Origin of the sequence: Marinobacterium arenosum (assembly GCF_019795155.1) — a bacterium.
Classification (GTDB): domain Bacteria; phylum Pseudomonadota; class Gammaproteobacteria; order Pseudomonadales; family Balneatricaceae; genus Marinobacterium_C; species Marinobacterium_C arenosum.
Genome location: NZ_JAILYN010000039.1, coordinates 1 through 44,251, shown reverse-complemented (window position 1 = coordinate 44,251; position 44,251 = coordinate 1). Strand labels below are relative to the sequence as shown.

The window sequence follows — 44,251 nt, the reverse complement described above, 5'->3', positions numbered from 1 at the left end:
GGACTGGTATCGCTGATGGGACAATACCATCGGCTCAAATGTATGACATGAACCGCCGTATACGGAACCGTACGTACGGTGGTGTGAGAGGACGGAGGCCGTGAGGCCTCCTCCTACTCGATTCTGTGCAGAGTGGGCTTTTGAAATACCTTGGCTACTGATTTTTGCCGACACCACATCCATCCTCCCGGCAATCAGTGAGATGCCAAAGAAAAAGGCTACACCTTGATTGATCATGGTGTAGCCCAAGCATGGTTAATGTAAGGTCGATGTCACATCACTTCATGGTCGGCATGGAGAACTCAACGCCTTCACGTACACCGGCTGAAGGCCAGCGCTGAGTGATAGTCTTACGCTTGGTGTAGAAGCGTACGGCATCTGGCCCGTAGGCGTGCAGGTCACCAAACAGCGAGCGTTTCCAGCCGCCGAAGCTGTGATAGGCTACCGGTACCGGCAGCGGGATATTGATCCCCACCATGCCCACCTGGATATTGTCGGAGAAGTAGCGAGCCGCTTCGCCATCGCGGGTGAAGATACAGGTGCCGTTGCCGTACTCATGGGCATCGATCAGATCCATCGCTTCCTGCATTGTGTTCACACGGACCACCTGCAGCACCGGACCGAAGATCTCCGCTTGGTAGCTCTCTATCTCCGGCGTGACATTGTCGATCAGCGTACCGCCGACGAAGAAGCCAGCCTCGTAACCTTCCACCCGCGGGTTGCGGCCGTCCACCACCACGGTGGCGCCCTGTTCTTCAGCGCTGTTGATAAAGCCGACCACTTTTTCCTGATGCTGCTTGGTGATCACCGGGCCGAAGTCGTTGTCGCGATTGCTATAGGCACCCACTTTCAAATCACTCATCGCCTGCCGCATTTTGGCCACCAGCGCGTCGCCTGCAGCGTCTCCCACGGCGACCGCTACCGAGAGAGCCATACAGCGCTCACCGGAGGAACCGAAGGCGGCGCCGATCAACTGATTGACCGCGTTATCCATATCCGCATCCGGCATCACGATGGCATGGTTCTTCGCTCCACCCAGCGCTTGGCAGCGCTTGCCGTTGGCATTGGCCGTGGCGTAGATGTATTCGGCGATCGGGGTGGAGCCGACAAAGCTCACCGCTTTGATGCGATCATCATGCAGCAGAGTATCGACCGCTTCTTTATCGCCGTTCACCACATTGAGCACGCCATTCGGCAAGCCGGCTTCCTGCAGCAACTGGGCGATAAACAGGGTGGCGCTGGGGTCACGCTCAGACGGCTTCAGTACGAAGGTGTTACCGCAGGCGATCGCCATCGGGAACATCCACAGCGGCACCATCACCGGGAAGTTAAACGGGGTGATGCCGGCCACCACGCCCAGCGGCTGGAATTCGCTCCAGGAGTCGATGTTCGGGCCGACGTTTTTGCTGTGCTCACCCTTGAGCAGTTCCGGCACGCCACAGGCGTATTCGACATTCTCGATACCGCGCTGCAGCTCACCGGCGGCATCGTGGGCGATCTTACCGTGCTCTTCGCCGATCAGTTCGCAGATCTTGTCGGCATTGGCTTCCAGCAGTTCCTTGAAGCGGAACATGACGCGCGCGCGTTTGATCGGCGGGGTGTCGCGCCAGGCCGGATAAGCGGCCTGAGCAACGGCGATCGCCTCTTCGACAGTTGCCTTGGACGCTAACGCAACCTGACGGCCGACCTGACCGGTGGATGGGTTGTAAACGTCTTGGGTGCGAGTCGCTTCGGTGCTGATCTCACCGTTAATCAGATGTCCCAGGGTGTTCATCAAGGTTTCCTCAATAATTGTTTTTAATCGTTGGATCTGTGATATGGAGCGTCGGCGTCAGTCCCATAGGCCGGTATAGATCGTCATCATCTCTTCAATGCTCGGCACTTTCGGGTTGTTGCCCGGTGAACCGGATGCCAGTGCCTGCTCCGCCATGGTCTGGCGCAGCTCGAAGAACTGGTTGCGGTCGATGCCGAACTGCTCCGGTGTCGGTACCGACAGTTCTTCATTCAGCGCTTTCAATTCGTCCAGCAGTTTGCCGTTGGCGACCTCTGTGCTATCCAGCTCGCTGGCAACGCCCATGGCACGCGCACAATCGGCGTAACGTTCCGGCGCCTCCGGAATGGAGAACGCGGTGACGCTGGGTAACAGCATTGCGTTAGACAGGCCGTGCGGCACATGGAAGAACGCGCCGATCGGCCGGCTCATGCCGTGGACCAGGGCGACGGAAGCGGCGGAGAACGCAACACCGGCCAGCGTAGAGCCCAGCATCATCGCTTCTCGTGCATCCGCATCGGAACCGTGGTGGTAAACCTTGCGCAAATTCGGGCCGAGCAGACTCATCGCCGCCAATGCCTGGCTGTCGCTGTATGGGTTGGCTTTTTTGCTGACGTAGGCTTCGATCGCGTGGGTCAGGGCATCGATACCGGTATCGGCGGTAATACGCGCCGGCAGACTCAGCGTCAGCTTGTAATCCACCAGAGCAGCCACCGGCATAAAGCCGATGCCGACGCAGAGCATCTTCTCGTCGTTTGCTTCGTCGGTGATGATGGTGAAGCGGGTCACCTCCGAACCGGTGCCAGCGGTGGTCGGCACGGCGATTACCGGCAGTCCTTGCTCGAGTACCACGCGGGGGAATTTATAATCCCGCATCTCGCCGCCAAACTTGGCCAGGATCGCAATCGCCTTGGCGCTGTCGATCGGGCTGCCGCCGCCAACCGCGATAATGCAGTCGTAATCGCCGTCGCGCGCCTTCTCGACACCGGCCTGAATAGAGCCAACCGTCGGCTCGGGCACGGTATTATCGAACACCTCGCAGAAGACCATGTGATTGGCCAGTGTTTGCTCAATCTGACCCACGTAGCCCAGTTCCACCATCACCTTATCGGTGACGATCAGCGGACGTTTGCAGTTAAGACTTTCCAATACGGAGGGGATTTCCTGACTGGCTCCGGCCCCCACTTGCATGATGCGCGGCAGAATTACTTGAGTAGACATAGCTCGAATTTCCTTAATCAAAAAACTCTGGAATAGCGGCCACAGTTGCCCCCACCAGGGTTTTGTTGGCGTAATAGCGTTCATGATTGGGAGTGGTGGCACGGTCCCCTCCAAGTGACCGTGCATTCCTCATAAAGCTGCGTTACAAAGAACTGGTAACCGAAGAGCGCTGCTGCACATCGCTATCGTCCCGCTCCATCTGCGCGACTCGGGCGGCGGCACTGGCGGCACTCGGCAGTGCCTCGGCGCGTAGCGATTTGATCAGCCCCCAGGTGGTCAGGATGGCGACCACGGAGTAGGGCAGGGCGGCAACAATCGATGCGGTCTGCAATGCCTTGAGTCCGCCGGCCAGCAGCAATACCGCCGCCACGGCACCTACCGCCAGCCCCCAGAACACCCGGAAACGTGCCGGCGGATGCTCATTGCCCATGGAGAGCAGGGTACAGATCACCAAGGTGGCGGAGTCCGCCGAGGTGACGAAGTAGGTGACCAGCATAATCACGCAGATTGTGGCGCCCACCATGGTCAGGGCAGTCCCCAGATCCATCAGCTCCATGGTCTGGAACAGCGCCAGGGTGATATCCTTATTGACCGCTTCAGTGATGCCGCCACCGCCGAACAGCTCGATAAACATCGCGGTGTTACCGAAGATGGTGATCCAGAATGCGCCCAGCAGTGTCGGCGCCAACAGCACGCCCAGCACGAATTCGCGGATGGTACGGCCTTTGGAGATGCGGGCGATAAACATCCCGACAAACGGCCCCCAGGCGATCCACCAGCCCCAGTAGAAGATGGTCCACCAACCCTGCCATTGGCTTTTCGGGTCCGGATCAACCCAGAAGCCGAGTGGAACAACATTCAGCAGGTAATCACCCACGTTGGTGAAGAACGCGCCCAGCAGATAAGCGGTCGGGCCGAAGATCACGAAGAACGCCAGGATCACCACAGTCAGCTGCATATTCAGCTCGCTGAGAATACGAATTCCCTTATGCACCCCACTCAGCACCGAGAAGGTGGCGATGATCGAGACCATCACGATCAGCACGATCTGATTGGTGGTCGAGACCTCGAACCCCAGCAGGTAGTTGAGGCCGGCATTCATCTGCTGAGCGCCGAGGCCTAGCGAGGTGGCGATACCGAACACGGTACCGAATACCGCCAACAGATCCGCCGCATGGCCGATCGGGCCGTAGATCCGCTCACCGAAGATCGGATACAGGCCGGAACGGACGGAGAGCGGCAGTCCTTTGCGATAGCTGAAATAGGCCAGTGCCATACCGCAGATGGCAAACAGGCCCCAGCCATGCAGACCCCAGTGGAAGATACTGATGCGCATCGCCACCTGGGCCGCTTCAACCGACATCGCTTGCCCTTCAGCGATGAACGGGTTGCTTTGGAAGTGGTAGATCGGCTCGGCAATACTCCAGAACAGGATACCGATACCGATGCCGGCACCGAACAGCATTGAGAACCAGGAGAAGAAGCTGAACTCCGGTTTCTCGTCGTCTTTCCCCAATCGGATCGCGCCGTAACGGCTGAACACCAGATAGACCGACAGGAACAGGAAGAAGCTCATCAGACCGATGTAGTACCAGGCCAGGTCGGACGCTATAAAGTCTTTCGCCGCGCCATAAAGAGTATTGGCGTATTCGGGATCGGTGACGGTAAAGAGCACGAATGCGATCACCAATACTGCCGAGCCTATAACCATCACCGGGTTGACGCCGGCGAACAGGCCGGTGTCGCAGGTCAGTTTTCTGCTGTTCATGAGGCGCCCCTCCCAGAATGAGTTGGATGGGCGACATCAGGAGTAAGCGATAAGCGATCATACCGTTGGTAGCGGTAGTGATTGTCCGTCTGAATCAACAGGTTCTTGTATTTATTATTCATGGCTTTGATTCTGTTTTGTTTGTGGTTAAAGGGTATTGAGAGACCAAACTCTAAATGCGGTTTCACCGATATGCGGTGGAGAAAAACGATACGAGGTCGATTGTTATCAAGCGGCAAAAAGATGAAAAGCAATAAAAAATGCCCCAAAGGTATAAAATAATTTATATGTCTATAAGTCGGTTATGAGGAATAATGGATCCGCCGGACAACGGCCTGGTAGCTCGGCGGCGCTCTGATCGGCACGGCTCGCCCACTCGACAGCGATAGCTACCGGCTCTAAGGAACCTGTGAATAAGTCCCTTGGGCCTCTGGCTGTCGGAGCGATCAGAGATCAAGGCAACGATTACAGGCGTACTGGTTGTCCCCGGAGCGCCGGCCGGACGTAAATCGTTAACGCAGAGCTCTGATCGCCCGGGTGCCGGACCACCGACAGCCCCGGAGGGCGGGTTCTAGAACGGCCATCTGCTTTGTCAGGCAGCTTGGAAAGGACGTGTCATTCCGCTGCGCTGCCTTTCGTGCATCTGGCCGTTCTAGAGCCCGCAGAGAACATAAGGGACTTGTTCACAGGTTCCCTAATAAAAAGATATGGATAAGCGTAAGAAGAAGCTGAACGATGAAGAAGAAGCTGCCCCCGTTGAACTGGCTCAGGTCCTTTGAGGCGTCTGCCCGACACCTGAGTTTCACACATGCTGCTACTGAGCTGAACCTCACCCAGGCGGCTATCAGCCAGCAGGTGAAAGGGCTGGAGACCCAGCTGGGCGCAGCGCTATTCAAGCGACTGCCGCGAGGGCTGGAGCTCACCGACGCCGGCGCCGCCTACCTGCCGGCCGTACGGGAGTCGATCGAGCGTCTAACCGTTGCCACCGAAGAGGTCTTCGGCCAGCGGCGGACGGAACTGCTCACCGTACGGGTTAACATGGTGTTCTTTATGACCTGGCTGGCCCGCCGGTTGCACCGCTTTCGTGCCCAGTATCCAGATATCAACCTGCGGATCACCAGCAATATCTGGGTTGATGAGCGTGAACGCTCGGTGGAAACCGATATGGAGATCCGTTATGGCAAGGGGGGCTGGGAGTCGATGCAATCGGATCGGCTGACCCGCGACGAGCTGTTTCCGGTCTGCAGTCCGGCTTACCTGCAACAGGATAAGCCGTTGAATAGCCCGCAAGATCTGGTTCACCATACGCTGTTGCATGTGGTCGGCTATGAGGAGGGATGGGGCTATTGGCTTAACCAGACCGGTTATGACAACGTCCCGATCAGCCAGGGATTTCAGTTCGATACCCTGGTCACCGCGCTGGAGATGGCGGTGCTCGGCGAGGGCCTGGCGCTGGGCCGCAGCAGTCTGGTCCATGACATGATCGAGTCGGGCCGGCTGGTGGCGCCGTTTGAGCAGCGGGTGGCTACCGAAGAGGCGTTTTATCTGGTCTACCCGGCCCAGCAATTGAAACACCCTCACGCCGATGCCTTCCGCAGTTGGCTGTTGGAGGAGGCTGCACAGTCCGCCTCCCAGCCTGACGCCTAAACCATTTATAATTTCTTTAGATAAAGATAAGCATCTTTAGTTATAAGCCGGTGGCCTGATTTTAAGTCGGTCACCGGTTTTTATTTGGTCATAAGAAAAATGAGCTGATTCAATAAATATTTTTATATGTGATCTCGGTTTTTGTTTTTGTATAAATTAATTTATGGCTTTGGGTGGTTTTTTATTGCTGGTTCCCCATTTTCTTTAAACCTAGTATCGCTCTGTCGATTAACAGCTGCACCTTGTTCTTGGCGGCGTTAAATCAATCCTGAAGCCCGTGCATAGCCTGAATCCCCAGCTGGCCCGGTGCTACCAGTAAGGCGGTTGATCCTGGCGTCCATCGTCAGTGGGAAAAACGATCCAGTTACAGCGATACGAAACAACACCTGACCCACCCAGCCGAACCGGTATCGGTGGGTATTGACCGAATAGGATAGATTGAGATGAAAAACAACAATACAGCGTTGCCTTTGGCTGGTGTCCGCGTGGTTGATTTTGGCCAGCAGATCGCAGGCCCTGCGGTAGCCATGGTGCTGGCCGATCTGGGGGCAACCGTGATCCATGTCGATCCGCCACGGGGGCCCCAGTGGGATCACCCGGCAAATGCCATCCTTAACCGCAATAAAAGCTGTCTGCGACTGGATCTGAAAACAGAGGCAGGTCTACACCAGGCCCGTGCCCTGATTGCGCAGGCCGACGTGGTGATCGAAAGCTTCCGCCCCGGCAAGATGAAAAAGCTGGGCATCGATTTTGAGCAGCTGCGTGCAGAGCGTCCCGAACTGATCACCCTGTCGCTGCCGGGCTTTGCCAGCAATGACCAGCTGCGTCGGGAGTGGAAAGCAACCGAAGCGATCGTCGCCGCCACCTCGGGCGCGTTCACCGACATGGGCTTCAACCGTGTGCTGATGGGGCTGAACCCCAGCTTCTCACCGATGCCGCTGGGCTCCGCTTATGCCACAACACTGGCGGCCAGCTCCGTCGTGATGGCACTGGTGGCGCGGGAGAATTCCGGCCGCGGCGACACTATCGAAGTGCCCATTGCCGCGGCGCTGATGGAAGGGCTCTCCTACAACTCGGTGGTGATCGAGAACATGCCGGAGCGCTATCTGACCATGCGCGAACATGAGATCGCCCGGCGCAAGGCTCATAACATCCCGATGGATGTCAGCTACGAGGATCTGCAAGAATATCTGGACCCGTTCTATCGCACTTACGAGTGCGCCGACGGCCGCTATTTCTACGTAGTCTGCCCATCCCATCGCAACCACACCCGTCGCTGCCTGCAAGCGCTGGGCATCTACGAAGAGCTGAAGGCAGAAGGCCTGCCGGAAGTGAGTGATCTTCATCAGCCGATCGCGGAGTGGGATGGCGAAACCTCGATCGGCGTTTACCCGCTGCCGAAAAAGTGGGCCGATATCATCTCCGCCAAGATGAAGCGGGTGTTCCTGACCAAAACCTCGGCCGAGTGGGGCGTTATCTTCGGCGAAGGTCAGATTCCGGGGGCACCGCACCGTACCACCCGGGAGTGGGTGAACGATGAGCATACCAATGCCGCCGGTCTGATCATCGAAGTGGACGACCCGGAATATGGCCGGATGAAACAGCCGGGGCCAATTGCCTGGCTGGAGAGCTGTGCCGAGCAGATGCTGACACCGCGCCCGCGCAAAAACGTCAGCTTTGACGAAGCGTTGTCGGAGCTGACTGCGGTTGCGGAGCAGGAACAGCTAACTCGGCCAACCGGCGTCGATATCAAACCGGTCAGCCGTAAGGGCTGGCTCGATGGCTTGCGCGTTCTGGACTTGACCAACGTGATTGCCGGCCCTCATTCAGCTGCTTTCCTGGGCCGCTTTGGCGCAGAGGTGATCAAGCTCGATCCGGTAACACCGCTGTATGATCCGCTGATCGGTACCCTGTTCACCTTCCAGACCAATATCGGTAAGAAGAGTGCGCTGGTGGATATCACCACCGACGAGGGGCGTGAAGCGCTTAACCGTCTGATCCGCTCGGTCGACCTGGTGGTGATTAACGCACCGGAGCGGCAGATGAAACCGCTGGGGCTTGACCACGACAGTCTGCAGGCGATCAATCCGGGAGTGCTGTTCTGCCGTCTCGACTGCCTGGGTGGGCCGCGCCCCGGGCCGAAGACCAGCTATATCGGCTACGACGATATCATCCAGGCCAACAGCGGCATCATGAGCCGTTTCGGCGGTCCGGACACTCCGGAAGAGCATGCCCACCTGGGCACGCTGGATGTGAACTGCGGGTTCGCCGCGGGGCTGGGGATGGCGGTCTCGATCTATCACAAGCTGAAAACTGGCGAGGCGACACGGTCCAGAACCTCACTGTCCGCGATCACCAATCTGGCCCAGGTGAAGTTTGCCTTTGATTACGAGGGGCGGGCACCGTTCGATGAAGCTTCCGGCCGTGAGGTGCTGGGTAACCATGCGCTGTCGCACTTCTACCGGACCAGCGACAGCTGGCTGTACCTCGATTCCGATCCGTCTGAACTGATTGATCTGGAAGCGGTGGAAGGATTAAGCGGTATCAGCGAAGCAACGGATATCGGCGCCTTCCTGACCGAGGCGTTAAAAGCTGCGCCTTCGGCGTATTGGGTCGAGGTGCTGCATGAAGCGGACTTTGCCGCTGCCGAGCCGCTGGGAATCGAACAGCTTAGAGGCGAATATAGCCGTGATGCCGATGGTACCGTGGGGATCGATCGCGGCAGCTATGCCTTCTCGATCTACAACGATCACCCCAGTGGCCACCGGGTAACGCTGATCGATCACTACTCGATTCGACCAAAGGAAGCGGCGATCCTGGCGCTGCCGCAAACCGAGCGCTTCGGCAACTCTACGCGCCTGATTCTGGAGAGCATCGGCTACAGTTCGGATGAAATCGAATCCATGATCAGCCGAGGCATTGCCGGAGAAGGTTGGGGACGCGAATTCTTGCCAAGCTGATAATCCGAACGACTGGCGCTCCACTTTTGCGGCCTGCTCCTTGGACAGGCCGCTTTTTTGCAGATTAACGGCAATGTGGTACGGATCTTCGGGAAGACGTAAGCCGTATCGCGATATCCATAGGCCATCCGTTCAACGACCTTGATCTGGTTATGCGTGCCTTCCTGGACGCTGGTGTTCAACCGGAAGCTGGCGTTAGCGGTGTAAGCCAGCGTGCTCGACCCAGCGCAGCGTCGCCTGGGTTAAGCGATAACGATTGGCCGACAGCCAATATGTTCGCGGATGGGTTCACAGTATGGACGGCGCAGTCGGCGCACCGGGACCTCCAACCAGACTGAGGTATCGAATGGATCACCAAGAACGACGAGCACCACCCTCTCTCAACTATTTCACGCTAACCCGCGACGAACCTTTTTACCTGCAAACCACCGCCTTTGGGAAACTCGATGCAATGCGCGACCGTCAAGGTCTGGATTCGAGCTGTTGTGGCGCCAGCTCCGCCAGCAGATAAGAGATGTCGCTGTCGCTCAGAAAGTCGAGAAAGGCGCGGCCAACGATACTCATCTTCTTGTGCCGCAGGCTGGCCAGGTACCACTTTGTTTCAATCGGCAACGTATCGACGTCGAGTTCGACCAGACCGCTGCGCCCGCCAAACGCCAGGCTGTGGCGTGATAGCAGCGATACGCCCAAGCCGGACATTACCGCGTGTTTGATCGCCTCGTTGCTCTCGATTGTCATGCGCACATTCAGCTTTTCACCCTGCTGAGCCAGGTGTCGCTCGATCGCATGACGGGTGCCGGAACCGGCTTCGCGCATCAGAAAGGGCTCGGCGGCGAACGTCGCCAGCGGGATTTGCCGCTGATCCGCCAGTGGGTGTCCGGTGGCGGCGATAGCGACCAGCGGGTTCGGAAGAAACTCCCGTAGTTCCAGCTCCCGCTCCGATGGCGGGTGGCTGAACACGTAGAAGTCATCCAGCCCGCTATCCATTCGCTCGATGATCTGCTGCCGGTTACCCACCTTGAAAACGATCTCTATCTCCGGATAACGCTGACAGAAACCGCCCAGCAGGTGCGGGATGAAATACTTGGAGGTGGTGACGACCGCCAGTCTCAGCGTACCTGCCTTGACGCCCTTGAGGTCGGCGAGGGTCATATCCAGCCGCTCGAAGCAGGCGAGTACTTCGCGGGCGCTTTCGCAGACCGCGCGACCGGCTTCGGTAAATACCAGCCGGCGGCCGAGCTGATCGTACAGCGGCAGACCGATTGCCTCGGCAAGTTTCTTCAACTGAATCGATACGGTGGGTTGAGTCAGGTGCAACTGCTCGGCTGCAGCGGTGATGGAACCCTGTTGCTCGACGGCCAACAAGATCTCCAGCTGGCGCAGAGTCCCTATATGGGCATGTAATCGTGATTTTTGCATAGATGAAAATCTATTTATTAGATAAAGAATATCGATTTTTGTCTATACCGAGATTTAAGCATTATAGCCCCCGGAAAATCTAGGTTCTGTAACGGGAGGAAAACGATGCTGACACGGGCATTCTGGTTCGAGTTGGGTTCGGCGCTGTTGCTGGTGGGCTGTGGCGCAGTGCTGGTAGCGACGCAGCTGCCCGGTTGGGGGCTGGTGGGCGCCGGCGGATTGATTGCCGGCCTGAGCGCACTGAGCTATCGGCAGCGCAGCGCCGTGGTTGGCGAGGTCGTATCGCTGTCGGTCAAGTGTCGCTGAGGCCAGGTTATGCAGCTTGATATCGTCGTCGCATTTTTCCTGCTGGGCGCCGTTGCCCAGGCGCTGAAGGCGCCCATTAAAGTACCGGCCGGCCTCTATCAGAGTCTGACCCTGTTCCTGCTGCTGGCGATCGGCCTGAAAGGTGGCGTGGCATTGAGCAGTCATGGCTCGTTGGCGTTGCTTTGGCAGTCCTTGGCGGTAATCGCGTTTGGTTTGCTGCTGCCGTTGATCGCGTTCCCTTTGTTGCACCATATCGGCGGCTTCAACCGGGTCGACTCGGCGTCGGTGGCGGCGCATTACGGCTCGGTCAGTGTGGCAACCTTCGCCGTCGCGATCGCGCTGCTGGAGGCCAACCAGATTGGCTACGAACCCTACTTTCCGCTGTTTGTGGCGTTGCTCGAGGTGCCGGCAATTGGCATCGGGTTGTGGTTGGCGTTGCGGGGCGGATCGCTCGCCAATCCCCGAGCGGTGCTGCACGAGGTCGCGTTGAACCAGGGGGTGTTGCTGCTATGTGGCGGGATTTTGATCGGCTGGTGGGCTGGCGAGAGATCGGCCTCGGTGATGCCGTTCTTCGGGCAGCTGTTCCATGGCGTGCTGGCGCTGTTTTTGCTCGAAATGGGCCGTGTCGCGGCCGCCCGCTTCCACAGTCTGATCGGCCAGGGATCGTTCATCGTCTGCTTCGCCATCATGATGCCGCTGATCGGCGCGGTTGCCGGCACCGCTCTGGCGGTAATGCTGCAACTGAGCCCGGGGGGGATCGTACTGATGGCAACATTGGGCGCCAGCGCGTCTTACATCGCCGTTCCGGCTGCCATGGCTGTCGCCCTGCCAGCCGCCAATCCTGGCCTGTCGATCAGTGCCTCACTGGCGGTGACCTTCCCCTTTAACGTGATCGTGGGCATTCCGCTCTACAGCGCGCTGATCGGCGCCTACACATCCTGATTCTTTTAGACCGAAAACGAGGTAATACCACAGCAATGACTACAGCAACCGTCAGTATCATCATGGGCTCCCGTTCCGACTGGCCGACCATGCAGCAGGCCACTCAGCCGCTGGAGGAACTGGGCGTACCTTTCGAAAGCCAGGTGGTGTCGGCACACCGCACCCCCGATCGTCTCTATGCCTACGCCAAGGAGGCGCATAGCCGCGGTGTGCAGGTGATCATTGCCGGTGCCGGTGGCTCGGCGCACCTGGCCGGTATGGTGGCCGCGATGACGCATCTACCGGTGATCGCAGTGCCGGTCAGCAGTAAGCAGCTGAATGGCCTGGACAGTCTGCTGTCCATGGTGCAAATGCCGAAGGGAGTGGCGGTCGCCACCCAGGCGATCGGCGAAGCCGGTGGCTATAACGCCGGCTTGCTGGCGGCTCAGATACTGGCGTTGGCGGATGCCGACTTGAGTGATCGGCTGCAAGCCTGGCGTGCCGAACAGACCCGGCGTGTGCCGCACGAGGTGGTTTGATGCACGTCGCGATTGTGGGCTGTGGCCAGCTGGCACGGATGATGGCGCTGGAAGGCTGGCCGCTGGGGCTGCGCTTCAGCTTTCTGGCGGCGCCGGGTGAGGATGATCGCTGCGTGCGAGGGCTCGGCGACGTCGTCGAGGTCGCTGGCGATGAATCGCCCGAGCTGCTGTTTCAAAAACTGGGTTGTCCCGATGTGGTGACGGTCGAACGTGAGGAGGTGGATGTCACTTTGCTGACGGGGCTGCAGCACCACTGCGTGGTATACCCGCCACCGCAGGCGATTGCCGACAGCCAGCATCGCGGGCGGGAAAAGCGCTGCCTGAACCGGCTCGGCATCACCACCGCTCCGTACCGTCTGGTTGATGAACTGGACGATCTGCCGGCCGCGGTCGGCGAGTTGGGGTATCCGGTGTTCATCAAGGCCTGCCGCAACGGTTACGATGGCCGCAACCAGTGGCGGCTGAGCGATGCGCAGGGGCTGGAACGGTTCATGGCCGAGCAGGCCGGGTTGACCGATCTGGTGGTCGAGGCTCAGGTGCCGTTCGAACGCGAGGTCTCGCTTATCGCGGTTCGCAGTCGGCAGGGAGATCTGCGCTGTTATCCGCTGACCGAGAACCGGCATCGGGATGGCATCCTGATCAGTTCAATTGCGCCGGCCGCCGGACTCGGCGATGGGCTCCATGAACAGGCGCAGTGGATTGCCCGGCGGTTGCTAACGCATTGGGACTATGTCGGGGTGCTGTCGATCGAGTGCTTTGTTGCCCAGGAGCGGCTGATCGTCAACGAGGTGGCGCCACGGGTGCATAACAGTGGACATTGGTCCCAGCAGGGGAGTGCCTGTTCGCAGTTCGAAAACCATCTGCGGGCGGTCTGCGGCATGTCACTCGGTGCAACCGACCCTCTGCAACATGCCGGAATGGTAAATATGCTGGGCGACCTGGCGCCTGCCGATGTGTTAAACCAGCCAAATGTGCATCCGCATCTGTATGGCAAGTCGAGTCGAGCGCGGCGCAAGATGGGGCATCTGAACCTGGTACACGGGGATCGTGCTGCGCTGGAGCAACAGCTGGCGGCGATAGTCGCGCAGCTTCATCCCAGCGGCTGAGCCGGCGCCAGCCGACCGGAGGCGTCAGACAGGGCAGGGAGTGCCCGCGTATTAAGAGACGGCTCGCGGATTGGCGGGTGCGATAAATGTGCAACTTTTGCCAAACCATTGGGAGGCAGCGAGAAAGGAACAGCAATTATCCATTGCCTCGAGGCACTGAATTAAAACGGCTATTCCTTTCTCGCTCGTGCCGGTTTTACAGCCCCAGCTTGCCGGCGACGTAGTCGGCGTCCTTGTCGCCGCGGCCGGACAGGTTGACCAGGATATGCTGGTCTTTCGGCAGGGTCGGCGCGACGCGCATCGCCCAGGCGACGGCGTGGGCGCTTTCCAGCGCCGGGATGATCCCTTCGACGCGGGACAGGGTCATGAAGGCGTTCAGGCACTCCTCGTCGGTGACCGATTCGTACTGCACCCGGCCGAGGTCCTTCAGGTAGCTGTGCTGCGGGCCGACGCCCGGGTAATCCAGTCCGGAGGCGATCGAGTGGACCGGCATCGGCTGGCCGTTCTCATCTTCCAGCACGTAGCACTTCATGCCGTGGATCTCGCCCGGTTTGCCCTTGGTCAGGGTGGCGGAGTGGTCCTTGGTATCCAGCCCCTTGCCGGCCGGTTCGACGCCGACGATATTGACCGCGTCGTCGTTGAGGAACTCGGTGAACAGGCCGATGGCGTTGGAACCACCGCCGACGCAGGCGCTGATGTACTCCGGCAGCCGGCCGTGCTTGTCGAGGAACTGCTGGCGCGCCTCACGGCCGATGATACTCTGGAAGTCGCGTACCATTTTCGGGAACGGATGCGGGCCGACCACCGAGCCGATCGCGTAGATGAAGTTGTCCGGGTCCTTCAGGTACTCCTCGAAGGCGCTGTCGACGGCATCCTTCAGCGTGGCGGTGCCGCGGGTCACCGGCACCAGCTTGCAACCGAGGATCTTCATCTTGGTGACGTTGGGGTGTTCCTTCTCGATATCCACCTGACCCATATGGATCTCGCAGGGGATGCCGACCAGTGCGCAGGCGGTGGCCAGGGCCACGCCGTGCTGACCGGCGCCGGTTTCGGCCAGTACCTTGGTCTTGCCCATGTACTTGGCCAGCAGCGCCTCGCCGAGGCAGTGGTTGATCTTGTGGGCGCCGGTGTGGTTCAGGTCTTCACGCTTGAGGTGGATCTGGGCGCCGCCGAGTTGCTCGCTGAGGCGGCGGGCATGGTAGATCGGGCTCGGGCGGCCGACGTAATCGGCGAACAGCTGGTCCAGCTCCTGCTGAAACGCCGGCTGCTGGCGGATCTCTTCATAGGCCCGGTTGATGTCGTCCATGATCTTTTTCAGTTCAGGCGGAATCAGCTGGCCGCCGTACTGGCCGAAGAAGCCCTCGGCGTTCGGCATCGGGGCAAAATCAAACTTGCTCATCATTCTCTCTCTAAGCTCGCCACAGGCGGATGCTGCGGCGGAAGGCTGTCGGTTATCGGCTGCGCGGCTTAATAACCGGGCCGTCGGCCTTCCCTGTGGTGAATGCGAAATTGCAATATACGGCCGGTCGGCAACCCTGCCAACCGGCGATTTAGGGGCCTCGAATAACCTACTGCGCGGCTCGCTGGCTTCGTTGCGCGGTGCTCGGAATCCTCATGTACGCCATATACACTCCGGTTCCTGTGCTCCGGGCGCCTCGCCATCGAGCCGCTCGTAACGGTTTTTCGAGATCCCCAGTTAGTTGTAGTTGGCGCTGGTACTTACTCCTGCGGCCGGTAGCCGACGCGGAAGCCGCCCCAGTGCCGGCCGTTGACGTAGATCGGCACCGACAGGTCGTGCATCACCTCGCCGGTGTCGCGCTTGTAGGTTTGCAGCAGCATGTTCTCGGTATGGGAGCCGCAGCGCAGGCCGGTGCGGTCGTTGAAGATCCGCTTGCTGCGGCTTTTCACCAGGTCGGTGTCGAAGTCGCCGGTCAACGGGTGGGCGAACTGATTGTTATGGGTCGGTACGTAGCCGTTCGGGTCGATGGCGATGGCGTAGATCAGCGCCGGATGACTCTGCAGCAGCGATTCCTGGATCGCCGGCAGGGCGTTGTCGGTAAAGGTATCGTACTCGGTACTGTATTTCTGCGGGTTGGTATTGCTGACCGGCTGGTAGTTACGGTCGAACAGCTCCCGCTGTTGCAGTTGACCCATCTGGATCGCCTGCTCGAACATCGCACCGACCTGGTCGGCCGCGGCGCGGGCCACCTGGTAGAACTGCTGGTGGAAGTTGCCCTCATTGAACTCGGCCAGCACCGCGCTGGAGTGCTCGGCGACCTCCATCAACTGGCTGGCCTGGCTGGCCAGCTGCTGTACTTCGCGGTCGCTCTCCTCCAGCTGCTGCTGCACGGTCTGGATCGACTGGAATACCTGCTCCAGCATCTGCTGGTTGTTGCCGGCGCCTTCGGCAATGGTGCTGATCTGGGCTTCCAGCGCGGCGGATTGTTCGGCGCTGCCGCCCAGCCGGCTGCCGACCTGTTCCATCGCTTCGCTGCCTTCGCGGGCATCCTGCGACAGGTGTTCGATCTGGCTCAGCGCCTGGCGGGTGTGCTGCTGGATCTCCTCGACGATGCTCTCCACCTCGCCGGTCGCCTTGGCGGTGCGGGCCGCCAGCTGACGCACTTCGTCGGCCACCACCGCGAAGCCGCGACCATGTTCGCCGGCCCGGGCGGCCTCGATGGCGGCGTTCAGCGCCAGCAGGTTGGTCTGGTCGGCGATCTCCTCGATCACATGGGTGACCTCCTGGATCTTGGCCGACTTCTCGCTCAGCTGGCTGATCAGCTGCAGCGACTGCCCGGACTGCTCGTTCAACCGGTGTACCCCCTGGGCCGCCTGTTGCAGCGCCTGCTGACCCTCGGTGCTGGTCTGCTTGGCATCCAGCGCGGCTTCGGCGGCCAGCGCGGCCTGTTCGGCGGACTGCTGTACCGTATGGGTGATCGCTTCGCAGGCTTCGGCGATCTGGGCGATCTCGCTGACCTGAGTGTCCAGTTTCAGCTTCAGTTGATCGGCCGAATGGGAAACCTCGGCGGCAGAGATCGCATTGGTATTGGAGGAGTGCGCCAACCGCTCGCCCACCTGCTGGCCGGAGCGGCTGCGTGCCAACAGCGGCTGCAGTTGGTCGGCGAGCCAGCCGGCCGCCTCCGGGTCGCCGGTCTGCAGGGCGTGCAGCGCCCGACGAACCGGTTGCAACAGGCCGAGATAGAGGCTGAGCACGGTGATCAGCAGCACGGCAACGAACAGCAGCCCGATCGACAGTGGCGTTTGAGGTAGGTAGAGCAGGAAAATCGCCAGCAGCAGAGCGCTGGCCGCAGCGGCGACCAGCAGGCCCCTGACGAACAGGGAGAGGAGAGATCCATTCATACTATGCCCTTACAGCGGATGCACGTAGATTACAGCGTCTTATAGTAGTTATCTGACAGACTATAACCACAGCCGGGCAGGGGGGCGCTATTGTGCTTTGGTCTCAGGGGTTGGGTATGTCGGCCGATGAAGGCCGCGGCCGCGTCTTTGAGCCCGCTGACAACAGGTATATTGAGGCATATTGCGGGGGGGGCTATCGCTTGGAAATGGAGTGTGGCGGGAGGAATTTTCAGCCGCAGAGCGATGTTAGCCGAAGTCCAGCCAGAGCTGCTCTTCGCGCCGTTCGTTGAGCTGGAAGCCGCGGGCCCGTTGCTGCTGGTTGATACGGTTGAGCAGTGCGCGGGCGTGGTCGTAGGAGCCGGCGACGGTATGGCTGAACTCGCCTTCATCCTCGCCGCAGTGTCCCCAGCTCTGGGTGATGATCCAGTCGCCCATCAGGTCCTGGTACATACGGACGATGAAATAGTTCTGATCCTTATGCCAGCGGACTATCAAGCGGGGATTACCGTTCTATGAAAGGTTGCAGGGATTTATAATCGGAGGCGCATTGAGCCTGAACTCGGCTAGTTTGTAAAGACCCGGAGAGGAATCCCCTTGCAGAACCCTAAGCTGTTGATTGTTGCTGATGAAAATATGCCGGCGGTGGAGCAGATGTTTGGTCATCTGGGCACCGTGCGGCGGTTGCCGGGCCGTACCCTGAGCGCCACTCAGGTGGCCGATGCCGACCTGCTGCTGGTCCGCTCGGTAAGCCGTGTCGACGGCGGGCTGCTGGCCGGCAGCAAGGTCCGTTTCGTCGGTACCGCCACTATCGGTACCGACCATGTCGACCAGGCCTGGCTGGCCGGGCAGGGGATCGCCTTCAGCGCGGCACCCGGCTGTAACGCCGACGCGGTGGTCGACTATGTACTCAGCAGCCTGAGCCACCTGGCCGCCGAGCGGGGCTTTTCGTTGGCCGACAAGACCGTTGGCATCGTCGGGGTCGGCAATGTCGGTGGCCGCCTGCAGGCGCGCCTGCAGGCGTTGGGTATAAAGGTACTGCTGAACGATCCACCGCGTGCCGAACATGAGCCCGGCTTCGTGTCGCTGGAACAGTTGATCGCTGAGGCCGATATCCTCTGTCTGCATACCCCGCTGACCCGCGGCGGCGACTATCCGACCCACCACCTGTTCGATGCCGAACGGCTGGCGCAGCTCAAGCCCGGTGCGATCCTGCTCAATGCCGGTCGCGGCCCGGTGATCGACAACCGCGCCCTGCTGGCACGGCTCGATGCGCGTCAGGATCTGACCCTGGTACTGGATGTCTGGGAACATGAGCCGGTGGTCGATCGGGCGCTGGCCGCGCACTGTGCCATCGCCACCCCGCACATCGCCGGCTACAGCCTCGACGGCAAGATCCGTGGCACCTATATGTTGTATCAGGCTTGGTGTCGCAGCCAGGGCCGGCAGCCGGAACAGCCGCTGGCGCACTACCTGCCGCCGGCACCGGTCAGTCTGCTGGCGCTGGGCGAACAGGCGGATACGCTCGACCCGGTCCGTTTATGTTACGATCCGTACCGCGACGACCGGGCGTTGCGGCAGACCCTGCACCTGCCGCCGCAGGCCCGGGCAGAGGCATTCGACCGGTTGCGCAAGCAGTATCCGGTACGACGAGAATTTTCCACCCTGAACCTTCGCGGTGGTGACGCGGCGCAACGGCAGTGGCTGGCCGGGCTGGGATTCCGGCTGGTCGACCACTGAGCGGTTGCCACGGCACACAGCGGCGAAGTGGTAGGCAGTTCGGCAGAGTCCCTTGGATTTATCGATGAGTAAAGCGCTGGCGAACCATCGCCCGGCAATCACCCTGGCATCCCTGAAACCGCCCATCGGCAGCCCGGTACAACTGGAGAGCGCCGATCTGGGCCGGTTAGGTACGCGCCTGCTGGGTTACCAGGAGCAGGGCAGCCTGATCCTGGCGACACCGAAACAGGCTGGCCGCCGGGTGGTGCTGAAAAGTGGCGCGCTGCTCAACGTCAGGCTGATCACCGCCGTGTCGCTCTGTACCTTCAGCGCCCGGCTGCTGGCCCAGGCGCGCGACCCTTATCCGCACTGGCATCTGGAATATCCGCCGGCGCTCGAGGTCAGCCGTATTCGCCAGCATGCCCGGGTACCGGTCAACCTGGCGGTATCGGTCGACGACTACGACGAAGCGGGCCTGGGCATGGCGTCCTGGCCGCGCACGGTGTTCTGCCGCGATATCAGCCTGCGCGGCGCCAGCCTGCTCAGCAGTCAGCCGCTGGGTGAGGTGGGTGAGCGGCTTTATGTCACTCTGCGGCTGACGGTGGCCGGCGAGGATCAGGTGCTGCTGACCCCGGCGCTGATCCGCAATGTGCAGCCCGATGGCGGTGCCGCCGGCAGCCTGATCTGCGGGGTGGAGTTTTTTGATCTGGATGAGGACGCCAGGCTGGTACTGGCCGGCTTTGTGTATCAGCAGAGCCTGCTGGAAGCGGGTTATGGAGACTATCTGGCGGAGGTGAATCGCTGATGTTCAAGTTGGGGTTGATCGTCAATCCGGTGGCCGGGTTGGGCGGTAGTGTGGGGTTGAAAGGCAGTGACGGCGTCACGGAGGCGGCGTTGGCGCGTGGTGCGGTGCCACGCGCCAACGAGCGTACCGGCCAGGCGCTGGCGGTGCTGGCCGGTCTGCCGGTACAGCTGGTGACCTATCCAGGCGAGATGGGCGAGGACGCGGCCCGGGCCGCCGGTTTCGAACCGCAGGTGATCGGCCGGATCGCGGCCGGTGCCACCACGCCGGAGGACACCGAGCGGGCCGCCCGCGATATGGTTGAGGCGGGAGTCGATCTGTTGCTGTTCGCCGGCGGCGACGGTACCGCCCGCAATATCTGCAACGTGCTGGATGAGCGGGTGCCGGTGCTGGGCATTCCGGCCGGGGTCAAGATCCACTCCGGGGTCTATGCGGTGACGCCGAAGGCGGCCGGTGAGATCGTGGCGATGCTGGTCAACGGTGAACTGGTGACCTTGGGCGACCAGGAGGTACGCGACATCGACGAGCAGGCGTTCCGCGAGGGCAAGGTGCGGGCGCGTTACTATGGCGAGTTGCGGGTACCGCAGGAGCATCGCTACCTGCAGAGCGTCAAGCAGGGCGGCCGGGAGTCCGAGGAGCTGGTACTGGACGATATCGCCGCCCACGTGGTGGAGGAGATGCAGCCCGATGTGCGTTACATCATGGGCTCCGGTTCCACCGTGCAGGCGGTGATGGACGAGCTGGGGCTGGACAACACCCTGCTGGGGGTCGATGTGGTGGAGAATGGCGAACTGATCGCCAGCGACTGCACCGCCGCCCAACTGCTGGAGCTGACCGACGGCCACCCGGCCAGGCTGGTGATCACCCTGATCGGCGGCCAGGGCCATATTATCGGTCGCGGCAACCAGCAGCTCAGCCCGGAACTGCTGCGTCGGCTCGGCAAGGACAACATCCTGCTGATCGCCACCAAGACCAAGCTCAAGGAGTTGGATGGCCGGCCGCTGATCGTCGACAGCGGCGACCAGGCACTGAACTCGGAAATGAGCGGTGTTATTCCTGTCATAACCGGTTACCGGGATGCCGTACTCTATCCGGTGGCTGACCTCTAACAGCGGTTAAAACATCCTGTCAGTGGATTCAGGCCGGCAAAATCAACTAGATAAGCCGGTCTGAATCGTTTTGACACAGTTTTGTCATTTATTGCGGCTAGAGTCTCGGTTATTTGAAATAACCCGATAATGCGAGGCCAGGAATGAAGAAACTGATCACCGGCGCACTGCTGTCTGCCGCAATGCTCGGCCTGTACGGCTGCCAGAGCACCGAAACCAAGAGTGCAGCTGCCGCGCCGCAACTGAACAATCAGGACCTGTACGAAGTAGCGCATGAAGGCCGTCACTATGTTTTCGACGACTTCAAGACCTACCAGTCGTTCCTGCAGGTCGGTGAGACTTCGTTTCGCAAGGTGTTTATCGGCGGCGGCCCGCACGGCGAGACCCTGGTATTCGGCCTGCGCGGTGAAGACAAGAAGAAGCTGGAAGGTATCGCCGGTATCGATATGTACAACGGCAAGCTGCCGGCCGCCGAGGATTTTTACGGTGAGCTGCGTGGCGAAGATGGCCGCCTGTACGTATTCAGCACCCTGGAAGATATGAAGGACGTGCGCGAATTGGGCGAAGCGGTGTTCCGCTACACCCAGATCGGCGCCGGCCCGCAGGGCCAGACCGTGGTCTTCGTGCTGAACAAGAGCAACAAGAAGCAGAAACCGGTCGAGCTGATGGCCAGGTTCCAGCAGATCAACGGCCTGTAAGACTGCTGAAGGGGTTGGGCGTAGCAGCGGCTGGCCACCTGATAGAATCTAAAAAAACCGGCTGGAGCCATGCACCAGCCGGTTTTTTTATGGTTTTTCGCGCGTTAGCGGGAAACATTCACATCAGTCATCAGCTTGTCGCGACACCGACTCTGAGCTTTCCAAACACTCCCCTGTAGCAGCGGGCTCCGACCGCGACCGGGTTGGCACATGTTGCCCGCAGCACCCAAAGGGCATACCAAGCACGACACAATCCCCAGCTTTGTAGGGTGGGCACGTTTTTTGTGCCCACGCGGCGGCTGACAAATGCCTGCGTTGCCAGTGAGCCATTGCAGGCTTGGAAAGTTAAGGTCGCGGCTGGAGCCTCTCCTACAAGGGGACTTCGACGGTATAAGCCCCGGCAACGATCTGCCGGGGGGATTATGAAAATCAGACCTTGAACTGGGCCAGGGTGGTTTTCAGTGAACGCGCCAACTGGTCGAGCTGCTCGGCGGCCTGGGCGTTCTGCTGCACCGACTGGGCGGTCAGGTTGGCGTCGTCGCTGATCCGCTCGATTGACTGGTTGACCTCGGAAGAGACCTGCGACTGCTGTTCGGCCATCGCGGCGATCTCGTTGGTGAAGTCGAACAACCGCTGCACCGCATCGGAGATGCTCTGGATCCGCTCGTCGGAGCCGTTGATCGCCGCAATGCTGGCGTCGGCCTTGCTGCTGGCGGCGCCGATCACCTTGACCGCCCCCTGTACGCCGCTCTGCAGCGCTTCGATCTGGCGGTGGATATCCTCGGTGGAGGCCTGGGTCTTGCTGGCCAGGTCGCGTACCTCGTCGGCTACCACTGCGAAGCCGCGGCCCTTGTCGCCGGCCCGGGCGGCCTCGATGGCGGCGTTCAGCGCCAGCAGGTTGGTCTGCTCGGCGACGCCACTGATCATCTCCAGGATGGTGGTGATCTGGCTGCTCTGCTCGGCCACACCGTTGATCACCTCGGCAGCGCTGGCGACCTCGCCGGCCAGTTGGCCGATGGTGCCCTTGACGTCGGCGGAGATTTCGCTGGCTTCATGGCCGGCCTGGCGGATCTGGTCGACATTGCTCAGGTTGTGCTGGATCCGCTCGGCCACCTGGTTGATGGTCTGCACCATCTCGGTCATCGCTTCGGAGACCTGGTGTACCTGCTGGTTCTGGCGTTCGACGGCGTTGCTGGCGTCGCTGGAGACACTGTTGATGGTGTTGATCTGCAGCGCGGTGTTCTCCGCGGCGCTGTTGGCCTGCTGCACCAGTTGCTGGGTTTTGCCGATAAACGAGTTGATCGCGCCGGCCATGTCGCCGATCTCGTCGTTGCTGTGCAGGTCGATCCGCTTGGTCAGGTCGCCTTCGCCGGCGGCCAGCTCCTGCAGCGAACCGGTCAGCGCCACCAGTTTACTGGTGATGCGGGCGGTCATGATCGCCACCAGGATCAGTACCATCAGTACGCCCAGACCGATCAGGATCATCGTCAGGCTCTGCAGCAGGTCGGACGAGGCCTGTTCGATCTCCTGTCCGGTCTGCCGGTTGGTGTTGCGGTTAAGCTCGCTGGCCGCGGCGATCGCCTGCTGCAGCACGCCCTTGGCCTGGTTGGCCTGCTGGTCGATCACCTGCTTGACCTGGTCGCGGGTGCCGCTGATCAGGCTGTCGAAGCGCTGCGACAGTTGCTGGCTGGCAGTGGTGGCCTGCTCGTTGGAGACCGCCAGCAGAAAGCGGCCGATCACCGCGCCGCGCGGGTTGATGTCGACCTCCACCATATAGATGCTCGGGTCGCGCTTGGCGGCGTCGATCACCTTGTTCATCGAGCCTTTGCCCTTGCCGTTCTTCAGCAGCTCCTTGATCTTCGGCTTGCGCTTGTCGAGGTAGCGGGTCAGCGGTTGGCCTTCCATATCGTAGTAGCGGGCGAACACTACATCCGGATTACGGTGCAGCATCCGCACCAGCTTGGTCAGCGCCGGGGTGTCGCGATCCCAGATCGCATCCGGCGCAGAGACCGCCATCAATTGGGCCATGGCGTTGGCGGTTTCCTGGACCGAGCTGACCAGCAACTTCTCGACGTTCTGCTGCTCCTGGCTGAGCTGTGTCTGAAGGGTTTGGGTCAGCGCCCTGCCGGAGTCTACCGACAGCTGCTGGATGGCACTGCCGACATTCTGGCCGGCGCTATCGAGCCGGGCGGACATCTGGCTGCCGCCGTCGTTGAGGGTGGTGACGACCTGGTCGACCAGGTCGGAAACGCTGCTGCGGGTCACCGACAGCAGGATCGCCACCTGAACCAGGATGATTGCGATAACCGCAAACAGGATTGGACGTAGCAATCTGCTACTGAGCTTACTCAGATGCTGTGTCATGTGGGTGCGTGTCTTTGTTGTCGTTATATATTTTTAGGGAACCTGTGAATAAGTCCCTTATGTTCTCTGCGGGCTCTAGAACGGCCAGATGCGCGAAAGGCAGCGCAGCGGAATGACGCGTCCTTTCCAAGCTGCCTGACAAAGCAGATGGCCGTTATAGAGCCCGCCCTCCGGGGCTGTCGGAGCAATCAGAGCTCTGCGTTAACGATTTTCGACGGACAACCAGTACGTCTGTAATCGTTGCCTTGATCTCTGATCGCTCCGACAGCCAGAGGCCTAAGGGACTTGTTCACAGGCTCCCTGGTTATGGGGCTTACGTTAGCAGATGTGTTTTGGACTTTGGTAGTAGCCAGCTCAATTTTTGCCGGGATAAAGGGGGGAATGGAGCGTTGGGGGTGAGGCTGCGTGGTGTGGGCGGCTAGGCAGCGAGGATGGCAAAAATAAAAAAGCCGGCCTGCAGTGGGGCAGGCCGGCGGGGGAGAATGCGTGAACGTCGGGCGGTTACTTGCGGACGCCTTCGATATGCAGGTCCATGTAGACTGTTTCGGAGGCCGGGCCCAGGTTGTAGTTAATGCCGAAATCCTTCAGTTTCAGCTCGGTGGTGCCGGCGAAGCCCATCCGGTAGCCGCCCCAGGGGTCGGCGCCTTCACCGACTTTCTCGACGTCGATCTCGATGTTCTTGGTGACGCCGTGCAGGGTCAGGTCGCCTTTCAGGGTGCCGCCGCCATTGCCGTTGTCCTGGTAGCCGGTGCTGACGAACGTTGCCTTCGGATACTTGGCAACATGCAGGAACTCGTCGCTGCGCAGGTGCTTGTCACGCTCGGCGTGGTTGGAGTCGATGGACGCGGTATCGATCTCCAGGGCGATCTTGGCGGCCGACGGATCGTCGTTGTCGAAGCTGAAGTCGCCGCTGAAAGTGTTGAAGCGGCCCAGCAGCCAGCTGGTACCCAGGTGGGCGATCTTGAAGTTGATTGAAGCGTGGGCGCCTTTGGTGTCGATCTGGTAGTCGTCTGCCAGGGCCGGGGTGGCAGCTGCGGTAGCGGCCAGAGCGATCGCGGAGATCAGTTTCTTCATGGTTAAGCCTTCCTCAATCCAAACATCCGTTTAAGGGTGTCGTCTTTGTTAACAAAATGGTGTTTCAGTGCGGCCAGGGCATGCAGGGCCGACAGTACGATTAGCGCGGTGGCGCTGTAATAGTGGACCGCCCCGGCGACATCTTCCTGGTTTTCCACCAGCGCCGGCAGTGCCGGCACTGCGAACCAGTTGAACACATCGATAGCGCGGCCATCAGCGGTCGAGATCAGGTAGCCGGAGACCAGCACCACGATCAGCAGCAGGTAAAGCAGGTTGTGCACCAGGTGGGTGGCGGCGGTCAGCAGTTTCGGCTGCGGCAGCGGCTGCGGCGGGCGGTTGATCATACGCCAGGCCAGTCGCAGCGCCAGCAGGCCGAGCACCAGCAGGCCGATGCTTTTATGCCAGTGCGGCATGATTCGGTAGTCCGGGTCGTAATAGGTCAGGTCGGTGATATAGAGGCCGAGCGGATAGAGGCCGATGATCGCCAGGGCGATCAGCCAGTGCATTAGGATCGGGCCCCAGCCGTAGCCGGCGCGATCGTTGAGGATGCGATGGGTGAACTTCATGTTTGCTCTCTTGTAGCCCTTGGCTTAACTCTGCTGGACCTTGATGCTCAGTCCGACTGTGACCAGATTTCGCGGCTCGGGTTTCATCGATCTTCTCAATAATTTGTTGCCATTTTGCGCTCAATAGCGCTGTTACAGCGTTTACAGCGTTTACAGCGTTTACAGCGTTGCCTGTTCGACACCGCGCCGCCAGCGACCGGCGGCCAGCGCGACCCGCTCCCCCAGCCGGCGGGCGGTGCAGCGGTCTGCCTGTGGCGGCGTCAGCGCCGGATCCTGGTCGGCGTTGCTCTGTGCCATGGCGCCCAGCGAGCTGCCCAGCCGGTTAAGGTCCTCGTCGCTGCCGGTACTGCTGTTGTTGCCGGGCAGCAGTCCCAGGCTGACCCAGTGCATGCCGTGCTGGGCGGCGAACAACGCCATCGCTATCAGCGTGTTGAGCTTGTCGCCGTTCTGGCTGGCCGAGTTGGTGAAACCGGCGGCCAGCTTGTCTTGCCAGCCCTGTTCGCCCCAGATCCGCACGCTGGCGTCCATGAAGCATTTGAACGGCCCGCTGACATTGCCCATATAGGTCGGGCTGCCGAAGATGATCGCATCGGCGGCTTTCAGCGTGCACCAGTCCACCTGTGCCAGTTCCGCTACCGGCACCAGTCGGGCCGCCGCGCCGGCCTGCTCGACCCCGGCGGCGACCGCCTGGGCCAGTACCTCGGTATGGCCGAATCCGGAGTGGTAAGCGATGGCGACCTGAATCATGCAGTCTCTCTTAATGGGAACAGGTATCACTCTAAAGCTGTGGCTTTGATGCATCTAATGCATTATCTTTATTTTTACTATGCGTGAAGTGAATTTAAGATCGGTTGACCTGAATCTGCTGGTGGTGCTGCAGGCACTGCTGGAGGAGCGTCATGTCTCCCGCGCCGCCGACCGGCTGGGCATGAGTCAGCCGGCGGTCAGCCGGGCGTTGCAGCGACTGCGCGGCACCTTCGATGATCCGCTGCTGGTGCGTACCGCCAGTGGCTATGACCTCAGCGCCCGCGGCCACGAGCTGCTGCCACGGCTGAGCGCGCTGCTGCAGGGGGTAAACCGGTTGATCGCCGCGCCGCGTTTCGACCCGGCCACGGCGGATGATGTGGTGCGGATCAGCGGGCTGGATCTGGAGTTGGCGCTCTATATACCGCCGATCAGCAAACGGCTGCATCAAGTGGCGCCCAATCTGCGGCTGGAGCTGCAGCCGCTGCGGGAGGATCCGTTCCAGCTACTGGACAGTGGCGAGGTGCATTTCACTATGACCGGCCTGCAACCGACCGCTGGCGTCGATCAGTTGCACCGGATGGTGGTTGACCGGATGGACCCTGTCTGCCTGATGGACCGGCACAATCCGCTGGCGGTCGGCCCGCTGACGGTCGACAGCTATGCCCAGGCGCTGCACGGCCTGGTGTCGATTACCGGCCGGGGGCCCGGCATCATGGATGATAAGCTGGCCGCACTGGGACGTTCACGCCGGGTGATGCGGCGGCTGGCCAGCTTTATGCCGGTGGCGGACTTCTGCGAGGGGACCGATCTGATCTTCACGCTGCCGCAGCGACTGGCCGAGCATATCGCCCGTGGCCGGGCGCTGGTGCTGCGCGAGGTTCCCAAGGAGCTGAAGCAGCGCGAGATCATCTTCTACATGTATTGGCATGCCCGCCACCATCAGGACCCGATGTGCGCCTGGGTGCGCGGCCAGATCGCCGAGGTGCTGCGCGAGACCGTACCGCCGGTGGCGCCACCCGGTTTTGCGCGCTAGGCGGCTCAGTTGTAGCTCAGCTGTAGTTATTGAAATACTGCTGAACGAACTCGACGAAACGGCTGACCTTGGCCGGGGTGTGGCGCCGACTCTGGTAGACGGCGTAAACGCTCAGCTTGGGTGTTTCGCAATTGGGCAGGATACGTTTCAGTTCGCCGTTTTCCAGGTACGGCTGGACGGCCAGAGCCGGTGACTGCAATACCCCCATACCGCGTAGCGCGGCACTGATCAGCGAGTGGCCGTTATTGGTCGCCAGGGTCCAGCGCTTGGGCCGGCTGACGGTTTCGCCCTGTTCGATGACGTTCCACTGGGCGGTGTTGCGGTTGGGGGTGAAGCGAAAGCCCTGGTGGTCGCTGCTGAGCTGCTCGATGCTGGTCGGTTCGCCATGTTTGGCCAGATAGCCCGGCGAGGCGTAGAACGCCAGGTCGATCTCGGCCAGTTTGCGGGCGATCAGGTCGGAGTCGGCCAGCTTGACCGAAAAACGCAATGCCACGTCGACCGATTCCTTGACCAGGTCGATATGTTGGTTGTCCAGCAGCAGCTCCACCTTCAGGTGCGGGTACTGCTCGCAGAACTGCTCGACCAGCATCACCAGGTCGGCCGCACCGAAGGTGTCCGGCGCCGACACCTTCAACAGGCCGTGCGGAGTGTCCTGGCCGTAACGCAGGCTACTCTCCAGCTGGTCGAACTGATCGAGCAGCTGCTGGGCCTGCTGATAGACCTGCTCGCCCGCTTCGGTGAGGCTGACCCGTCGGGTGCTGCGGTTCAACAGGCGGGTGTTCAGATGGCTTTCCAGCTCGCTGATCTGGCGGCTGACCACCCCTTTGGAGACATGCAGCTGTTCGGCGGCGCTGGTGAAATTGCCAAGCTCGGCCACCTTGCAGAAGAACTGCATTGCTTTCAATCGATCCATAATCACTCCTGAACAGTCCGGCGCTACTACTAGGATAGGCGCCGGGAAGTGCTTATTTTGGGCCGCAGGGCGAGTAAAACAAGTGTTGGGTTCGAACTCTGAAATTTTTTCCAAGGCAGAGCCCGTTGGCTCGGTTAGACTTGGGATTCGTAACTTTGATACAGCTGCCCCGTTACCGATGCTGATGCCATGACTGTTGATCAGATCCACACCCGAACGCCACTGCTGACCCCGGGCCTCGAACTGGCGCAGGCGCACATCCGCAGTTTCAGTTTCGATCCTCATGTGCATCTCGACTACCATGTCGGCATCGTCAGCTACGGCGTGCAGCTGTACAGCAACCGCAACCGCCGTTATGCGCTGGCGCCGAACAGCCTGGCGTTGGTCAACCCCGACGAGGTGCATGAGGGGTTCGCCCGGGACGAGCGCGGTTATCAGGTGCATGTGCTGCGACTGGAGCCGGAACTGGTCAGTGAGCTGCATGCCGCACTGGCGGAGCGACATGGCGAGCTTTGGTTCAGCCAGCCGCTGGTGGAGGATCCGCTGTTGTACCGGCGGTTGCTGCAACTGCATGGCCAGGCCCGTCAGGCGGAGCTGCAACCGTTGGCCTGGCAGGCCGAGTACCTGGACTGCATGGAGCAGCTGTTCGCGCGCTATGCCGCCCTGCGACCGCTGCAAATCAACGACGGCTTGAGTCCGGCGCAGTTGGCCCGGTTGCGCGATTACCTGATGGCCGATCTGGCCGGCAAGCACCGGCTGGAGGAGCTGGCGGCATTGTTCGGCCTGAGCAGTTACCAGTTTCTGCGCCGCTTCCGCGCCAGCGTCGGCATGACGCCGCACGCCTACCTGCTGTCATTGCGGATCGACTATGGCCGCCGCCTGCTGCGGAGGGGCGAGCGGGTCTGCGATGCCGCCATGCAGGCCGGCTTTTACGACCAGAGCCATTTCGTACGCGCCTTCCGTAAGGCCAATGGCGTGGCGCCGTCCAATTACAGCGAAAGCTGATCGGGGGCGTTCGTTTACCGGCTCACCAGCAGCCAGATCAACAGCCCCAGCACCGGGCAGTACAGGTTCATGCAGCGGCGCAGCCAATGACGCACGCCACGCAACTCCATAAAGCCATCGACGATCATCAATCCTTTTACGGCGGTCAGCGCCACAATGACCCCGGTGATCCAGGGCAGCGTCGAGCTGTCGGTCAGTGCGTAGCTGATCAGCGTCAGTAGGATCAGTGTCAGCCAGAGTAGGGGGGTATGAGCGTTCATCAGCGTATCACGTAGACGATTGGGAACAGGAGCACCCAGACCAGATCGACCATATGCCAGTAGCAGGCGCCGCTCTCCAGTCCGTTGGCATCATCCGGGCCGTAGCCATGGCGTCTCAGTTTCAGTGCCATGTAGGCCAGGATTACCATGCCGAGCAGCACGTGCATCAGGTGGAAGCCGGTTAGCAGGAAGTACCCCATGAAAAAGTGGTTGCTGCTGAGGCCGTAGCCGGCACTGCCCAGCTGCCAGTACTCCCAGCACTTGACCAGCACATAAACCGAGGCGGCCAGCAGTGAGCCGAACAGCCAGAGCGCCGCGCGCCGTTGGCGCTGACGACGGTTGTCGATCACCCCCTGGGCCACCAGGCCGCTGGCGCTGATCAGCGCCAGGGTGTTGATCAGTCCGGCCTGAGGGTGAAGCAGTTGCTGACCGGCCAGGAACAGTTCCCGCTCGCTGCTGCGCATCCAGCTGAACAGCAGGAACATCATCGCAAAGACGGTTAATTCCATCAGGATGAACAGCCACATCACCAGGTCACCGGGCAGACGATGGGGGCCGGGTAGGGAGGTGTCGTTGGCGGCCATTGATGGTGCTTGCATGAGCAGATTCTCCCTGGCAACGGTTGAACAGATCAGCCTGCCGGCTGAGCTGTTCGTGGCGGGTGTGGCTTTAAGATGTAAGTAAAATATATTTTTAAGTGGCGGCTGTCAAAACAACCCGGGCATGCCCGTAATGCAGTTCACTTAAGTAACGGCGACGGTGAGTGTAGGGTTGACTTCAGTCGACCAGGAGCCCGCAGGGCTCCATAACCGCCTGCGGAGGTGGTGCACTGATACCCAAAGGGCACACCGAGTACGCCCTACAATGAGGGCCAATCCGATAGCAGGATTTTCTTCATCCACAAACGGCATTGTATTAACCGAACAGTATTTTAGGCATGGCCGGCCATGCAAAGAGCTATACACCTGACAAAACCAAAAAAATCACTGCAATTTTCTACAAGGCCGCTGTAAAGCGATCGGCCATAATCGGCTACCAATGATAGAGAGGGGATTGCTATGGGGTTGCTCGAACAACTGATCGCACTGGGGCTGTTTCACTGGCTGATGCTGATGGCGCCGGGACCGGACTTCCTGCTGATGCTGCGTACCGCGCTGGGCAACCGGTTGCCGGTGGCCTTCGCGCTGGCGGCCGGTATCGCGGTGGCGATCCTCTGGCATTCGGCGCTGGTGGTCTACGCCGGCCAGCCGCTGTTGGCGGTGATGCCGATGCTGCAACTGTGGCTGCCGTTGATCTGCGGCGGCTACCTGCTGTGGATCTCGGTACAGGGCTGGCGCGGCCTCAGTGCGCCCAAGCTGAACCGCAGCGAACAGGATCAGCTGTCGTCGCGCCGGGCCTTTACCCAGGGCCTGTTGTGCAACCTGTTGAACCCGAAGGCCTACCTGTATTTCATCAGCCTGCTGACCGGGGTGCTGTCGGCCGAGATGCCGGATTGGTTCAAGCAGGCGCTGGTGGCCGAGTTCACCCTGCTGGCGCTGCTCTGGTTCGCGCTGCTGGCCTGTCTGCTGCGGCTGCGCTGGGTACAGCTGCGGCTGCAGCAGTGGGCCACGCGATTGCAACAGCTGACCCTGCTGCTGCTGGGTGGCTTCGGGCTGATGTTGCTGGCCAACGGGGCGATGCAACAGCTGGCTTGACGCGGGCGGCGGGAACGGGCGCAATGGAGCGCTATGGAACAGCTTAATCTGAATCTGTTGCGGGCACTGAAGCAGCTGTTGCAGGAGCGCCACGTGACCCGCGCCGCCGAGCAACTGCATTTGACCCAGTCGGCGATGAGCCGCCAGCTGGCGCAATTGCGTGATTACTTTCAAGACCCGCTGCTAGTGCGTGAGGGCAACGACCTGCTGTTGACCGCCCGTGCCCAGCAGCTGTTACCGCAGGTGTGCGATATCCTGGCGCGGGTCGACGAGCTGCGTGGCGAGCCGCCGTTCGAGCCGGCCCGGTGCAGCCGCCGCTTCGTGTTTGCCTGCACCGACTACGTGGCCCAGTTCATCTTTCCGGCGGTGCTGAGCCGGCTACACCGTGAAGCGCCGCAGCTCGATATCAGCTACCGGATGTGGCAGCCGGAGTGGCTCGGCCGGCTCGGCCAGCTGCCGATCGATCTGGCCTCCACCACTCATAACCAGTTACCCGACACGCTACGCAGCATCCCACTGGGGCAGGATTATCCGGTTTGCCTGATGGCGGCCGATCATCCGCTGACGGCCGAGCCGCGCCCGACGCTGGAGGCGTTGCTGAGTTATCCCTACATCCGGATCAGCAGCGGTGGCGACAAGGACTCCTTTCTCGACCGGGCGCTGAAAAGCCAGGGCTTCAGCCGGCGGATCGCCTTCGAGGTGCCGTTCTTCTCGGCGGCGTTCAGCGTGCTGGCCGACAGCGACCGGTTGCTGGTGGTGCCGGCCCATATCGCCCGCAATGCCGCCCGTCATTACCCGCTGACCAGCCGGCCGCTACCGCTGGCGGTACCGGAGAACCGCTACCACCTGTTCTGGCATCTGCTGCACGATCACGATCCGGCGCACCGCTGGCTGCGCGAGCTGCTGGCCGAGGCGATGCGCAGCTCGCTCTATTCGCCGGGCGATCATCAAATCAGGTCATGATATTGAATCATGATGCGAATCTAAAATCGTCATTTCTTGCATGGCCTGCTAATCGGTAGACTGCTTTCAAAATTATTTGAGCCGTATCGCCGGTCACCGGCCGGTCTATTTGTACAAGGAGCAAGACGATGACCCTGAGCCACTGGCTGCCGATTGCCGCACTCTGTCTATTGGGAGCGATTACGCCGGGCCCCAGCCTGGCGGTGGTGGTGCGCCAGACCGTCAAGCACTCGCGCCGCCACGGCATGGCGGCGGCGCTCTGCCACGGCGCCGGCGTAGGCCTCTGGGCACTGCTGACCATCTGGGGATTGGCGCTGCTGCTGAGCCAGTCGCCGCAGCTGTTCCAGTGGCTGACCTGGGGCGGTGCCGGCTATCTGGCCTGGCTGGGGATCAAGGCGCTGCGCTCCGGCGGTGGCGGCGCGCTGCAGGTGGCGGATTGCGCACCGGCGCCGGTCTGGCAGGCCGGCCTGGAGGGGCTGATGATCTCGCTGCTGAATCCGAAACTGGCGCTGTTTTTCATCGCGCTGTTCTCGCAGTTCGTCGGCCAGGCCGATTCGCTGCAGGCGCAGCTGCTGATGACCGCTACTGCTGCCGGGATCGACGCCGGCTGGTATCTGCTAGTGGCGGTGCTGCTGTCGCACTCGGCGGTGCTGAGCCGGCTACAGCGCCAGTCGATATGGCTCGACCGGATCACCGGCGGCATCATGCTGGCGCTGGCAGTACGGGTGGTGACGCTCTGACAAGTTATAAGCGGGATGGCGGGAAAACTAAGAGTAGTGGGAGAGTAGTGGGAGGCGCGTCTCGCGGCGATTGTGGAATTATCGCCGGATTACCGAACAACGCGGGGAACGCCTTCCACATCGAACTCCCGCAGGTATCTGCCGGCTCTGAATTAACCAATTCCCAGCTTGATCCCCAGAAGGGTAGGTTGGGCTTCGCTGAGCTCAGCCCAATCTGCGAACAGGGAATAATCGCCGCGGGGCTCGCCTCCCACATCGAATTCCCGCAGGTACCTGCCGGCTCTGAATTAACCGATTCCCTGCTTGATACCCAGAAGGGTAGGTTGGGCTTCGCCGAGCTCAGCCCAATCTACGAACCGGGAATAATCGCCGGATTGCCGGACCATGCGGAGCGCGCCTCCCACATCTGCTAGCGCCAGGAATCGAATTAACCGATTCCCAGCTTGATCCCCAGCAGTACCAGCGCCGCGCCGATGGTCCGCTCCAGCCGGTTGCGGACCCGCTGCAGCCCCTGCTGTACCGACGGGCGGGTCAGCAGGGTGATGATCAGCGTCAGCCAGGTGAACTCCATTACCACCGGGGTGACGCCGTACAGCAGTTTCAGGCTCCAGCTCTGTTCCTGCTGCAGGATCTGGCTGAACAGCGCCACGAACATGATCAGTACCTTGGGGTTGAACAGGCTGACCATCAGGCCGCTGAGGAACGGGTTGCGGCTGCGGCTGGCCCCGCCGTTACCGTCGGCGGCCGGCTTGGTCAGCATGTAGGTGACGCCCATGTAGAGCAGGTAGGCGCTGCCCAGCCAACGGATCGCCTGGTACAGCGACGGGGTTTCGCTGATGATCGCCGCCAGGCCGACGATCGACAGGCTGACGTGGATCGCCAGCGCGGTCGCCAGACCCAGCGCGGTGATCATGCCGTCGCGCTGCGAGCCGTTCAGGGTATTGCGCAACACCACTGCGGTATTGGCGCCGGGAATCATCGCGCCCATCAACATCACACCCGCCAGCAACAGCCATTCCAGCATCGTCTACATCCTTCTGAACCGGAAATTGAAGAGATTGATACCGGGTGTCCGTTCACCGAAATGTTGAACGGCTGTCCGATAACTTATGGCGCAAGTCTAGAGTGAAGGCCGATAGCGGACTAATCCTCTATTCTGATGCAGGTTATAAGTCTGAGTTATGACCTTGCGGGAGCTGCTAGCTACAAGCGGTAAGCAAGGAGCTGGTTAAGAGCTGCGAGCGAGCGGAACCTCGATCGGCTCTGCCTGGCTGTCGTTCAGCGCGGCGAACAGCCGCTCGCGCAGGTAGCGGTGGGCCGGGTCCTGGTGCTGACGGCGGTGCCAGATCAGGTAGTAGCGGGTCGGGTCGATCTGCAGCTCGGCCGGCAGCGGCTGGCGCACCAGGCCGTACTGCGCCTGCAGGTTGTGCACGATATGGTTCGGCAGGGTCAGCAGGTAGCGGCTGCGGGCGGTGATCGCTAGTGCCGAGTGGATGAACGGTACGGTCAGTTTGACCCGGCGGCTCAGGCCGAGCCGGGCCAGCGCCTCGTCGACGGTGCGGTTCTTGTCGCCGCCGGCGCTGACCGCCAGGTGCGACTGCTCGATATAGTCCTCCAGCAGCAGCGGTTGACCGGCCAGCGGATGGTCGGGCGACAGCAGGCAGCTGAAGCCGTCCTTGCCGACCTGGCGGCCGTAGATATCGTCCGGCACCTCGTCGAGGATGCAGGCGGCCAGGTCGAGCCGGCCCTGGCGCAGGTCTTCCAGCATGCCCGGCTGCCAGAGGTGGAAATGCAGGTCGATGCCCGGCGCATCGTCCTGCAATGCGGCGATCAGCGGCGGCAGGATCTGCTGGGTGATGTAGTCGGTCACCGCGATATTGAACTGGCCGCGATAGCCGGCCGGCTGAAACTCGCTGGGCACCAGCAGGCTCTCCAGCTGGTTCAGCAGCTCCGGCAACTGCTGCCAGAGCGCCTCGCCGCGCGGCGTGCGCTGCATCTCGTTGCCGACCCGTACCAGCAGCGGATCGGCCAGGATCTGGCGCAATTGCGCCAGGTTGCGGCTCATCGCCGGTTGGGTGACATGCTGGGCCGCCGCGGCGGCGGTGACGCTACGGGTGCGCAATAGCTGGTAAAGCGACAGCAGCAGGTTCAGGTTGATACGGGACAGTTCCATAGCGGCAGAGCATATCACTTGAACTTATAGGCAGAAATATCTGCTGTCGTTGAACCGGGCCGCTCGCGTTATCTCATCGAATTGACCGACGCCAGTCGTACTGGGCGGCAAAGGTAGTGAACTGCTGCACGCAGGGCTGGCTGGAATGGCTGCGCCACTGGCAGCCGACGGTACGCAGCAGGCCGAAATCGACGATCGGTATCTTGACCAGATCCGGGCTGTCGACACTCTCCGCCATGATGCCGGCGGCCCGGCCGGCGCGGATCATGGTCAGCGCCCAGTCGTCCTGGTCGGTGCGGCAGCTGATATGCGGCTGCGCCTGCTCGGTCAGGAATACCCGCTGTGCCTCGCTCAACACCTCGCAATTCTTGCGCAACACGAACGGGATGCCGTGCAGGTCGGCCAGGTGTACGCTGGCGCGGGTCGCCAGCGGGTGCTGGCGGGAGACCAGCATCAGGTAGCGCTCCTGGAACAGCGGCAGACTAGTGTCGGAGCGTTCGTCGCCGGTCAGGGTGGTCAGCAGCAGGTCGACCTTGTCCTGGCCCAGCAGCTGGGCCAGGCCGTCCAGGCTGCTGTTCTGCAGCTGCAGTTCGATCTCCGGGTAGGTGGCGGCGAACTCCGCCAGCAACTGTTTTACCGGCGGCACGTTCAGGGTGCCGAGCACGCCGATACGCAGGCTGCGCAGATCGGCCTGCTGGCTCAGCTCCTTACGGGCGGCGTTGACCTCCGCCAGGATCGAGAACGCCCGGTCGCGAAAACGCAGCCCCGCCGGCGTCAGCGTGACCCGCTTCGGTTGGCGTTTCAGCAGCGCGCAACCGAGTTCCTCCTCCAGCGCCTTGATCGCGGCGGACAGCGCCGGCTGGGTGACGTAAAGCTGTTTGGCGGCCTGGGTAAAGCTGCCGCTCTCCTGCACTGCCAGAAAGTAACGTAGCTGCCGAATCTCCATCTTGGTTTCCTACTGGTTGGACGTTTTTCGATCATCCTATAAATCAGATTTATTTCAAATATAAAGATTAAAGATTTCACTTATTTCGGCGTTGGCGCTAAAAATTAACTCGTGTTCAAGCAAAGTACCCGACGGCGCAGGGTTATACAGGAGTAAACAAAATGATTGAGCTGTTGAACGACTACCCGGTGCAGCTGGAGATCCCGATCGCCTGGGGCGACATGGATGCCTTCCAGCACGTCAACAACCTGGTGTACCTGCGCCATTTCGAATCGGCCCGCATGGCCTACCTAGAGTGTTGCAACTACGCCGAGGTGAAGGAGCAGACCGGCGTCGGCCCGATTCTGCGCGACAGCTCGATCCGTTACCGGATTCCGCTGACCTACCCCGGCAATGTGATTGCGGCGGCGCGGGTGACCCGCATCGAGCAGGACCGGTTCACCATGCAGCAGGTGGTCTACAGCCTGGAGCATGGCCGTATCGCCGCCGAAGGGGAGGGGGTGCTGGTCTGCCTGGACTACCGCACCAACCAGAAGGCGCCGGTACCGGAGGCCTACCGCGAATTTATGCTGAGACGCGAACCGATCGCGCCAGTGCTGGCCGCCTGAGCCGGCAAGAATGTCCGGTGCAGGACCCCATGCCGGCACCGACATACCCAGGTCACCAAGTTGCTTGGTGTTCTGTATTCATCGTTATTACAGCCGGCCCTTCGGGGCCGTTTTTTTTGCGCCCGGCACGGGCGCACTCCTGGAGGTGAAAGTCCTCCCGTAAGCTGGCCACAGCGAACGAAGTGAAGCGCAACTGCGGAAGGGCGACCAACCGTGGGGAGGAAGCGTGGAGCGTAAACCGTGAGCCGATGAACAAGAATCGGATATGAGGCCCTACCGTTCATCGAGCGGCTCGGACTGTTGGTCGATCATAAAAAACTAGCCGGGAGCATCGCAAGTACGAATGCCTGATCCGCTAGGCCCACTTCAAGCTCGCCGCCACGGTACAGGACATCGACTACCAGCATCCGCGCAACGTTAGCCAGGCCCGGGTTGTCCAGCTGGCGCAGGGCGACTGGATCGACCGGGCTTAGAACTTGCTGATCACCGGGCCCTGCGGCAGAGGCAAGACCTAGCTCGGCTGCGCGCTGGGGCACAGCGCCTGCCTGAGGGGCTACAGTGTCTGCTACTACCGTCTCGCCCGCCTGCTGCTGGAGCTGACCCAGGCCAAGGCCGATGGCAGCTACCACAAGCTGCTCAAATACCTGGCAAAGGTTCGGTTGCTGATGATCGACGACTGGGGGACTGGAGCCGCTGAAACCGGCCCACCGCAATGACTTGATGGAGATTATGGACGACCACCACGGCCAGCCCTCGACGCTGGTGATCAGCCAGCTGCCGACCGATCAGTGGTACGCCAGCATCGGCGACAACACCCTGGCGGACGCCATCCAGGACCGGCGGATGCACAACGCCCACCGGTTGCAGCTGAGGGGAGAATCGATGAGAAAAATCCTCGGACAGTTGACCGAAGATGAACACCTGGGCTAATAATCCGGGGGCGTGATGCGTTGAGAAATCAGGTGTTCACGTTCGTCCGGAATCGGTGTTCATTTTCACCGGAATATGCAGAACTTATTGGTGTACTCCCTAGTACGTAACAAATTTGCTCGATAGAATGTTTCTGCTGACAGATATAACAATATCATTTTACAAGAATGTTGAGTTCAGATTGAGGGAATGATGGCTTTTTGGAGTGGAGAAAGATTAGAAGAACGGTTGCCAGAGGTTTTTGGTAGCGACTTTGTGAGAGATAAGATTGACTGTTCTGCATATACATTAACTGTAGGTGGAGAAGCATATATAACACCCGATCACAAAGTGCCGAACCCATCTAGACATACAGCAGTAAAATTGGAAAAAGGTGATCCCATAGCTATACCTGCAGGCCAATTTGGTTTCCTACTTACTAAGGAATCAGTTTTGATGCCTGATGATGCAATGGCTTTCATCTCGATGAAGTCAAAACTGAAATTTCGAGGACTGATAAATGTATCTGGCTTCCACGTAGATCCGGGATTTCAAGGCAGATTGATTTTTTCGGTTTTTAATGCTGGGCCAAAGCCTTTGCACATCAAGAGTGGTGATGATCTATTTCTAATGTGGTTTGCTGATTTGGATCGCGTGACCGAAAGAAAGAAAAATAGCGAACCTCTAGAGTCAATTAATTCTGATTTAATAAATGGGATTAGCGGTGAAATTCAATCTGCACATAGTTTGTCAGAGAGAATTGCTGAGATCGATAAAGATATAAACGATAAAGTTGAAAAGCTTGATAAGAAAGTTTTTAAATATTCTGTGCTTATCGGTTCCTTAGCGGGTTTTTTATTCTCTGCTGGTATGATTGTGTTGAAAGATAAAGTATTAAACGGTTTTTCTGACAAGTCTGTAACCGAGCAAGTCGATATTAAAAAAGATAATGATAATGCTAGATCAGAAGATAAAGCCAACTGAAGTATTTGATACATTCTGGGACTTTGCGGTAAAACGTCAAGATGTATTCTTTATGAGGATTACAAGTCCAAATGAAGAAAAGTGGATCGACGATCCTATTCTTGCTAAGCACAAATTTACTAACGCCTATAGAGCTTCCGACCGTGTTAGTCAGTACTTGATTCGAAACGTAATATATTCAGGTGATAGTTCATTTGAAGAAACATTCTTTCGAATTATCTTGTTTAAACTGTTTAATAAAATAGAAACTTGGGATTTGCTTAATAGACAGCTTGGTGGGATATCATGGCGCGAATATAGCTTTGATCGTTATAATGATATTCTCTCGAACGCTTTGAAAAATAAATGTGCTATTTATTCTGCTGCTTATATAATGGCATCTGGGCGATCAGCTTTCGGTTATGAGAAAAAACACCAAAATCATCTTCGTTTAATAGAAAAGATGATGAGTGAACGACTACCTTCTCGAGTTTCTGATGCATCTTCGCTTGAGGATGTTTTTAATATGCTTAAATCCGAACCAAGCTTTGGGGACTTTTTAGCTTATCAGTATGCCATTGACCTTAATTACAGTGAATTAATAAATTTTTCAGAAAATGACTTTGTAATGCCGGGTCCTGGTGCTCTGCGTGGGATACAGAAATGCTTTAAAAGTACTGGTGATGCGTCAGCAAGCGATATTATTAGATATGTTACAGAACGTCAGGATGAATTTTTGGAAGCTCGTAATTTGAGTTTTAAGAAGCTATGGGGGCGTCCTCTTCATTTGATTGATATCCAAAACCTTTTTTGTGAGGTTGATAAATATGCAAGGGTGTTCCATCCCGAAGTCGGTAGTCTTGATGGTAGGAAACGAATTAAACAGGTTTTCAGGCCTAACCGAGAAGTTATAAAATACTGGTTTCCTCCAAAATGGGGCATCAATGATTCTGTAGATAATATAAAGGAGCACTATTGTGACAGCCTTTTTTGAAAGCAACACAGCAGATGAAGTTTGGCGATTGGCCGCAATAGAACTGTTAAATAGCTTTAAGGGATGTTCACAAAAAAGCAGGCTTGGTCCTGTGACTGAAATTCTGCATTCAAATCTACATATCCTAGAACCACGTCAACGTTGGATTAACTCTCGTATTCCAGCTCTTAATCCAGCTTTTGCTATCGCGGAAGTTGTGTGGATTATGCAGGGTAGGAATGATTCTGATTTCATAAATTTCTGGAATCCAGTACTACCAAAATTTTGTGGTGAAGACAGTGAATATCATGGTGCATATGGTTACCGTTTGAGACGCAACATAGGTATTGATCAGATAGAAAGAGCTTATCAGGTACTATCTAAAAACCCTGATACTCGTCAAGTTGTGCTCCAAATTTGGGATGGTAAGATAGATCTCCCAGCTGAAAACGCGACGCCAGCGTCGAAGGATATACCTTGTAATATATGCTCAATGTTAAATATCCGAAATGGCAGGCTTGAGTGGACTCAGATTATGCGGAGTAACGACTTGTTTCTGGGCACTCCACATAACTTTGTTCAGTTTACAAGCTTACAGGAAATCTTAGCAGGCTGGCTGGGTCTGGAAGTTGGTTCATATTACCAGATGTCAAATAGCTTGCATGCTTATCTAGATGATTTAGAAAAATACCAAATTTCGGATCAAACCAAGCCCTTAATCAATACGGATAGTTTAGCTCTATCAAAAGAAGTGACGCAGAAAGCTTTTCAGCTCATTGAGGAGATAATGGAACGACTACGCGCATCAGATTTGGGGCGGGAAGAGTTTTCCTCTTTATTGGAAACTAATAAATTGCCTGAAGGCTATTACAATATGCTGTTAGTTGTTGCCGCGGATAGTGCGAGGAGAAGACAGTGGACAGAACATAGTATTGATGCAATATCGAAATGCACTAATGAGTGCTTGGTACATGCATGGGAACAATGGGAGAAAAGAGTCACTTTGCCAAGCTATTAAGGCTTAATGACCTTCGAAATATTTAAACCAAAAATAAAGGGATTTAGCATAAATGACAAAAAAAATAAGAAATGTATTCGTAAGTCATCATCATAAAGATGATGCAAGTGTTGATGGCCTAACCAAAATGGTTTCAGGAAAAGGCTATCAATTCAGAAATAGTTCAATACGTGTAAAACCTGAAAACCAAAGTAGACTTGATAAGAATAAAGTAAGTGATAGAACGATAGCTAGACTTCTCAAAATGAAGATGCGTTGGGCAAGCCAAGTTATAGTAGTGATTGGCAAAGAAACACATAGCAGACGGTGGGTTGATTGGGAAATAAAAACCGCGCATCAATTAGGCAAGCCGATAATAGGTGTATATGAAAATGGTCTAAAGGATCAAGTTGAAATTCCAGAAAATTTAAAAAAATATGCAACATCAATTGTTGGTTGGAAAGCTGACTCAGTCATTGGAGCTTTAGATGGTGGCAGTGAGTTTCAAGATTCAACGGGCTCACCAATGCCAAAAATAGATGGGAGAAATGTTGTATGTTGATTGAATCAGGGTCAACCCTTTATACATATCCTATTTCTCGAGACTTTGGGTTCGCTCCAAACCCTTTTCATGGAATTTGTACACTAGCAACTTGTAAACCTAGAATTCGCAAGAAGGCAAAAGTTGGCGATTGGGTAATCGGTATTGCTGGAGCAAATCTCAAGCCGATTAAAAGAAAATGTATATTTATCATGAAAGTTACAGAAGTTCTAACTTTTCAAGAGTACTGGGAAGATCAAAGGTATATATTGAAAAGGCCTTGCCGCAATGGAAGTCAAGTAAAACTTCTAGGTGATAATATTTACCATAAAGATATAGACGGAAACTGGATCCAAGAGGATTCCCATCATAGTAATGTCGATGGGAGTATGAACAATGTAAATGTTGATAGAGATACGGGATCTACAGAAAATGTCTTAATATCAGACTTTTTCTTTTATTTTGGCGATAAAGCTATACCAATAGATCTTGAATCAATAGGTTACGGAAGGATTAGGGATTATAAAAAAACATATCTTGTACCATTTGGTAATGGTGAAGCACTAATAAGTAAAATTACGTCTGAGTTTAAGAACTATAGAAATACAGTGATAGGGGACCCTTTTCATTTTATTGATTCACATAAGCGTGTTAATCAAGAAACAGGTAAAATAACTTAAGATTGCTTTTTTATAAAAGCTATCTATCTTATTTGTGAAGAGGCTATGGAGCCATAAAATTTATGACAGCTAATTATCAAACGCCACTTGCTCTAAATTTCGTATGGCACCCATCAGATAATGATGAAGTTCTACCTATTCTCGATTTTATACGTAACTCATTCGTAAAAAAAATAGACAGACCTTTTTCTCGTGGGCTGAATATTCCAATATTTTATTACAGCTCTAAAAGCAAAGCAGAAACACCAGAAAGTATACCGAAACCTGTCGCTAAAAAAAATATTACTTTTATTTTTACAAGTAAGAACACTATTGGTAGGCCACAAATGGAAGCCTATATCAATAAAATTGAATCAGGTGAAGCGCACTGTCTTGTTCCAGTTGCGTTAGATACATCTGGCTTAAGCCATGGTGGACCTCTTGCTTCTTTGAATTGCATTCGAGTATACGATTGGCCAGAGCCCCAACGGGTTCAACTATCGCTAATTCATTTAGCTCATGAAATACATAGACAGGGTTTCTCTAGCATTGAAGGACACGCACCTGGAAAGGCCTCATCAATCAACTTGTTCCTAAGTCATGCAAAGGCAGGAAATACTGGTGTAGTAATTTCAGAAAATATTAAGTCATTTATAGATAATACGAATATGAATCGATTCTTCGATTCTACTGAAATCTCACCTGGCTTTGCTTTTCACGATGAAATTGAGAAGCACATATCTAACTCGACTCTAATCGTTATCGAAACTGATGCATATTCATCTCGTTACTGGTGTCAGAGGGAAATTCTATGTGCCAAACAAAATCAGCGCCCCATAATAGTCATTAATTCCTTGGAAAACTACGAAGATAGGGGCTTTCCTGCTGCATCTAATGTTCCTCGTATACGCGTTGACGTTAGTCAGGGTTTATCTAAGGATGAAATCCTTAAAATTCTTTCAGAAGCATTACTTGAAACTATTAGGCACAACTATGCTTTTAAAACTTTAGAGTCCTTCAGAGATCAAGGTCGGATACCTAAGGATTGTGCAATTACTTCCCGGCCACCTGAAATTAGACAGGTTTTAGAGTGGAAAAAAGCTGGTGTTAACAAGGCTTGCTATCCTGATCCACCTATTTATCCCGATGAAGCAGACTGGCATCAACAACTTGATTTTAATGCTTTTACACCATTATGGTCTTCATTAGAAAATGAATCGCTCAAAAATTTAAATGTCGGTATCTCAATATCTGACTTTGAGTCAGATGGTTTTCAAAAGCACCATCAACACCCCAGTATTCTTAAACTTTTGGCGCAGGAAGTTGCACGAAACTTACTTTCACGCTCTGCTATTCTTCTGTATGGCGGCGACTTAAGAGAGGGTGGTTTTACGGAGTTTATCCTTGATGAAGCTATGGTTTTACAAGACCGCTTAAAAAACGATATTCCTCCAGTTCAAAACCACTTAGCGTGGCCGCAATATATTTCAGATCCTGAAATAGTAGCTTGGAGGGCTAAATATCGACATGTCATGAAAACACATCAGCACAGTCCCCCTGAAGATGTTATAGAAGGGCTGGATAACACAAAATTCTTACCTCCAAACTGTGCGGAAAACCTTTATGTTTGGTCAAGAAGCTTAACAGAAATGCGCTATCGTTCTATTTCAGGGTCAGATGCGAGAGTCTGTGCTGGAGGAAAGTTAACAAATTTTAAGGGAAAGATGCCTGGTGTTCTTGAAGAAGTAATGATTGCTTTAGAATATGAAAAGCCGATCTATCTCCTCGGAGGTGCAGGAGGAGTAGTCGGAGATATTACCAAAATCATTATGAGTAAAGAACAGCCTCTTCAATTGACAGAAGAGTGGCAGGGAATGCATACAGCTTATTACTCAGAATTACAAGAAATTGCCAAAGCATATGGTAACAATGCCGACTACTCAGAAATATTCAGTATGCTTTCGTCTGTAAATTACTCAGATCTCGCTGAAAGGTCTGGTCTGAGTAAGTCAGAGTATTTACATTTAATGACTTCACCGTTTGTCGATGAGTGTTTACACCTTATCCTAAAAGGGCTTAAGTCTATATCAGGGATTCAGCCGTAGTAGATGATGCTTTTCAGAATAGAAAGCCAGTAAATCCATCCAATAGTAGAGAAATGTTCGTTAACAATCGTTCCGGGAATAGTTGGCACTAAATATGAAATGGAGCAAATGGCTTGAACAATGGGATATGACATCGTTGAAGGTTAAGACACCAATTTTTTGGTATGGAATTTAAACCACAGGGGAGGGTGTTCATAGTTCTGTGTCAGTGTAAATTACAGGTCCACATATTGATCCACCCTGCCCGGGAAGTGGATGGTCAACTGGGATAGCGTCAGGTTCCAGTTTTGTACCGGATGAGTCCACTTCTCGGAGGCTTTCAGCATCCCCGCATACAGCAGCTTCAACAAGCTGGTCTCCGCCCTTGGTTTTAGTCAGTTTGCGGAACTGGCGGTGTACCGCCTCGACCGCATTGGTGGTGTAAATGGCCCGCCTGATCTGCTGAAGTATACCGACAGGTTGTCCCACTTGCTGCGCCAGGATTTGATGACCAACGGATACTGTTGGCCCCATTTCGCCTCCAGCTCGTCCAGTGCCTGTTCTGCCGCATTCAGTGTGGCCGCCTTGTAGACGCACTTGAGGTCCGCCATGAAGGCCTTCTGGTTCTTGCTGGCGACGTACTTCATGGAGTTGCGGATCTGATGGATGATACAGACCTGCACCTCCGTCTTTGGA

At 57.6% G+C, this 44,251-nt stretch carries 43 protein-coding genes and 1 pseudogene; 24 read left to right on the top strand and 20 right to left on the bottom strand.

All coding sequences use genetic code 11. The annotated features are described in order from the left end of the window. The 4 genes from K6T12_RS16135 to K6T12_RS16120 form a co-directional block, all read right to left on the bottom strand. Positions 1–237 (bottom strand): hypothetical protein (locus K6T12_RS16135; RefSeq protein WP_222223899.1); only part of this gene is annotated, 237 nt, incomplete at its 3' end. A gap of 40 nt (positions 238–277) precedes the next feature. Continuing rightward, positions 278–1,774, bottom strand: a complete 1,497-nt coding sequence (locus K6T12_RS16130; RefSeq protein WP_222223898.1) for a CoA-acylating methylmalonate-semialdehyde dehydrogenase — start codon at positions 1,772–1,774, stop codon at positions 278–280. A 57-nt stretch (positions 1,775–1,831) separates the two neighbouring features. Beyond that, positions 1,832–2,992: an iron-containing alcohol dehydrogenase gene (locus tag K6T12_RS16125; RefSeq protein WP_222223897.1), complete on the bottom strand. Its 1,161-nt coding sequence runs from the start codon at positions 2,990–2,992 to the stop codon at positions 1,832–1,834. Positions 2,993–3,134: 142 nt separating this feature from the next. Beyond that, positions 3,135–4,760, bottom strand: a complete 1,626-nt coding sequence (locus K6T12_RS16120) for a BCCT family transporter (RefSeq protein ID WP_222223896.1) — start codon at positions 4,758–4,760, stop codon at positions 3,135–3,137. A 735-nt stretch (positions 4,761–5,495) separates the two neighbouring features. Between K6T12_RS16120 and gcvA the strand changes: the two genes are divergently transcribed. Beyond that, a complete protein-coding gene (gcvA, locus tag K6T12_RS16115) occupies positions 5,496–6,407 on the top strand; it encodes a transcriptional regulator GcvA (protein WP_222223895.1) in 912 nt (303 codons plus the stop codon). Positions 6,408–6,850: 443 nt separating this feature from the next. Beyond that, positions 6,851–9,367: a CoA transferase gene (locus K6T12_RS16110; protein ID WP_222223894.1), complete on the top strand. Its 2,517-nt coding sequence runs from the start codon at positions 6,851–6,853 to the stop codon at positions 9,365–9,367. Here K6T12_RS16110 and K6T12_RS21865 read toward each other — a convergent pair. Together K6T12_RS21865 and K6T12_RS16100 are read right to left on the bottom strand one after the other, a co-directional pair. Then, positions 9,286–9,549: a transposase gene (locus K6T12_RS21865; RefSeq protein ID WP_222223893.1), complete on the bottom strand. Its 264-nt coding sequence runs from the start codon at positions 9,547–9,549 to the stop codon at positions 9,286–9,288. The two genes, K6T12_RS16110 and K6T12_RS21865, sit on opposite strands and share 82 nt — an antisense overlap. Positions 9,550–9,829: 280 nt before the next feature. Next, positions 9,830–10,786, bottom strand: a complete 957-nt coding sequence (locus K6T12_RS16100) for a LysR family transcriptional regulator (RefSeq protein WP_222223892.1) — start codon at positions 10,784–10,786, stop codon at positions 9,830–9,832. A 105-nt stretch (positions 10,787–10,891) separates the two neighbouring features. Between K6T12_RS16100 and K6T12_RS16095 the strand changes: the two genes are divergently transcribed. The 4 genes from K6T12_RS16095 to K6T12_RS16080 are packed head-to-tail and all read left to right on the top strand — an operon-like array spanning position 10,892 to position 13,658. Next, complete coding sequence (locus K6T12_RS16095) at positions 10,892–11,092, top strand: hypothetical protein (RefSeq protein ID WP_222223891.1); 201 nt, start codon at positions 10,892–10,894, stop codon at positions 11,090–11,092. A 9-nt stretch (positions 11,093–11,101) separates the two neighbouring features. Then, positions 11,102–12,034: a sodium-dependent bicarbonate transport family permease gene (locus K6T12_RS16090; protein WP_222223890.1), complete on the top strand. Its 933-nt coding sequence runs from the start codon at positions 11,102–11,104 to the stop codon at positions 12,032–12,034. A 35-nt stretch (positions 12,035–12,069) separates the two neighbouring features. Further along, on the top strand, positions 12,070–12,552 hold the full coding sequence (gene purE / locus K6T12_RS16085; protein WP_222223889.1) for a 5-(carboxyamino)imidazole ribonucleotide mutase: 483 nt from the start codon (positions 12,070–12,072) through the stop codon (positions 12,550–12,552). Then, positions 12,552–13,658 carry a 5-(carboxyamino)imidazole ribonucleotide synthase gene (locus tag K6T12_RS16080; RefSeq protein ID WP_222223888.1) on the top strand — a complete coding sequence of 369 codons (1,107 nt, stop codon included), beginning with the start codon at positions 12,552–12,554 and terminating at the stop codon, positions 13,656–13,658. Before purE ends, K6T12_RS16080 begins: the two co-directional genes overlap by 1 nt. Before the next feature lie 196 nt (positions 13,659–13,854). Here the strand turns inward: K6T12_RS16080 and trpB are convergent, their stop codons facing one another. The 3 genes from trpB to K6T12_RS16065 all read right to left on the bottom strand — a co-directional run bounded on the left by trpB (position 13,855) and on the right by K6T12_RS16065 (position 17,513). Next, positions 13,855–15,057: a tryptophan synthase subunit beta gene (gene trpB / locus K6T12_RS16075; protein WP_222223887.1), complete on the bottom strand. Its 1,203-nt coding sequence runs from the start codon at positions 15,055–15,057 to the stop codon at positions 13,855–13,857. Between the two features lie 320 nt (positions 15,058–15,377). Then, positions 15,378–17,018, bottom strand: coding sequence for a methyl-accepting chemotaxis protein (locus K6T12_RS16070; RefSeq protein WP_222223886.1), 1,641 nt, complete (start codon positions 17,016–17,018; stop codon positions 15,378–15,380). Between the two features lie 246 nt (positions 17,019–17,264). Beyond that, the gene (locus tag K6T12_RS16065) at positions 17,265–17,513 is read right to left on the bottom strand and encodes a hypothetical protein (RefSeq protein WP_222223885.1); all 249 of its coding nucleotides are present in this window, start codon (positions 17,511–17,513) and stop codon (positions 17,265–17,267) included. Between the two features lie 99 nt (positions 17,514–17,612). Between K6T12_RS16065 and pdxB the strand changes: the two genes are divergently transcribed. The 4 genes from pdxB (at position 17,613) to K6T12_RS16045 (ending at position 21,343) form a co-directional block, all read left to right on the top strand. Next, positions 17,613–18,755: a 4-phosphoerythronate dehydrogenase PdxB gene (pdxB, locus tag K6T12_RS16060; RefSeq protein WP_222223884.1), complete on the top strand. Its 1,143-nt coding sequence runs from the start codon at positions 17,613–17,615 to the stop codon at positions 18,753–18,755. A gap of 64 nt (positions 18,756–18,819) precedes the next feature. Beyond that, the gene (locus K6T12_RS16055; protein WP_222223883.1) at positions 18,820–19,539 is read left to right on the top strand and encodes a flagellar brake protein; all 720 of its coding nucleotides are present in this window, start codon (positions 18,820–18,822) and stop codon (positions 19,537–19,539) included. Then, the gene (locus K6T12_RS16050) at positions 19,539–20,645 is read left to right on the top strand and encodes an ATP-NAD kinase family protein (RefSeq protein WP_222223882.1); all 1,107 of its coding nucleotides are present in this window, start codon (positions 19,539–19,541) and stop codon (positions 20,643–20,645) included. Before K6T12_RS16055 ends, K6T12_RS16050 begins: the two co-directional genes overlap by 1 nt. 143 nt (positions 20,646–20,788) lie before the next feature. Then, positions 20,789–21,343, top strand: coding sequence for a hypothetical protein (locus K6T12_RS16045; RefSeq protein WP_222223881.1), 555 nt, complete (start codon positions 20,789–20,791; stop codon positions 21,341–21,343). Between the two features lie 429 nt (positions 21,344–21,772). Here the strand turns inward: K6T12_RS16045 and K6T12_RS16040 are convergent, their stop codons facing one another. From K6T12_RS16040 to K6T12_RS16025, 4 genes are all read right to left on the bottom strand, one after another. Then, complete coding sequence (locus tag K6T12_RS16040) at positions 21,773–23,707, bottom strand: methyl-accepting chemotaxis protein (RefSeq protein WP_222223880.1); 1,935 nt, start codon at positions 23,705–23,707, stop codon at positions 21,773–21,775. Between the two features lie 501 nt (positions 23,708–24,208). After that, a complete protein-coding gene (locus K6T12_RS16035; protein WP_222223879.1) occupies positions 24,209–24,781 on the bottom strand; it encodes a YceI family protein in 573 nt (190 codons plus the stop codon). A gap of 2 nt (positions 24,782–24,783) precedes the next feature. Then, the gene (locus tag K6T12_RS16030; RefSeq protein ID WP_222223878.1) at positions 24,784–25,347 is read right to left on the bottom strand and encodes a cytochrome b; all 564 of its coding nucleotides are present in this window, start codon (positions 25,345–25,347) and stop codon (positions 24,784–24,786) included. Between the two features lie 159 nt (positions 25,348–25,506). Next, a complete protein-coding gene (locus K6T12_RS16025; RefSeq protein WP_222223877.1) occupies positions 25,507–26,094 on the bottom strand; it encodes a flavodoxin family protein in 588 nt (195 codons plus the stop codon). A 79-nt stretch (positions 26,095–26,173) separates the two neighbouring features. On the opposite strand from K6T12_RS16025, the gene K6T12_RS16020 reads away from it, so the two are divergent. Next, complete coding sequence (locus K6T12_RS16020; protein WP_222223876.1) at positions 26,174–27,127, top strand: LysR family transcriptional regulator; 954 nt, start codon at positions 26,174–26,176, stop codon at positions 27,125–27,127. Positions 27,128–27,143: 16 nt separating this feature from the next. Here K6T12_RS16020 and K6T12_RS16015 read toward each other — a convergent pair whose 3' ends face one another. Next, complete coding sequence (locus K6T12_RS16015; protein ID WP_222223875.1) at positions 27,144–28,040, bottom strand: LysR family transcriptional regulator; 897 nt, start codon at positions 28,038–28,040, stop codon at positions 27,144–27,146. A gap of 189 nt (positions 28,041–28,229) precedes the next feature. On the opposite strand from K6T12_RS16015, the gene K6T12_RS16010 reads away from it, so the two are divergent. Further along, positions 28,230–29,045: an AraC family transcriptional regulator gene (locus K6T12_RS16010; protein ID WP_222223874.1), complete on the top strand. Its 816-nt coding sequence runs from the start codon at positions 28,230–28,232 to the stop codon at positions 29,043–29,045. Positions 29,046–29,059: 14 nt separating this feature from the next. On the opposite strand, the gene K6T12_RS16005 is transcribed toward K6T12_RS16010, so the two are convergent. Both K6T12_RS16005 and K6T12_RS16000 read right to left on the bottom strand, forming a co-directional pair. Beyond that, positions 29,060–29,305 carry a cytochrome C oxidase subunit IV family protein gene (locus K6T12_RS16005; protein ID WP_222223873.1) on the bottom strand — a complete coding sequence of 82 codons (246 nt, stop codon included), beginning with the start codon at positions 29,303–29,305 and terminating at the stop codon, positions 29,060–29,062. Next, the gene (locus tag K6T12_RS16000) at positions 29,305–29,904 is read right to left on the bottom strand and encodes a cytochrome c oxidase subunit 3 (protein WP_222223872.1); all 600 of its coding nucleotides are present in this window, start codon (positions 29,902–29,904) and stop codon (positions 29,305–29,307) included. The genes K6T12_RS16005 and K6T12_RS16000 overlap by 1 nt, the downstream gene beginning before the upstream one ends. Positions 29,905–30,363: 459 nt before the next feature. On the opposite strand from K6T12_RS16000, the gene K6T12_RS15995 reads away from it, so the two are divergent. The 3 genes from K6T12_RS15995 (at position 30,364) to K6T12_RS15985 (ending at position 32,702) form a co-directional block, all read left to right on the top strand. Further along, positions 30,364–30,999: a LysE family translocator gene (locus K6T12_RS15995; protein ID WP_222223871.1), complete on the top strand. Its 636-nt coding sequence runs from the start codon at positions 30,364–30,366 to the stop codon at positions 30,997–30,999. A 33-nt stretch (positions 31,000–31,032) separates the two neighbouring features. Then, on the top strand, positions 31,033–31,962 hold the full coding sequence (locus K6T12_RS15990) for a LysR family transcriptional regulator (protein ID WP_222223870.1): 930 nt from the start codon (positions 31,033–31,035) through the stop codon (positions 31,960–31,962). 128 nt (positions 31,963–32,090) lie between these two features. After that, the gene (locus K6T12_RS15985; RefSeq protein ID WP_222223869.1) at positions 32,091–32,702 is read left to right on the top strand and encodes a LysE family translocator; all 612 of its coding nucleotides are present in this window, start codon (positions 32,091–32,093) and stop codon (positions 32,700–32,702) included. 427 nt (positions 32,703–33,129) lie between these two features. Here the strand turns inward: K6T12_RS15985 and K6T12_RS15980 are convergent, their stop codons facing one another. The 3 genes from K6T12_RS15980 to K6T12_RS15970 form a co-directional block, all read right to left on the bottom strand. After that, positions 33,130–33,726 (bottom strand): LysE family translocator, encoded by a 597-nt coding sequence (locus tag K6T12_RS15980; RefSeq protein ID WP_222223868.1) that lies wholly within the window; start codon positions 33,724–33,726, stop codon positions 33,130–33,132. A gap of 204 nt (positions 33,727–33,930) precedes the next feature. Continuing rightward, a complete protein-coding gene (locus tag K6T12_RS15975; protein ID WP_222223867.1) occupies positions 33,931–34,875 on the bottom strand; it encodes a LysR family transcriptional regulator in 945 nt (314 codons plus the stop codon). A gap of 73 nt (positions 34,876–34,948) precedes the next feature. Continuing rightward, positions 34,949–35,821, bottom strand: a complete 873-nt coding sequence (locus K6T12_RS15970; RefSeq protein WP_222223866.1) for a LysR family transcriptional regulator — start codon at positions 35,819–35,821, stop codon at positions 34,949–34,951. 161 nt (positions 35,822–35,982) lie between these two features. Between K6T12_RS15970 and K6T12_RS15965 the strand changes: the two genes are divergently transcribed. The 9 genes from K6T12_RS15965 to K6T12_RS15930 all read left to right on the top strand — a co-directional run bounded on the left by K6T12_RS15965 (position 35,983) and on the right by K6T12_RS15930 (position 43,576). Beyond that, positions 35,983–36,429, top strand: coding sequence for an acyl-CoA thioesterase (locus tag K6T12_RS15965; RefSeq protein WP_222223865.1), 447 nt, complete (start codon positions 35,983–35,985; stop codon positions 36,427–36,429). A gap of 527 nt (positions 36,430–36,956) precedes the next feature. Then, positions 36,957–37,145, top strand: a complete 189-nt coding sequence (locus tag K6T12_RS21785; RefSeq protein ID WP_315853619.1) for an ATP-binding protein — start codon at positions 36,957–36,959, stop codon at positions 37,143–37,145. Continuing rightward, complete coding sequence (locus tag K6T12_RS21780; RefSeq protein ID WP_315853618.1) at positions 37,114–37,359, top strand: ATP-binding protein; 246 nt, start codon at positions 37,114–37,116, stop codon at positions 37,357–37,359. The genes K6T12_RS21785 and K6T12_RS21780 overlap by 32 nt, the downstream gene beginning before the upstream one ends. 192 nt (positions 37,360–37,551) lie before the next feature. After that, positions 37,552–38,322, top strand: coding sequence for a dCTP deaminase domain-containing protein (locus K6T12_RS15955; RefSeq protein ID WP_222223864.1), 771 nt, complete (start codon positions 37,552–37,554; stop codon positions 38,320–38,322). After that, positions 38,294–39,295 carry a nucleotide kinase domain-containing protein gene (locus K6T12_RS15950; RefSeq protein ID WP_222223863.1) on the top strand — a complete coding sequence of 334 codons (1,002 nt, stop codon included), beginning with the start codon at positions 38,294–38,296 and terminating at the stop codon, positions 39,293–39,295. Before K6T12_RS15955 ends, K6T12_RS15950 begins: the two co-directional genes overlap by 29 nt. Next, the gene (locus K6T12_RS15945) at positions 39,279–40,292 is read left to right on the top strand and encodes a thymidylate synthase (protein ID WP_222223862.1); all 1,014 of its coding nucleotides are present in this window, start codon (positions 39,279–39,281) and stop codon (positions 40,290–40,292) included. Before K6T12_RS15950 ends, K6T12_RS15945 begins: the two co-directional genes overlap by 17 nt. Positions 40,293–40,344: 52 nt before the next feature. Further along, the gene (locus K6T12_RS15940) at positions 40,345–40,833 is read left to right on the top strand and encodes a TIR domain-containing protein (RefSeq protein WP_222223861.1); all 489 of its coding nucleotides are present in this window, start codon (positions 40,345–40,347) and stop codon (positions 40,831–40,833) included. Next, positions 40,827–41,492 carry an Nmad2 family putative nucleotide modification protein gene (locus tag K6T12_RS15935; protein WP_222223860.1) on the top strand — a complete coding sequence of 222 codons (666 nt, stop codon included), beginning with the start codon at positions 40,827–40,829 and terminating at the stop codon, positions 41,490–41,492. Before K6T12_RS15940 ends, K6T12_RS15935 begins: the two co-directional genes overlap by 7 nt. A 62-nt stretch (positions 41,493–41,554) precedes the next feature. After that, positions 41,555–43,576, top strand: a complete 2,022-nt coding sequence (locus K6T12_RS15930) for a hypothetical protein (RefSeq protein ID WP_222223859.1) — start codon at positions 41,555–41,557, stop codon at positions 43,574–43,576. A gap of 215 nt (positions 43,577–43,791) precedes the next feature. Here K6T12_RS15930 and K6T12_RS15925 read toward each other — a convergent pair. Further along, a pseudogene (locus tag K6T12_RS15925) lies at positions 43,792–44,251 on the bottom strand (transposase); the annotation flags it as partial.

What these genes read in the sequence shown, in the direction of transcription:
- K6T12_RS16130 (WP_222223898.1), bottom strand. Translation starts at nt 1,774, where the DNA reads ATGAACACCCTGGGACATCTGATTAACGGTGAGATCAGCACCGAAGCG.
- K6T12_RS16125 (WP_222223897.1), bottom strand. Translation starts at nt 2,992, where the DNA reads ATGTCTACTCAAGTAATTCTGCCGCGCATCATGCAAGTGGGGGCCGGA.
- K6T12_RS16120 (WP_222223896.1), bottom strand. Translation starts at nt 4,760, where the DNA reads ATGAACAGCAGAAAACTGACCTGCGACACCGGCCTGTTCGCCGGCGTC.
- gcvA (WP_222223895.1), top strand. Translation starts at nt 5,496, where the DNA reads ATGAAGAAGAAGCTGCCCCCGTTGAACTGGCTCAGGTCCTTTGAGGCG.
- K6T12_RS16110 (WP_222223894.1), top strand. Translation starts at nt 6,851, where the DNA reads ATGAAAAACAACAATACAGCGTTGCCTTTGGCTGGTGTCCGCGTGGTT.
- K6T12_RS16100 (WP_222223892.1), bottom strand. Translation starts at nt 10,786, where the DNA reads ATGCAAAAATCACGATTACATGCCCATATAGGGACTCTGCGCCAGCTG.
- K6T12_RS16095 (WP_222223891.1), top strand. Translation starts at nt 10,892, where the DNA reads ATGCTGACACGGGCATTCTGGTTCGAGTTGGGTTCGGCGCTGTTGCTG.
- K6T12_RS16090 (WP_222223890.1), top strand. Translation starts at nt 11,102, where the DNA reads ATGCAGCTTGATATCGTCGTCGCATTTTTCCTGCTGGGCGCCGTTGCC.
- purE (WP_222223889.1), top strand. Translation starts at nt 12,070, where the DNA reads ATGACTACAGCAACCGTCAGTATCATCATGGGCTCCCGTTCCGACTGG.
- K6T12_RS16080 (WP_222223888.1), top strand. Translation starts at nt 12,552, where the DNA reads ATGCACGTCGCGATTGTGGGCTGTGGCCAGCTGGCACGGATGATGGCG.
- trpB (WP_222223887.1), bottom strand. Translation starts at nt 15,057, where the DNA reads ATGAGCAAGTTTGATTTTGCCCCGATGCCGAACGCCGAGGGCTTCTTC.
- K6T12_RS16070 (WP_222223886.1), bottom strand. Translation starts at nt 17,018, where the DNA reads ATGAATGGATCTCTCCTCTCCCTGTTCGTCAGGGGCCTGCTGGTCGCC.
- K6T12_RS16055 (WP_222223883.1), top strand. Translation starts at nt 18,820, where the DNA reads ATGAGTAAAGCGCTGGCGAACCATCGCCCGGCAATCACCCTGGCATCC.
- K6T12_RS16050 (WP_222223882.1), top strand. Translation starts at nt 19,539, where the DNA reads ATGTTCAAGTTGGGGTTGATCGTCAATCCGGTGGCCGGGTTGGGCGGT.
- K6T12_RS16045 (WP_222223881.1), top strand. Translation starts at nt 20,789, where the DNA reads ATGAAGAAACTGATCACCGGCGCACTGCTGTCTGCCGCAATGCTCGGC.
- K6T12_RS16040 (WP_222223880.1), bottom strand. Translation starts at nt 23,707, where the DNA reads ATGACACAGCATCTGAGTAAGCTCAGTAGCAGATTGCTACGTCCAATC.
- K6T12_RS16035 (WP_222223879.1), bottom strand. Translation starts at nt 24,781, where the DNA reads ATGAAGAAACTGATCTCCGCGATCGCTCTGGCCGCTACCGCAGCTGCC.
- K6T12_RS16030 (WP_222223878.1), bottom strand. Translation starts at nt 25,347, where the DNA reads ATGAAGTTCACCCATCGCATCCTCAACGATCGCGCCGGCTACGGCTGG.
- K6T12_RS16025 (WP_222223877.1), bottom strand. Translation starts at nt 26,094, where the DNA reads ATGATTCAGGTCGCCATCGCTTACCACTCCGGATTCGGCCATACCGAG.
- K6T12_RS16020 (WP_222223876.1), top strand. Translation starts at nt 26,174, where the DNA reads ATGCGTGAAGTGAATTTAAGATCGGTTGACCTGAATCTGCTGGTGGTG.
- K6T12_RS16015 (WP_222223875.1), bottom strand. Translation starts at nt 28,040, where the DNA reads ATGGATCGATTGAAAGCAATGCAGTTCTTCTGCAAGGTGGCCGAGCTT.
- K6T12_RS16010 (WP_222223874.1), top strand. Translation starts at nt 28,230, where the DNA reads ATGACTGTTGATCAGATCCACACCCGAACGCCACTGCTGACCCCGGGC.
- K6T12_RS16005 (WP_222223873.1), bottom strand. Translation starts at nt 29,305, where the DNA reads ATGAACGCTCATACCCCCCTACTCTGGCTGACACTGATCCTACTGACG.
- K6T12_RS16000 (WP_222223872.1), bottom strand. Translation starts at nt 29,904, where the DNA reads ATGCAAGCACCATCAATGGCCGCCAACGACACCTCCCTACCCGGCCCC.
- K6T12_RS15995 (WP_222223871.1), top strand. Translation starts at nt 30,364, where the DNA reads ATGGGGTTGCTCGAACAACTGATCGCACTGGGGCTGTTTCACTGGCTG.
- K6T12_RS15990 (WP_222223870.1), top strand. Translation starts at nt 31,033, where the DNA reads ATGGAACAGCTTAATCTGAATCTGTTGCGGGCACTGAAGCAGCTGTTG.
- K6T12_RS15985 (WP_222223869.1), top strand. Translation starts at nt 32,091, where the DNA reads ATGACCCTGAGCCACTGGCTGCCGATTGCCGCACTCTGTCTATTGGGA.
- K6T12_RS15980 (WP_222223868.1), bottom strand. Translation starts at nt 33,726, where the DNA reads ATGCTGGAATGGCTGTTGCTGGCGGGTGTGATGTTGATGGGCGCGATG.
- K6T12_RS15975 (WP_222223867.1), bottom strand. Translation starts at nt 34,875, where the DNA reads ATGGAACTGTCCCGTATCAACCTGAACCTGCTGCTGTCGCTTTACCAG.
- K6T12_RS15970 (WP_222223866.1), bottom strand. Translation starts at nt 35,821, where the DNA reads ATGGAGATTCGGCAGCTACGTTACTTTCTGGCAGTGCAGGAGAGCGGC.
- K6T12_RS15965 (WP_222223865.1), top strand. Translation starts at nt 35,983, where the DNA reads ATGATTGAGCTGTTGAACGACTACCCGGTGCAGCTGGAGATCCCGATC.
- K6T12_RS15955 (WP_222223864.1), top strand. Translation starts at nt 37,552, where the DNA reads ATGGCTTTTTGGAGTGGAGAAAGATTAGAAGAACGGTTGCCAGAGGTT.
- K6T12_RS15950 (WP_222223863.1), top strand. Translation starts at nt 38,294, where the DNA reads ATGCTAGATCAGAAGATAAAGCCAACTGAAGTATTTGATACATTCTGG.
- K6T12_RS15940 (WP_222223861.1), top strand. Translation starts at nt 40,345, where the DNA reads ATGACAAAAAAAATAAGAAATGTATTCGTAAGTCATCATCATAAAGAT.
- K6T12_RS15935 (WP_222223860.1), top strand. Translation starts at nt 40,827, where the DNA reads ATGTTGATTGAATCAGGGTCAACCCTTTATACATATCCTATTTCTCGA.
- K6T12_RS15930 (WP_222223859.1), top strand. Translation starts at nt 41,555, where the DNA reads ATGACAGCTAATTATCAAACGCCACTTGCTCTAAATTTCGTATGGCAC.